This window comes from Methylobacterium segetis (assembly GCF_004348265.1).
GTDB classification, from domain to species: Bacteria; Pseudomonadota; Alphaproteobacteria; order Rhizobiales; family Beijerinckiaceae; genus Methylobacterium; species Methylobacterium segetis.
The window spans coordinates 1-42,399 of record NZ_SMNT01000048.1 but is presented as its reverse complement, the minus strand read 5'-3'; the positions used below and the strand labels follow the sequence as shown (position 1 = coordinate 42,399).

At 67.6% G+C, this 42,399-nt stretch carries 44 protein-coding genes and 2 pseudogenes; 24 read left to right on the top strand and 22 right to left on the bottom strand.

The window, feature by feature from the left end:
• From E1J50_RS13945 to E1J50_RS13935, 3 genes are all read right to left on the bottom strand, one after another.
• Nucleotides 1-1,896: glycosyltransferase (locus tag E1J50_RS13945; RefSeq protein WP_132254441.1), on the bottom strand; the 1,896-nt coding region annotated here is incomplete at its 3' end.
• Entirely contained in the window at nt 1,884-3,209 is a 1,326-nt protein-coding gene (locus E1J50_RS13940) for a glycosyltransferase (protein WP_132254440.1), read from the bottom strand. The genes E1J50_RS13940 and E1J50_RS13945, both read right to left, overlap by 13 nt.
• Entirely contained in the window at nt 3,206-4,477 is a 1,272-nt protein-coding gene (locus E1J50_RS13935; RefSeq protein WP_245516576.1) for a glycosyltransferase family protein, read from the bottom strand. The genes E1J50_RS13940 and E1J50_RS13935 overlap by 4 nt, the downstream gene beginning before the upstream one ends.
• 154 nt (nt 4,478-4,631) lie before the next feature.
• Here E1J50_RS13935 and E1J50_RS13930 point away from each other — a divergent pair, with 154 nt between their 5' ends.
• A complete protein-coding gene (locus tag E1J50_RS13930; protein WP_132254439.1) occupies nt 4,632-7,391 on the top strand; it encodes an ABC transporter ATP-binding protein/permease in 2,760 nt (919 codons plus the stop codon).
• Here the strand turns inward: E1J50_RS13930 and E1J50_RS13925 are convergent.
• The 3 genes from E1J50_RS13925 to E1J50_RS13915 form a co-directional block, all read right to left on the bottom strand.
• Nucleotides 7,354-8,721 carry an adenylate/guanylate cyclase domain-containing protein gene (locus E1J50_RS13925; RefSeq protein ID WP_165937867.1) on the bottom strand — a complete coding sequence of 456 codons (1,368 nt, stop codon included), beginning with the start codon at nt 8,719-8,721 and terminating at the stop codon, nt 7,354-7,356. The genes E1J50_RS13930 and E1J50_RS13925 overlap by 38 nt on opposite strands.
• A 304-nt stretch (nt 8,722-9,025) precedes the next feature.
• Nucleotides 9,026-9,175, bottom strand: coding sequence for a DUF1127 domain-containing protein (locus tag E1J50_RS13920; protein WP_132254437.1), 150 nt, complete (start codon nt 9,173-9,175; stop codon nt 9,026-9,028).
• 266 nt (nt 9,176-9,441) lie between these two features.
• Complete coding sequence (locus E1J50_RS13915) at nt 9,442-9,750, bottom strand: hypothetical protein (protein ID WP_132254436.1); 309 nt, start codon at nt 9,748-9,750, stop codon at nt 9,442-9,444.
• A 327-nt stretch (nt 9,751-10,077) separates the two neighbouring features.
• On the opposite strand from E1J50_RS13915, the gene E1J50_RS13910 reads away from it, so the two are divergent.
• The 5 genes from E1J50_RS13910 to E1J50_RS13890 all read left to right on the top strand — a co-directional run bounded on the left by E1J50_RS13910 (nt 10,078) and on the right by E1J50_RS13890 (nt 14,901).
• Nucleotides 10,078-11,028, top strand: coding sequence for a metallophosphoesterase family protein (locus E1J50_RS13910; protein ID WP_132254435.1), 951 nt, complete (start codon nt 10,078-10,080; stop codon nt 11,026-11,028).
• A 32-nt stretch (nt 11,029-11,060) separates the two neighbouring features.
• Nucleotides 11,061-11,447 (top strand): cupredoxin domain-containing protein, encoded by a 387-nt coding sequence (locus E1J50_RS13905; RefSeq protein WP_132254434.1) that lies wholly within the window; start codon nt 11,061-11,063, stop codon nt 11,445-11,447.
• Between the two features lie 47 nt (nt 11,448-11,494).
• Nucleotides 11,495-12,259, top strand: coding sequence for a sigma-70 family RNA polymerase sigma factor (locus tag E1J50_RS13900; protein WP_132254433.1), 765 nt, complete (start codon nt 11,495-11,497; stop codon nt 12,257-12,259).
• The gene (locus E1J50_RS13895; RefSeq protein WP_132254432.1) at nt 12,256-13,077 is read left to right on the top strand and encodes an anti-sigma factor family protein; all 822 of its coding nucleotides are present in this window, start codon (nt 12,256-12,258) and stop codon (nt 13,075-13,077) included. Before E1J50_RS13900 ends, E1J50_RS13895 begins: the two co-directional genes overlap by 4 nt.
• 117 nt (nt 13,078-13,194) lie before the next feature.
• Nucleotides 13,195-14,901: an adenylate/guanylate cyclase domain-containing protein gene (locus E1J50_RS13890; RefSeq protein WP_132254431.1), complete on the top strand. Its 1,707-nt coding sequence runs from the start codon at nt 13,195-13,197 to the stop codon at nt 14,899-14,901.
• Nucleotides 14,902-15,007: 106 nt separating this feature from the next.
• On the opposite strand, the gene E1J50_RS13885 is transcribed toward E1J50_RS13890, so the two are convergent.
• Nucleotides 15,008-15,898 carry a LysR family transcriptional regulator gene (locus tag E1J50_RS13885; RefSeq protein ID WP_132254430.1) on the bottom strand — a complete coding sequence of 297 codons (891 nt, stop codon included), beginning with the start codon at nt 15,896-15,898 and terminating at the stop codon, nt 15,008-15,010.
• 147 nt (nt 15,899-16,045) lie between these two features.
• On the opposite strand from E1J50_RS13885, the gene E1J50_RS13880 reads away from it, so the two are divergent.
• A complete protein-coding gene (locus E1J50_RS13880) occupies nt 16,046-16,684 on the top strand; it encodes an FMN-dependent NADH-azoreductase (protein ID WP_132254429.1) in 639 nt (212 codons plus the stop codon).
• Nucleotides 16,681-17,007: a DMT family transporter gene (locus tag E1J50_RS13875; RefSeq protein ID WP_132254428.1), complete on the top strand. Its 327-nt coding sequence runs from the start codon at nt 16,681-16,683 to the stop codon at nt 17,005-17,007. Before E1J50_RS13880 ends, E1J50_RS13875 begins: the two co-directional genes overlap by 4 nt.
• A gap of 159 nt (nt 17,008-17,166) precedes the next feature.
• Here E1J50_RS13875 and E1J50_RS13870 read toward each other — a convergent pair whose 3' ends face one another.
• Complete coding sequence (locus E1J50_RS13870) at nt 17,167-18,162, bottom strand: NAD(P)H-dependent flavin oxidoreductase (protein ID WP_132254427.1); 996 nt, start codon at nt 18,160-18,162, stop codon at nt 17,167-17,169.
• Nucleotides 18,163-18,409: 247 nt separating this feature from the next.
• Between E1J50_RS13870 and E1J50_RS27330 the strand changes: the two genes are divergently transcribed.
• The 3 genes from E1J50_RS27330 to E1J50_RS13860 all read left to right on the top strand — a co-directional run bounded on the left by E1J50_RS27330 (nt 18,410) and on the right by E1J50_RS13860 (nt 20,773).
• Nucleotides 18,410-18,574, top strand: a complete 165-nt coding sequence (locus tag E1J50_RS27330; RefSeq protein ID WP_165937866.1) for a hypothetical protein — start codon at nt 18,410-18,412, stop codon at nt 18,572-18,574.
• A 41-nt stretch (nt 18,575-18,615) separates the two neighbouring features.
• On the top strand, nt 18,616-19,362 hold the full coding sequence (locus E1J50_RS13865; RefSeq protein ID WP_245516575.1) for a heme-binding protein: 747 nt from the start codon (nt 18,616-18,618) through the stop codon (nt 19,360-19,362).
• A 256-nt stretch (nt 19,363-19,618) separates the two neighbouring features.
• The gene (locus E1J50_RS13860; RefSeq protein ID WP_132254426.1) at nt 19,619-20,773 is read left to right on the top strand and encodes a helix-turn-helix transcriptional regulator; all 1,155 of its coding nucleotides are present in this window, start codon (nt 19,619-19,621) and stop codon (nt 20,771-20,773) included.
• Nucleotides 20,774-20,815: 42 nt separating this feature from the next.
• On the opposite strand, the gene E1J50_RS27325 is transcribed toward E1J50_RS13860, so the two are convergent.
• Nucleotides 20,816-20,989 carry a hypothetical protein gene (locus E1J50_RS27325; protein ID WP_165937865.1) on the bottom strand — a complete coding sequence of 58 codons (174 nt, stop codon included), beginning with the start codon at nt 20,987-20,989 and terminating at the stop codon, nt 20,816-20,818.
• Nucleotides 20,990-21,078: 89 nt separating this feature from the next.
• On the opposite strand from E1J50_RS27325, the gene E1J50_RS27825 reads away from it, so the two are divergent.
• From E1J50_RS27825 to E1J50_RS27320, 4 genes are all read left to right on the top strand, one after another.
• A complete protein-coding gene (locus tag E1J50_RS27825) occupies nt 21,079-21,240 on the top strand; it encodes a hypothetical protein (RefSeq protein WP_207919211.1) in 162 nt (53 codons plus the stop codon).
• Between the two features lie 152 nt (nt 21,241-21,392).
• Nucleotides 21,393-22,514 carry an ABC transporter substrate-binding protein gene (locus E1J50_RS13855; protein ID WP_132254425.1) on the top strand — a complete coding sequence of 374 codons (1,122 nt, stop codon included), beginning with the start codon at nt 21,393-21,395 and terminating at the stop codon, nt 22,512-22,514.
• A 221-nt stretch (nt 22,515-22,735) separates the two neighbouring features.
• Nucleotides 22,736-23,416, top strand: coding sequence for a Ros/MucR family transcriptional regulator (locus E1J50_RS13850; RefSeq protein WP_342635910.1), 681 nt, complete (start codon nt 22,736-22,738; stop codon nt 23,414-23,416).
• A gap of 930 nt (nt 23,417-24,346) precedes the next feature.
• A complete protein-coding gene (locus E1J50_RS27320; RefSeq protein WP_165937864.1) occupies nt 24,347-24,517 on the top strand; it encodes a hypothetical protein in 171 nt (56 codons plus the stop codon).
• A gap of 1,270 nt (nt 24,518-25,787) precedes the next feature.
• Here E1J50_RS27320 and E1J50_RS13840 read toward each other — a convergent pair.
• Nucleotides 25,788-26,066 (bottom strand): adenylosuccinate synthase, encoded by a 279-nt coding sequence (locus E1J50_RS13840; protein ID WP_132254442.1) that lies wholly within the window; start codon nt 26,064-26,066, stop codon nt 25,788-25,790.
• Nucleotides 26,067-26,105: 39 nt separating this feature from the next.
• A pseudogene (locus E1J50_RS13835) lies at nt 26,106-26,341 on the bottom strand (hypothetical protein); the annotation flags it as partial.
• Nucleotides 26,342-26,512: 171 nt separating this feature from the next.
• On the opposite strand from E1J50_RS13835, the pseudogene E1J50_RS28100 reads away from it, so the two are divergent.
• Nucleotides 26,513-26,964, top strand: a pseudogene (locus E1J50_RS28100) (LexA family protein).
• A gap of 840 nt (nt 26,965-27,804) precedes the next feature.
• Here the strand turns inward: E1J50_RS28100 and E1J50_RS13825 are convergent.
• The 4 genes from E1J50_RS13825 to E1J50_RS13810 form a co-directional block, all read right to left on the bottom strand.
• Nucleotides 27,805-28,044: a DUF6894 family protein gene (locus E1J50_RS13825; protein ID WP_132254423.1), complete on the bottom strand. Its 240-nt coding sequence runs from the start codon at nt 28,042-28,044 to the stop codon at nt 27,805-27,807.
• Nucleotides 28,045-28,169: 125 nt separating this feature from the next.
• Entirely contained in the window at nt 28,170-28,880 is a 711-nt protein-coding gene (locus tag E1J50_RS13820; RefSeq protein WP_245516574.1) for a Crp/Fnr family transcriptional regulator, read from the bottom strand.
• Nucleotides 28,881-29,214: 334 nt separating this feature from the next.
• Nucleotides 29,215-31,269 (bottom strand): GAF domain-containing hybrid sensor histidine kinase/response regulator, encoded by a 2,055-nt coding sequence (locus tag E1J50_RS13815; RefSeq protein ID WP_132254421.1) that lies wholly within the window; start codon nt 31,267-31,269, stop codon nt 29,215-29,217.
• A gap of 47 nt (nt 31,270-31,316) precedes the next feature.
• Nucleotides 31,317-31,457 (bottom strand): type II toxin-antitoxin system ParD family antitoxin, encoded by a 141-nt coding sequence (locus E1J50_RS13810; RefSeq protein ID WP_132254420.1) that lies wholly within the window; start codon nt 31,455-31,457, stop codon nt 31,317-31,319.
• Nucleotides 31,458-31,801: 344 nt separating this feature from the next.
• Here E1J50_RS13810 and E1J50_RS13805 point away from each other — a divergent pair, with 344 nt between their 5' ends.
• The 8 genes from E1J50_RS13805 to E1J50_RS13770 all read left to right on the top strand — a co-directional run bounded on the left by E1J50_RS13805 (nt 31,802) and on the right by E1J50_RS13770 (nt 36,752).
• Complete coding sequence (locus tag E1J50_RS13805) at nt 31,802-31,975, top strand: hypothetical protein (protein WP_207919210.1); 174 nt, start codon at nt 31,802-31,804, stop codon at nt 31,973-31,975.
• Complete coding sequence (locus E1J50_RS13800) at nt 31,968-32,231, top strand: hypothetical protein (protein ID WP_132254418.1); 264 nt, start codon at nt 31,968-31,970, stop codon at nt 32,229-32,231. The genes E1J50_RS13805 and E1J50_RS13800 overlap by 8 nt, the downstream gene beginning before the upstream one ends.
• A gap of 93 nt (nt 32,232-32,324) precedes the next feature.
• Nucleotides 32,325-32,594 (top strand): hypothetical protein, encoded by a 270-nt coding sequence (locus E1J50_RS13795; protein ID WP_109893785.1) that lies wholly within the window; start codon nt 32,325-32,327, stop codon nt 32,592-32,594.
• 154 nt (nt 32,595-32,748) lie between these two features.
• The gene (locus tag E1J50_RS13790) at nt 32,749-32,964 is read left to right on the top strand and encodes a hypothetical protein (RefSeq protein WP_132254417.1); all 216 of its coding nucleotides are present in this window, start codon (nt 32,749-32,751) and stop codon (nt 32,962-32,964) included.
• Nucleotides 32,965-33,268: 304 nt separating this feature from the next.
• Nucleotides 33,269-33,475: a hypothetical protein gene (locus E1J50_RS13785; RefSeq protein WP_132254416.1), complete on the top strand. Its 207-nt coding sequence runs from the start codon at nt 33,269-33,271 to the stop codon at nt 33,473-33,475.
• 348 nt (nt 33,476-33,823) lie between these two features.
• Entirely contained in the window at nt 33,824-34,828 is a 1,005-nt protein-coding gene (locus tag E1J50_RS13780; RefSeq protein WP_132254415.1) for a DUF4214 domain-containing protein, read from the top strand.
• A gap of 308 nt (nt 34,829-35,136) precedes the next feature.
• Complete coding sequence (locus E1J50_RS13775; protein ID WP_132254414.1) at nt 35,137-35,364, top strand: hypothetical protein; 228 nt, start codon at nt 35,137-35,139, stop codon at nt 35,362-35,364.
• Between the two features lie 323 nt (nt 35,365-35,687).
• On the top strand, nt 35,688-36,752 hold the full coding sequence (locus E1J50_RS13770) for a ketopantoate reductase family protein (RefSeq protein ID WP_132254413.1): 1,065 nt from the start codon (nt 35,688-35,690) through the stop codon (nt 36,750-36,752).
• A 784-nt stretch (nt 36,753-37,536) separates the two neighbouring features.
• Here the strand turns inward: E1J50_RS13770 and E1J50_RS13760 are convergent.
• From E1J50_RS13760 to E1J50_RS13740, 7 genes are all read right to left on the bottom strand, one after another.
• Nucleotides 37,537-37,731: a hypothetical protein gene (locus E1J50_RS13760; RefSeq protein WP_132254411.1), complete on the bottom strand. Its 195-nt coding sequence runs from the start codon at nt 37,729-37,731 to the stop codon at nt 37,537-37,539.
• A 29-nt stretch (nt 37,732-37,760) separates the two neighbouring features.
• Nucleotides 37,761-37,937, bottom strand: a complete 177-nt coding sequence (locus E1J50_RS27315; protein ID WP_165937863.1) for a hypothetical protein — start codon at nt 37,935-37,937, stop codon at nt 37,761-37,763.
• Between the two features lie 971 nt (nt 37,938-38,908).
• Entirely contained in the window at nt 38,909-39,079 is a 171-nt protein-coding gene (locus tag E1J50_RS27310; protein WP_165937862.1) for a hypothetical protein, read from the bottom strand.
• Nucleotides 39,080-39,814: 735 nt separating this feature from the next.
• Entirely contained in the window at nt 39,815-40,060 is a 246-nt protein-coding gene (locus E1J50_RS13755) for a DUF6894 family protein (RefSeq protein ID WP_132254410.1), read from the bottom strand.
• 123 nt (nt 40,061-40,183) lie between these two features.
• Complete coding sequence (locus tag E1J50_RS13750; RefSeq protein WP_132254409.1) at nt 40,184-40,444, bottom strand: DUF6894 family protein; 261 nt, start codon at nt 40,442-40,444, stop codon at nt 40,184-40,186.
• A gap of 364 nt (nt 40,445-40,808) precedes the next feature.
• Nucleotides 40,809-41,171: a hypothetical protein gene (locus tag E1J50_RS13745; protein WP_132254408.1), complete on the bottom strand. Its 363-nt coding sequence runs from the start codon at nt 41,169-41,171 to the stop codon at nt 40,809-40,811.
• Nucleotides 41,172-41,875: 704 nt separating this feature from the next.
• On the bottom strand, nt 41,876-42,399 hold a 524-nt coding region (locus E1J50_RS13740; RefSeq protein WP_245516573.1), incomplete at its 5' end, for a transposase.

Below are 42,399 nucleotides of genomic sequence, written 5' to 3'. Positions count from 1 at the left end.
GGCGAAGCGCACGGCCGAATGCCGGGCGAGGAAGTCGAGGAGGCGTTCGAGGAAATCCCAGAGCGCGGCGTCGTGGGCGCCGTGGTGCGTGAGGAGCCCGATCGGCGTCTCCGGCGCCTCCGTCAGGATGGCGAGCAGGCGATCGACGAGGCGGTGCGGGTCGACGAGGCTGCGGGTGCCACGCCAGTCGATCGGATCGATCTGCGGGTCGTGGCGCAGGAGGCCGGGGACCTCCCCGGCCGCACCGGGCGCGGCCGAGAGCGCCTCGTATCCGAGATCCGGCAGGGCCGCGGCGAGATGTCCGTCCAGCCGGTTCCAGGGCGGCACGAAGACCGGCAGCAGCTGGTCGGCCGGAAGCCGCGATCGCGCAAGCCGCAGCGCCTCCTCCGCCTCCGCGATCAGGACGGGCAGGGACCGGTGCGGGCCGAACTCCGCGGGGCGGCTCCTCGGCGGCGCGTGATCGGCGTGGACGAGGCCGTGGACGGCGAGGCAGGCCCCCGGCGCGCGATCGACGCGTCTCGCGAGCGAGGGCTCGACCCGGCCCGGAATGGCCGCGATCAGCACCGGCAGGCCCGCCTGCTCGGAGAGGGCGAGCAGCCGGTCGAAGGCGGGCGTCGCCGCGACCGCGTCGTCGTCCCGCCACCAGACCGGAACCCGCGCGCCCTCGCGGGCCGCGGCATCGAGCCCCGCGCGGAGGCGGGCGAGCGCGGCCGAGACCGGGTCGCCCACGCGCCGCGTGCCGGGCACGTTCGCCGCAGGCGGACCCGCCGTTCGCGCCGCGAACAGGTCCTCCATGATCGCCACCGAGCGCGGACCGCCGTCGAGATCGATGCCGTGCGGGGAGAGGGCCGGGGCCGAGAGGGCCTCGCGCACGCTGCGGAGCAGCGCGTCGGCATCGAGGTCCGCTTCCGGGAGGACGCGTGCGAGGCCCCGCGGGGCGAGGCGCTCGGCGCGCAGGCGCTGCTCGGTCTCGCCCCCCGCCTCGAAGGGGACGAGCACGGCGGGCGTGCGCGTGGCGAGAAGATCGACCGCTGTGTTGTAGCCGCACTGGCTGACCGACAGGGAGGCGCCCGCCAGCAACGCACGGTAGTCCGGGCGTGCCCGGTCGACGACCCCGTCCGGCAGGTCGCGGCCGATCTGGGAGAGTGCCGCATCCGGCACGCCGTGCCCGACGAGGATCCGCCAGCCGAGATCCGGCGCGCGGTGCGCAGCCTCGGCCGCGGCCCGGAACAGGCCGAGCCCCGCGGCGCTCGACCCGGCCGCGACCAGGATGCCCGTGCGTCGGGCCGGGGCCGGCACCGGTGTCCCCTCGTCGATGTAGCCCGTCGCGTGCAGGCGCTCGGCGAGGTGGGGATCGACCGGCCAGGATGCTCCGAGCGGGACGAGGCTCGGGTCGCCGTGGACGAGCACGGCGTCGTAGAGATCCCGAAGGCGGGCCTGCGTCTGCGCGATCCGGCCCGGCTTCCCGGGCGCGACCAGGATGTCGCGAATCGAGGCGAGGACGAGGGGGCGCGGGCGCCGCGCGCGCGCAGCCTCGACGAGACTCAGGAATTCCCCGGCCATCGCGCGCCGGCCGAACGGGAACAGCTCCGTCACGACGACGTCCGGCCGCGCCCTGTCGAGGGTCTCGAGGAGCATCGCCCGCCGCCGCGCCATCAGGCCGGGGCTGGCCTCCCCGCCGTCGGGTCCGAGCAGGCGGCGGAAATCGGTGCCCTCGACATGGACCGGCGGCAGCGCCACGAGCCGGACGCCGCCGAGGCGCACGAGGGGCGCCGGGCGCCCGCCGCTGACGAGCACGGCCTCATGGCCGGCCGCAGCGCAGGCGCGCGCCAGCGCCGCCGCGCGGGTCAGATGGCCCGCCCCGAGGAGGTGCGTGACGGCGATCAGGACGCGCATGGGCAGCCCGCCGCGTGGGGACCGGGGATGCGGCGGGCCGGCGCCGGGACCAGGCCGGCCGAGGCCGCGAGGCGCGCGCCGATCAGGTCGATGCCGGCCTCGTGCGTGAACTCCGCCCTCAGCCGCGCGCCCGCCGCCGCGGCGAGGCGTCGGCGCCGTCCCGGATCGCGGGCAAGCGCCAGGATCGCATCGGCCAGGGCCGCCGGATCGCCCGGCGGCACCAGGACCCCGTGCGTCCCGTCGGTCACGAATTCCGGCGTCCCCGCGAAGGCGGTGGCGAGGATGGGCAGGTCCTGGCTCGCCGCCTCCATCAGGACGTTCGGCAGGCCGTCGCGGTCGCCGGAGGCGGCGGCCTTGGTCGGCAGCACGAACAGGTCCGCCTCGCGCATCGCCGCGATCACGCGCGGCTGCGCCTGCGCGCCGTGGAACGTGACGCGCCCGCGAAGGCCCTGCGACCTGGCTAGGGTCTCGAGTGGCCCGCGCCGCTCCCCGTCCCCGATCAGGTCGAGATGCCAGTTCAGCGCGGCGGGCAGGCGGGCGAGAGCCGCGATCAGGTCGTCCTGTCCCTTCTTGGCGACGAGCCGTCCGACGCAGAGCAGCCGAACGCAATGTCCGGGGCCGGACCCGTCGCGGGGCGGGCGCCGCGGGCAGGGTTCGGGAAAGCGCGCGAGATCGAGGCCGTGATAGGCGAGCGCCACCCGGCCGGGTGGCGCGAGAGCGTTCAGGCGGGCGAGGCCGTCGCGCGTGCAGGCGACGGCCCATGCGCAATCGGCGAGCTTCTCGGACAGGTCCCAGGCCCGCGTCGTCCAGATGTCCTTCGCGTGGGCCGAGACGCTCCAGGCACGCCCTGTCAGCAGAGCCGCGTAGCGGGCGACGCTCGCCGGGGCGTGCAGGAAGTGGGCATGCAGGTGGGTCGCCGCATCCGGCACTTCGCGGGCGAGGACGAGCGCCTGCCCGAGCCGGCGCAGGCGCGAGGGCGTAGGGTCCCGCACGAGATCCCGCGCGACGGTGCGCAGCAGCCTGCCGAAGGCCGGACGCCGCGCGGCCGCGATCAGGCCGCGCAGCACCCGCACGGGCGCCCGGTGCAGGTATTCGGGCAGATAGGTGACGGGCGCCCGTATCGCCGCGTGCATCGGGTGCCGCTCACCCTCCGTGGGGCGCCGGAGAGACCAGATCTCCAGGCCGAGGCCGCGCCTTTCCAGGGCCAGGATCTCCTGCGCGATGAAGGTCTCGGACAGCCGCGGATAGCCCTTCAGCACGATCGCGATCCGCGCGCCGGTTCCCGGCGGGGCGTCGGCGTCGCGGGCGCTCATGGATGGGCGCATCCGAGGCAGGGTTCGGCGCGGCTTTCCACGAAGGGCGGCCCCGGCGACGGGCCGGCGGCCGGATCGGCGAGGAGCGCGCGCAGGCGCTCGACCACGCCGCCGAGCCCGTCGAGGAGGCCCGGCTCGACGAAGCGCGACGGCACCGGCTGGTCCGGGAGTCCCCGGAGCGCGGCGGCCATGCGCGCGGCGCCGCGGCCCCGCCCCGCATCCGGCCCCCCATGGAGCACGCGCGCGAGGCCGAGCGCCTCGGCGGCGACGGCGCGGATCTCCTGCTCGCGCCGCGGCTCCGTGCGCGGGACCAGCAGGGCCCGCCTGTCGAAGGAGAGGATCTCGCAGAACGTGTTGTAGCCGCCCATCGCCACGATGCCGGCGGCCCGGCTCATCAGGTGCTCGATCTCGCTGTCGAAGGTGATCGCCGAGAGGCGGCCGGGCTGCCGGTCGATCCGCGCCAGGAAGGCCGTGCGGGTGTCCGCATCGAGAAAGGGCCCGAAGGCCACGATGGCCGGGAGCGGCAGGCCCGGATCGGTCTCGTAGGCCGAGATCACCCAGTCGATCAGTCCGGCACCGTCGCCGCCGCCGCCGGGGGTGACGAGGAGGAAGGGGGCGCCCGCGAGCGCCGGCTCGGAGCGGCCGGGCGGCCAGTCCGGGACCTCGCGGCGCAGATAGCCGAGGTAGACCAACCTGGTCGCGGGGCCGAGGGGGAGCGCGCGCAGCGGCTCGTGGATGCGCGGCACGCCGTAGACCCAGATCTCGTCGTAGTAGCGCTCGATGGCCTCGACCGCCCCCTTGCGCGCCCATTCGGGTGCGAGGCGCTCGCCGTCGTCGAGGATGTCGCGCAGGCCGAGCACGCACTTGCCGCCTTGGACGGACAGGCGCTCGAGCGTCGGCAGGAACTCGCCGTGCAGGCCCGTCGGCTCCTTGTCGACGATCGTCAGGTCGGGCCGGAACGCCTCCGCCGTCGCCGCGACGATCGCCGCGCGCTCCGCGATCCGGTCGTCGAGGGCGCTGCCCGGCTCGAAGGGAGCGTAGATGCCGTCGACGCGCTTGGTGACGACCGGGAGCCGCACCGCGGAGACGCGGTCGGCGAAGCCGAACCGGTCGACGAAGGGCGACCCCGAGACGATCACCACGCGCGCCCCGCGCTCCGCCGCGACGATGGCGTGGGCGATGGCGCGCGACCGGCGCAGATGCCCGAGCCCGAACGTGTCGTGGCTGTAGATCAGCACGCGCGGGGCCGAGGCGGGGGCGTCCCTCACCGGAAGCGTTCCATCTCGAACACTCTTCCTCTGGCGGCGGATCGGTCTGGACGGCCGATGCCTGGCCCCTCGCATGAAGCGGCCAAGCATGACAACTTCTAGATGTTCCATGTTTGTCAAGTCCAGCCGAGCGGAGGGGCGAGCCCCGAACCCGATGCGTGACCTGCAGCCGACCCTGTTCCAGTACATCTGGGCGCATTCGAAGCGCGATCAGCTCGCCATCTGCGCCGTTGTGTTCGTTTCCTTACCGTTCTACTTCGCGTCCCTCGACCTGCCGCGGCGAATCGTCAACGACGCGATCACCGGCAAGGCCTTCGGCGGGGGTCGCCGGACGGCCCCCTTCCTCGACCTGACGATCCACTGGCCGCTCTGGGCCGGCGGCGGCGCCACCACGCTGTTCGAGGGCTTCCAGCTCGAGCGGATGGAACTGCTGATCGGCCTCTCCGCCCTGTTCCTTGCGCTCGTCCTGATCAACGGCGCCTTCAAGTTCTGGATCAACCTCTCGAAGGGCGTGCTCGGCGAGCGCATGCTCCGCCGCCTGCGGTTCCAGCTGTTCGCGCTGATGCTGCGCTTCACGCCGGAGGCGCAGCGCGAGGTGAAGGCCTCGGAGACGGCGACGATCATCCGCGACGAGGTCGAGCCGATCGGCGCCTTCATCGGCGACGCCATCATCAGCCCGGTCTTCCTCGGCACGCAGGCGGCCACCGCCCTGACCTTCATCCTCCTGCAGAACGTGTGGCTCGGCCTCGTCGCGGCCGCCATCGTCGCCGTCCAGTTCATCGTCATCCCGCGCCTGCGGCGGACGATCCTGCGGCTGAGCCGCGAGCGGCAACTCCGGTCGCGGGAGCTGGCGGGCCATGTCGGCGAGGTCCTCGAGGGGCTCGACGCCGTGACGGTGAACGATGCGGGGCGCTGGGAGCGGGCGGAATTCGGCGGCCGCCTGCACCGGCTCTACAGCCTTCGATTGCGGATCTACCGGCGCAAATTCGCGATCAAGTATCTCAACAACCTGCTGGCGCAGGTGACGCCGTTCCTGTTCTACGCCGTCGGCGGCATGTTCGCCCTCCACGGACAGCTCGATATCGGCCAGCTCGTCGCCGTCCTGGCGGCCTATCGCGACCTGCCGCCGCCGCTGAAGGAACTCATCGACTGGGATCAGCAGCGCCTCGACGTCGAGGTGAAGTACGAGACCGTGGCCGCGCATTTCGCGGCCCACCGGCTCCGCCGGGCGGAGGCGGAGGATGCCGAGGGCGCGGCCGTCCCGGCGGCCCGCACGCTGGAATGGGAGGGCGTCGCCCTGAGGAGCCCCCATGACGGCGAGCTCGTCGCGATCGCCGACGCGACCGTCCCCCTGCCGGCGCGGGTCGGCTTCGTGGTGGAGGACGGCGAACTCGCCCATGTGCTGGCCCGCGCGCTCGTCGGCCTCGACCCGCCCCAGAGCGGGGCGATCCGGCTCGGCGGGCACGACCTCGTCGGGCTGCCCCAGTCGGTCCGCAGCCGACTGATCGGCTATGCGGGCCGGAGCCCGAACCTGTTTCCCGGCTCGATCCGGGACAACGTCGTCTACGGGCTGCACCGGATCCCGACCGGACCCGTCCCGACGGACGCGGACAGGCACGCCGAGGCCCTGCGGACCGGAAACCCCGTGGAGACGATCGAGCAGAACTGGATCGACTACGCCCGGCTCGGCGTCTCGGGCGCGGAGGGGCTCGACCGGCGGATCCTGGCGCTGCTGGCCGGCCTCGGGATGGAGCGCGACCTGTACCGGTTCGGTCTCTCGACGATCTGCCGGGACATGCCCGACCCCACGATCGGCACGCGCCTGATCGCCGCGCGCCGGCACCTGCAGGCGCTCCTCGACGGCGCCAAGCGCGGCGGCCTCGTCGTGCCCTTCGCCGCGGACCGCTACAACGACGAGGCCACGGTCGCCGAGAACCTGCTCTTCGGGGTGCCGCGCGAGCCCGGGCTGATGGAGCGTCTCGCGGCCGAGCCGGCCTTCGTCGAGGCGCTCGGCAGGGCGGGGCTCGGGGACGGGCTGGTCGGGATGGGCGTGGCGATCGCCCGCAACCTCGTCGAGATCTTCCGCGACCTGCCGCAGGGGCACACCCTCTTCCGGCGGTTCTCGCTGATCACGCCCGACGCGCTGCCCGACTACGTCCGCCAGCTCGCCCGGATCGACGCGGATGGCGGGCTCGAACCGGAGGACAGGGCGGCCTTCCTCGCGCTGACGCTCCGCTACGTCGAGACCCGCCAGCGCTTCGGCCTTCTCGATTCGGCGCTCCAGGTCCGGATCGTGCGGGCGCGGGGCCTCGTCCAGGCCGCGCTCGGCGGAATCGACGGCAACGGGATCGAACCCTACGATCCGGATCGGATCAACCCGCGCATCTCGATCCTCGAGAACCTCCTGTTCGGACGCATCAGCACGCGGCGCATGCATGCGGAGGCCGACATGCGCGAGCACGTGCTGGCGGCGGTCCGCCGCTTCGATCTGGAGGAGTGGATCGAGCGGCGCGGCCTCGACGTCGATGTCGGCAACCGCGGTCAGCTTCTGACGGACGATCAGCGTGCGCGGATCGAGATCGCGCGGGCCGCGCTCACGCTGCCGCCGATCCTCGTCGTGGAGGATTCGGGCGTGCTCGACCGGGCGCTGATCAGGTTCCTCGCCGCATCGGACTGGTCCGGGCGGGAGACCTCCCTGGTCCTGTTCACCGCCTCCGCCGCGCTCGCGGCCGGATTCGACCCCTGCATCACGGTCGGGAGGACCGGAGCCCGACGGGCGATCGCGGGATCCGGAGAGCCGGGCGATCCCGCCGCGCGGACGGCGCCGGACGGGCGCGGTCCACGCCTGCGGGCGGACCTCGGCAAGGAGCGTGGGCTCAGCCGGGGCCTCCCTCCGCGGGGGCGAAGATCGTGACCAGCTCCCTGCGCCCGGCGAAGGGCTCCCGCCCGATCTCCCGCCATGCGGCCCGCTCCGGCGTGCCCTCGACGGCCGCCCCCGAGGCCAGGATCATGGCGCCGTAGCGCTTGGTCGCCTGTTCCAGGCGCGAGGCGACGTTGACCGCATCGCCCAGGACCGTGAATTCCATCCGCTCCTCGTCGCCGACGATGCCGCAGAAGACCTCGCCGACATGGATGCCGATGCCGATCCGCACCGGATGCGGCATCTCGTGCGTCGCGTTCCAGGCCTCGACGATCCGGACGAGGTCGTGCGCGAAGGTGAGGGCGCGGCCCGCATCGTCGCTGCCCTCGTCCGGGACGCCGAACAGGATCAGCGCCCCGTCGCCGATGAACTTATCGACGATGCCGTGGTGCTTTCGCACGCAGCCGAGGATGCGGGTCCGGAAGGCCGTGAAGAACTGCGACAGGCGCTCCGGGTCCATGCCCTCGGCCATCCCGGTCGAGTCCCGGATGTCGACGAAGACGATGACGGCCCTCTGTCGGCGCCCGCGGCGCAAGCCGAGGTCACCGGCCGCGACCCGGGGCGCGATCTCGGCGGGCAGGAAGCGCGCGAGGCTGGCGCGGCCGACCGCATCCTTGACGGCCGAGGACAGGAGGCGGCGCGAGCGGACGATGCCGAAGGCGGTCGCCGCCCCGGCGAGCAGCAGCAGCGCGAACCGCATCACGTTGACCGGCATCGAGAACAGGCCGGGCCAAGCCGGCACGTTCTGCGAGGCCGGGTCGAGCATCAGGCTGTGGTCGAGCGCGCCCGCGATCCCGACCAGTCCGAGCGCCAGGAGCGCGATGGCGCCGAGCTGCACCTTGACGTCGTAGCGCAGGGCGCCGACCGCGAGAACCACGGGCACCGACCAAGTGATCGGCGCCGAGGGCAGCGCGTTGCCGGGCAGGCCGCGCTCCGCGAGGGCGAGGTAGGCGATGACGAGGACGAGCCCGACATCGAGCACCATGAACAGGTAGGAGTACCCGTGGCGCCAGCGCTGCGGCACGGCGAGACCGATGCTGACCGCACCGACCGAGAGGAAGCCGAGGGCGGCGATCCAGGCGTTGCGCATGAACAGGTCGAGGGACACGCCCGTCCACCGCAGCATCACGTGATCGGCGACGATCACCGTCACGAACACGCAGAGCCCGATCGCCACCCGGAGCCACCCGATCAGGCGCTCCGCCGCGACCTCGTGCCGGCGCATCAGCGCGGCGACGAGATCGCTTTCCAGGGGGCGCGCGGGAGTGCCGGTTGGCAGCTCGATCTCCCCGGCCACCGCATCGGCACGCAGACCTGGCCGCATCCCGGCCTCCCGGATCCTCGTCGAAGGGGCGACGGCGGGATAAGAGCATGGCCGCGGGCGCCCGGCCATCGAGCGTACGGGGGCCATCCTTCGAGGGGAGCCTCAGCCCGGATCGCCCGCCGGCCTCGCCTGCGCCCGCCCGGTCACGGAGCGTCGAGCACCGCATCCTCCCGGTGGCGAGGAGCGGCCAGGCCCGGCAGCCGTCCGGTACCCCGACCCCGACGATCGGCGAGGCGGGCCGCGGCGCCCCTTCGGAGCGAGGGATGCCCGGTTCCGGCGGAACGGACCGCCACAGGGCGACGCCTCACGACCAGAAGCGATCGCGATCTCGAGGCACGTCATGCCGGCTGAGGCCGATGTCTTCGAGCAGGCGATCATCGAGGGCGGCAAGCTCCTGATCCGCTCTTCGCCGCTCGCGCCAGAGGTGAAACGTGCGCAGGATTGCCGTGAGCATCGTGTGATCTCCCTACCAGGGGCGGCGAAGTGCCAGGGGCGGCGAGATGCCCGAGGAGGGCGCAGGGGTCTGTGAGGCCGATCACAGATCCGGGTGCGTCCGGGACCCGACCCCCGGGCTGCCGCGACGTCCGCAGGCTCGATGCCGAGAGCGCGGCGCCTATCGGTTCGGACCGCGAGCCACGAGACTGCGCGGTCCGTGGCCGCGCGGTCCGGGGCCGAACGGCTATCGAGGCCGCGCGGGTTTCGGGTCAGGTATCGGTCCCCTCAGTTGGACCCGCCACCCGCCGTGCTGCCCAGGTTCTGTGCGATGGGGTCACGCTCCGGGAATTCGGCATTGCCGAGCGTGCTGCTCCTCAGGGGGCGCGCCGAGCGGGCGGGCTCGCCCGCCGCCTGGAGGCTGCCCGTCCACCTCGGGCCGGACAGGCCGGGTGCGGCGTCTCTCGTGACGGCGCCGGCGCGTTGCAGGGACCGCGGCGCAGCCGTGACGGGGGCTGAGGCCGCGGGCAGGAGCAGCATCGCGGCCGTCATCACGGACAGCGTGCTCCGGGCAGGCTTGGATCGGTTCGCGTGCATGGCGTTCTCCTGACGCGCAGCCAGCCGACCGCCATCCGGCTGGCGAGCCCCGGCCTGCGGACCCGTCGGCCGCCTGAAGCGCGTCTCGACGCTTCGGCGCTGCTGGCATGGATCGGGAGGCTCAGGGCCTCTCCAACCAGCCAGACCGCCCCTGCGGCCGGTTTATTCCCGCCGCTGCAGAGCCCGGACGCGGTGCGGATGGGTGTCGGGGGAGGAGATCGATCCGCCGCCCCTGCGGCAAATCTCATGAGCCCGGGAATAATCGGTGCCCGCCCGTGATCAGGATCCGCAGGGACTTCGACGTCCCGTGCCTGCGGAGCCGAAGCGATGCCGGATCACGAGAGCCCGGACGAGCCGGGGAGGACGAGCCGCCGCGGGGCGCTCGAATGCATGATCTGGGCGGGCACCGGCCTGCTCTGGTCGCTCGAGGGCGGTCTGCCGAGCGCGGTCGGACTGACCCGGGCGCTGGCCGCCGACAAGCCCGCGGCGCCCTTCACCTTCCTGCAGATCAGCGACAGCCATGTGGGCTTCAACAAGCCCGCCAATCCGGACGCCCTGGGCACGCTGCGGGAGGCGGTGGCCCGGATCCGGCAGCTGCCGGAGAAGCCTGCCTTCATCATCCACACAGGCGACATCAGCCATCTCTCGAAGGATCGCGAATTCGACGATGCCGACCAGATCCTCCGCGAGACCGGCCTGCCCCTGTTCTTCGTGCCCGGCGAGCACGACCTGCTCGACGACGAGCGTGGACGGTCTTACCTCGACCGCTACGGCAAGGGGTCGCGCGGGGCCGGCTGGTACAGCTTCGACCGGCAGGGCGTCCACTTCATCGGCCTCGTCAACGTCGTCGACCTGAAGGCCGGCGGCCTCGGCAATCTCGGGGCCGACCAGCTCGACTGGCTGGAGCGCGACGTGGCCGGGCTCGCCTCAAGCACGCCCGTCGTCGTCTTCGCCCACATTCCCCTCTGGACCGTCTATCCCGAATGGGGCTGGGGCACGCAGGACGGGGCGCGGGTGCTCGCCACCCTCAAGCGGTTCGGCTCGGTCACGGTCCTCAACGGGCACATCCACCAGATCATCCAGAAGGTGGAGGGCAACGTCGCCTTCCACACGGCCCGCTCGACGGCCTTCCCCCAGCCGGCGCCCGGCACGGCGCCCTCGCCGGGACCGATGAAGGTGCCGGCCGGCGAACTGCGCGGGGTGCTCGGCATCACGAGCGTCAGCCTCGTGCGCGGCAGCGAACCTCTGGCGATCATCGACACCCCGCTCGCCGGATGAGCCGGCCTCCCCTCACCGATCAGGAGTGTGCCATGCCGACGCCTCGCGCATTGCCTTGCCACCCGGCCGGGCGGATCATTGCCGCCATCGCCCTGCAGATCCTCGCCCTTACCCTCGCGGCGCAGCCGAGCACGGCCGCGGCCGACCGGGCCAGCACCGATCCGGTCGTCATCCGCATCGACAACTTCACCTTCGGCCCCCAGACGCTGACCGTCGCCCCGGGAACGCGCGTGACCTGGATCAACGGCGACGACATTCCCCACACGGTCGTGGCGCAGAACAAGTTCTTCCGTTCGAAGACGCTCGATACGGACGATCGCTTCACCGTCACCTTCCAAGTGCCGGGTAAGTACGCCTACTTCTGTTCCCTGCACCCGCACATGACCGGGACGGTCGTGGTCAAGGGCCCGACGGACTGATCCGGCCGAGGAGGGCGAGAGGCGAGAGCGAGCGCGGGAGAAGCCACATGACGGGCAGGCTCATCATTGCCGGAACGTCGCTGCGGCCGGTGGTGCCCGAATCAACCCTGCGGGCCTGGATCGAGGCGGCAGCCGCCGATCTCGCGGCGACGATCGGCTCGGTGCTCGCGGCCTCGGTCCAGACGGGGCTGCTGCGCCCTGCCGCCCGAACGGAACGGCGAGGGGGGCACCCGACGCTTGTCGCCCAGGCGCCCCCGCCGAAATCCGGGGCCTCGTTCCACGAGATCGTGCTCCCGCATCTCGACGCCGCCTACAATCTCGCCCGCTTCCTGACCCGGGACGCGGATGCCGCCGACGACATCGTGCAGGACGCCTTCCTGCGCGCCTTCCGGGCCTTCGACGGGTTTCGGGGTGGCGACCCGCGGGCTTGGCTGCTCGCGATCGTGCGCAATTGCGCACGAAGCTGGGCGAGCGAGCGGGCCAGAACCCGGGCGCTCTCGGAACCGCTTCCGCCTCCGCAGACGGAGGACGAAGCGGAGGCCGAGGCCCTCGAAGTCCCGGATCCCCTTCAGGCCACTCCGGAGGCCGCGCTCCTGCGCGACAGCGAGGCGAGGCTGGTCCGCCGGCTGATCGAGGCGCTGCCGGAAGCCTTCCGCGAGGTCCTCGTGATGCGCGAGTTCGACGACTTGTCCTATCGGCAGATCGCCGAGATCACCGCGACGCCCATCGGCACGGTGATGTCGCGCCTGGCCAGGGCGCGGCAGATGATCGGTGCTGCCTGGCGGCGCCAGGACGAGGCGGCGGGGCCATGACGGGCGATCACGCGCGGCCCTGCGGCGAGGATGCCGCCTCGCTCAACGCCCTCCTCGACGGGGAGCTCGACGCGGCCAACAGCCTGCGCTGCGAGACCCATGTCGCGCATTGTCCCGCCTGCGCGGCCGAACTCGACCGCCTGCGTGCGGTGCGCGACCTCCTCGCCCGTGACGGTGTCGTCTGGCGCGCCCCCGCCACGCTGCGCGCGCGGATCCTCGCCAGCCTCGCCGAGGAGGCCGGCCGCACGTCGAGCGACGGCGAGGTCGCGGCGGGGTGGACGCGCGCGCCGATCGGGTGGGTGTCGCGCCTGCGCGACGGCGCGACCCGATGGCGGGCCCTGCCGGCGGGCCTCGCTCTCGCCGCGAGCCTCGCGCTCGCCGTCCTGGTGATACGCCCCGGCGAAGCGCCGGATCTGGCGAGCCAGTTGGTCTCCGGCCACGTCCGCTCCCTCCTGGCGGACCACCTGACGGACGTCCGGACCTCCGACCAGCACACGGTGAAGCCGTGGTTCTCCGGCAAGACCGACTTCTCGCCGCCCGTCGTCGATCTCGACGACCGGGGCTTCACCCTCGTCGGCGGCCGCCTCGACTACATCGAGAACCGGGTCGTGGTCGCGCTGATCTACAGGCGGCGCAAGCACGTCATCAATCTGTTCCTGTGGCCGTCCGAGGGATCGCGGCCGACGGCCTCGGCCAGGGAGGGCTTCAACATCCTGGGCTGGCAGCAGGCCGGGCTCGCGTTCTGGGCGATATCGGATCTCAACGCCGTCGAACTCAAGGAATTTCAGGACGATTTCGTCGAACGCTCGCCCCACTGAGAACCGTCACCGGCTCGGCTGCGGGGAGGCGTCGCCGCAGCTCCGGCAGGGCGGAAATTCGGGCCGGCGGGGCGTGCTATAGCGTGGCCGTCGAAACTCAAGGCCATCAGGCTGCTTATGCGACACTCCCTCGCCGGGTCGGCGATCAGCGTCGGCCGGCTCACCCCGGCATCGGCCGTGCGACGCCTGACGTTGCGCCACGTGCGTCTCGGCACCGGGCTCATCCTGTTCGGCTACGTGCTCACGCATCTGCTCAACCATGCGCTGGGCAACGTCTCGCTCGCCGCGATGGACGCCGGCTTGAACGTCGCCGCGGCGGTCTGGCTGAACCCGTTCGGACTTTTCCTGCTCTACGCCGCGCTGACCGCACACCTCCTGCTCGGCCTCTACGCGCTCTACGAACGCCGCTTCTTCCAGTGGCGAGGCACCGAGATCGTTCAGCTCGTCCTGGGATTGGCGGTTCCCTTCCTTCTCATCAACCACATCGTCGCGACGCGGCTCGCCTTCGAGATCGAAGGGCTCGAGAAGGGCTACGCGCAGGAACTCTACGCCTTCTGGGTCGCCTCGCCCCGGAGCGCGGCGACGCAGGCCGCGCTCCTCGTCTTCGCCTGGGTCCATGGATGCCTCGGGCTGTTCTTCTGGCTCCGCTTGAAGCCCGGCTTCTCGGCGGCCAGCCCCTGGCTGCTCGCCGGGGCCGTGCTCGTGCCGGTCCTGGCCCTGCTCGGCTTCGTCCAGGGCGGCCGCACCGTCGCGGCGTTGGCACAGGACCCGGCTTGGCGGGCGGAGGCACTCAAGCCGGTCCATCTGGGTGAGCCGGAGCAGGTGGCGCGGCTCAGGACGATCCGCGACGCCTTGCTGGCGGGCTACGCTCTCGCGACCGCGCTCGTCGTCGCGGCACGCGGCCTGCGGACGCTCACGGAGGTGCGGCATGGACGGATCCGCATCAGTTACCCCGATGCGCGCGTCGTCAGGGTGCCGCGGGGCACGAGCGTTCTGGAAGCGAGCCGGCGTCACAACATCCCGCATGCCAGCGTCTGCGGCGGGCGCGGGCGCTGCTCGACCTGCCGGGTCAGGGTGTTCGACGGCGATGACGGGCGCAGCCTGCCCCGCCCCTCCAAGGCCGAACAGGCCGTCCTCGACCGCATCGGGGCGACGCCCGGCATTCGGCTGGCCTGCCAGCTGAGCCCGACCCGCGATCTTGCGGTGACGCCCTTGTTCCCGCCGCGGCAGCTGCCGGCGCGAAGCGCGGAACCGGCGCAATCGGGCGAGGAGCGCTTCATCGTCGCCATGTTCGTCGACCTGCGGGGCTCGACGCGCCTGGCGGAAGAGCGCCTGCCCTACGACACCGTGTTCATCATCAACCGCTTCCTCGGCGCCGTCGGCGACGCGGTGCGGGAGGCGGGCGGATCGGTCAACCAGATGCTGGGCGACGGGATGCTTGCGTTGTTCGGCTTGCAGACCGTCCCCGAGACGGGGGCGCGGCAGGCCCTGCGGGGCGTCGATCTGATCGGGGAGCATGTTGCCGGGCTGAACCGGCTCCTAGCCGCCGACCTCGGCCAGACGCTGCGCTACGGCATCGGCCTGCATGCGGGCATGGCGATCGTGGGCGAAATGGGAGACCACGCGGATGCGCGCTTCACCGCACTGGGCGACACCGTGAACGTCGCGGCACGCCTGGAGAGCATGACCAAAGCACTCGGTTGCATCGCGCTCGTGTCGGAGGCGGTCTATGCGGCCGCGAAGGTGGAGGCCCCGTCCCTGCAGGAGGTGGTGCTCCAGGGGCGATCCGAGTCGCTGATGGCGAGACGGATCGGGCTTCCTTGAGCAGCCTCCGCTGGGGCGAGCGCGGATAAGGCTCCCGCAGCCTGCCCGGCCGCGAGCGGGCCCGTCGGCCCGATCCCGGCGTCGGGGCCGGACCCCCGCCCTGCCCTCATCCTTCGAACACAGCCCGCGCTTCCGTCAACGTCGCCGTCAGCGCCGTCACCACGGCATCGATGCGCGCGACCCGCCGCAGATCCTCGTGCGTCAGCACCCACAGCGCCGAGCCGAGATCCAGCGCCGCCGTTCGCGGCAGGCGGACGAGGCCGGGCGACGGATCGCCGAGGTAGCAGGGCAGGAGCGCGACGCCGAGGCCCGCGACCGCCAGATCCCGGAGGGCGACGAAGGACTCGGCCTGCGTCACGGGCGCGACCCCGCGCAGGTTCGTCCGCAGCCATCGGGCCGCGACCGTCTCGCGGAGGGATGCGTCCGGTCCGAGCCAGGTGTGCTCGCTCAGCGTGCCATCGGCCGCACGGGCGGCAAGGTACGAGGGGGCGGCGTAGACGGCGTGCCCGAGACCGGCGATGCGGCGGCCAACCAGGGTCTCCGGCGGCGACGCCGTCGGCCTGACGGCGACGTCCGCCTCGCGCCGCGTCAGGACCGCGAACGCGTTGGCCGTCGAGACCTCCAACAGGATGCCCGGATGCATCGCCCGCACCCGCGCGAGGGCATCCGGCAGGACGGACGCCATCAGCGTGTCGGTGGTCGAGAGCCGGACCGTCCCGGTAATTCGCCGATCCTGACCGGCTGCGCGACGCTCCGCGTCGTGGATGGCCGCGTCGATGCCGGCAAGCTCGCCCACCATCGCCTCGCCCGCGGCGGTCGGGACGTAGCCCGAGGGCAGGCGCTCGAACAGGCGTGCACCGATGCGGGCCTCGTAGGCCCCGAGGCGGCGCAGCACGGTGGTGTGGTTGACGCCCAGCGTCCGGGCGGCGCCGGCAAGCGATCCCGCCCGCGCCACGGCGAGGACGAAGCGCAGGTCGTCCCAATCTCCCCTGTGCATTCGTGCAGTCCCGGCGGGCAGGAACACGGCCTCCCGTGCCTCTCCTGCACAGGATAGGTCGTGGCTCGGGGCCCGCGAAGCCCCGCGCGATCGGCCGACAGGGCGGCGATGCGCGGGCCGCAAACCGTATCAGGAGGTGTCGCGCCCATGACCTCGCTCCTTCACGTCGAGGCCTCGCCCCGCGGCGACGCCTCGCGCTCGACGCACGTGGCGCGCGGTTTCATCGCCGCGCTGCGGGCAGGCGTGCCGTCGCTGACCGTCGATCACCTCGACCTCTGGCAGGCTGACCTGCCATCCTTCGACGGCGCGGCGCTTGCGGCCAAATACGCCCGGCTCTCCGGCCGCCCGCACGAGGGCCGCGAGGCGGCAGCCTGGGCGGAGATCGAGAGGCTGGTCACGCGAGTCGACCGAGCCGAGCACATCCTCCTCTCGACCCCGATGTGGAACCTCTCGATCCCCTACCGGCTCAAGCACTGGATCGACCTGATCACCCAACCCGGCCTGTCCTTCGCGTTCGACCCGGCGACCGGCTACCGACCGCTGCTGCGGCCGCGTCCGGCGCTCGTCATCCTGACCAGCGCGGGAGATTACGCGACGGGCGAGAGCTGCGGCCGACCGGACCTCGCCACGCCCTATCTCCGGGCGGCGCTCGGCTTCGTCGGGCTGAGCGACCTCGCGATCGTGCCGGTCGGGCCGACCATCGGCCCGGGCGCGGACGCGGCGGTGGAGAGGGCGGCCACGCGGTTGCGTGCGCTGGCCCCCGGCTTCCTGCGGGCCGCGTCGTGAGCACCTCTTGGGGATGGACGCTGCTCGTCGCCTCGGGCGTGATCGACGTGGCCTGGGCGCTCGCGACGAAGAAGGCGGACGGCTTCCGGGAGCCGGTCTGGGCGATGGTATCGCTGCTGTTGCTGGCCGCCTTCGTCTCGCTGCTGACGAAGGCTCTGCAGGTGCTGCCCGTCGGCACGGCCTACGCCGTCTGGACGGGGATCGGCGCGGTGGGCAGCGTCGGCGCCGGGATCCTCTGGTTCGGGGAACCTGCGGACGCGCCGCGCTTGCTGTTCGTCGCGGTGACGGTTCTGGGGATCATCGGGCTCAGGCTGGCCGCGTGACCGCTCGCAAGCCCGAACCCGTCTCCGCTGAGGCAGGTCGGTCGCTTCCCGAACGCGAGGACGCGGAGCCTCCCGGGACGGCCGCGACGGAAGGCGGTCCCGCCCGTCGGGATCGCCCTGGCAAACGCCACCTCGGGACGAAGCCGAAGGCGCCGCGGCTCACTTTGCCGCTTCGCTGGCCGGCGCCTCGTCGTCCGGTGCGGAAGGCGCGCGCTCGCCGAGGAGAGCGCGCGCCTGCGCGATGATCCGCTCCACGATCTCTCCGGCGGGCGGCAGGTCGTGAATGAGACCGCACGCCTGCCCCGCGATCACGGCCGCAATATCGAAATCGCCTCGTCCGCGGGCCTCGGCATAGGCTCGGGCGACCTCCTCGACATTCTGCATCAACTCCGCCTCTCGCCCGAGCCAGCGCTCGGAGTGCCGGTTGCGCAGGACCCGACCCGTATACGGGGCCGGCCAGACGTTCCGGCGCGAGAGGTCGAACACGATGGAGCGCACCGTGTCCTCGCCCGTCGCATCCACGATGCGCCGCTTGGCCTCCGGGTGCCCGTCGGCTTCCTGTGAGGCGTAGAACCGGGTCCCCATCAGCACGCCCTCGGCTCCGAGCATGAGGGCTGCCGCCAAGCCTCGCCCGTCCGCGATCCCGCCGGCCGCCAGGATCGGCGTGCCGGGCCACGCGTCGACCGTTTCGAGGAGCAAGGGCATGAGCGGGCGCGATTGGCCGTGTCCGCCTGCTTCGGTTCCCTGCACGACAAGGATGTCGGCGCCGGCCTCGACCGCCTCCTGTGCCTGCCCCAAGGACTGGACCTGACAGATCAGCTTGGCTCCAGCCTCTCGGATCGCGGGTGCGAACGGACGGGGATCGCCGAAGGACAGCATGATGGCGGCGGGCCGATGATCGAGGGCCGTTGGGAGCACGTGCGGAATCCGGGCCAAGCTCCAGGTGATGAAGCCGCAGCCGATCCTGGCATTGCCCGCCAGGGGCCACTCGCTCCGCAGCCAGGTCTCGTCGCCGTAACCGCCGCCCAGGAGCCCAAGGCCCCCCGCGCGGCTGACCGCTGCCGCAAGCCTGCCCCCGGACACACCGTCCATCGGCGCGAGCAGGATCGGGTGTTCGATGCCGAGCAACTCGGTGACGCGATTGCGGAGGGGCATGGCCGATACCTTGGCGCTGCAGCGGGAGAGCCGTCGCCGATCACATCACCCTCGCGCGGACGTGGACAGTCATTCGGTCTCCGCGTCCCGAAACCGACTTTGCGTCCGCCCACCGGAAGCCCGGCTTCGGTCGCCGCCTGGGCCCGCGAGCCGGGAAGCCTGCATACAAGCGCGTCACCTGTTCGGGTGACGTCGGCCGCCCCGCGGTCTGCCTAACCTGCCCAGGCAACTCTACGGAGTGACTCTCATGCAGAACGACGGCCCCCCAATCCTGTTCGTCCTCATCGGCGGACTTTTCGCAGCAACCCTGATGCTCGGCCAGTATCGGGCCGCTCAACATGGGCTGAATCTTACCGCCCTCTATGACAACCAAGACGTGGAGGCCGATTTCCAATTCGCTTCACTGGAGTGAGAGGGAACCGCAGGACGCATACCGGTGCACATGGAGGTGTCATGATGAACAGCATCCGTAAAACTTTCATGCTCGGCTCATCGCTGCTGGCGCTGATCTGGGCAGAGACGCCCGCTCAGGCTGAGGATCGCGATGTGAAGTCCGGATGCCTTGTCACTTACGCGCAGCTCAAAAGCGCTGTGACGAAGGCTGCACAGGACGACATCTCGGGCCTCGACAATCACTACTGGGCCGTGGTCGTGAACCGCTCGGGGAAGATCTGCGCCGTGGCGTATTCCGGCCCCTCGATCGAGTCTCAGTGGCTCGCCAGCCGGCAGATCGCCGCCGCCAAAGCATTCACGGCCAACAGCCTCAGCCTGAACATGCCGAAGGGACCGCTGTCGACGGCACAGCTCTACGGCTTCGCGCAGCCGAGCCCGAGCGGAGGCAACCCGCTCTTCGGCCTGCACTTCGGTAACGCGCTCGACAGCCAGCGCGCGTATCAGGGCGACTACGCCGCCTTCGGTACGGAACGGGATCCGCTCGTCGGTGCCCGCGTCGGCGGTACGATCACATTCGGCGGAGGTCTGGCCCTCTACAGCGGCTCGACGGCCATCGGCGGGCTGGGCTTGTCCGGCGACACGGCGTGCGCGGATCACTCAACCGCTTGGCGGACGCGGGCGATCCTGGGGCTCGTGGGTCCAGGCACGGATACCATCGCGTTCGCCAGCGACGCGACCCCGAAAACCGGCGGTCATCCGCATTGCCCCAACGACGGCGGCACACAGGGCCAGGCTGCCAATATCTGACGGCCCCCTTTCACCCCGCTCACGGCCGGACGATGCCGTTCGACAAGCGCGCGGGGCGAGCCTGAGCGCTTGCCATCGTCCTGCGCGTCCCCTCGGGAGCCCGCTGACGAACTGCATCCGCACTCTCCAGAGGAGCACGTCCCGCTCTCGGGGATCATCGAAGTGCAGTTTCGAACCCACCATCTCAGGTTGTGTTCAGGTCGATCAGGATGTGTCTCAACTGTCCAGGCTGACGAATCGTCCGGAGCCTGGCCCCATGACGGTCGATCACGAGGAGATCCATCGCGTCATCGGAGGATTCTACGATGCGGCGCTCGAGCCGGAGCTGTGGCGATCGGCGCTGGAGCGCATGGGCCGCCTCTTCAACGATCCGGTCATCATGATGGCGGCCCTCGACGGGCGCGGGTGCTTCCGGCACGTCACCAGCGGACGCGACGATCCTCATTATCTCGACGTGTATCTCAGCCGGTACAATATGCCGGGAAAGAACAGACGCGTCGCCGCGCTCCTGCAGTCGCCGCTCGCGGTTCCCGGTCTGGGTTGCGAGCAGTGGGAGACCGCATCGTTCATTCGGTCGGACCTGTACAACGATGTCTACCGGCCGCAGGGCTTGCTGCACGACGTCGGCGTCGTGCTGCTGCGGGGTGCCGAGCACAACGCGGCTTTCAGTATGCTGCGACGGGATCGCGACGAGCCGTTTGCGGGTGACGAGCTGCGCCTGCTGGTTTGTTTGACCGCCCACCTTCAGCGTGCCGCGAAGATCTATCTGCGCTTCGCGGAAGTTCGGCGCGATGGCGCCATCTCGAGCGAAGCTCTGGATCAACTCACGGCCGGAGTGGTCCTGTTCGACGGGCGTGGCGCTGTGCTGCGCATGAACCGCGTCGCTGACGAGATCATCCGGGAAGCGGATGGTCTCGTCTTGAGAGCGGACGGCTTGGGGTGCGCCAGTCCGATCGACACGGCCCGCCTGCGGCGCTTGGTTGCCGAAGCGGCCAGCCTCGGCCCCGGGACCGGCTTCGATGGCGGAGGCGCGCTGCCTCTCTCGCGTCCTTCGGGCAAGCGTCCGCTGACGGCCTTCGTTGCGCCTTTGAGACCGACCAGCTTCGAGTCCGGCGAGGCGCGCTTCTCGTCTGTCATGTTCGTGACGGATCCCGAGCGGCGAGCCGAGCTACCCGTCGAGGCGGTTCAACGCTCGCTGCAGCTGACCCGACAGGAGGCAGCCCTCACCGTTGCGCTCGCACAGGGGGCGGATCTCAAGGCGGCATCCCGGAGCCTCGGCATCTCCACGAATACCGCGCACACTCACCTCACCCGTGCGTTGGCGAAGACGGGCACGCATCGGCAGGCTGAGCTGGTCGGGCTTGTCTACCGGACAGCTCTCGCGATGTGCTGGAACCGACGGGCAGGATGACCTGCCTGAAGTCCGACCTCGACTCGCTCGCGCCGCCGATCCTCAGGCGCGTACGGACCGGGTTCGATCCTGCGGGGTGTGATAACGCGCGGAGGCCTTCAGGAAGGTCGCGAAGTTCTCGGCATCATCGAGAGCCAGGCCGCTCATGACCGGGCTGGTGCCGAGAAACACGGTATGCGTCCCGGAGGCTTGAGCCTTCACGCGGATTTTCGGCATCGGCCGCTCCCTGAGGTTTGCTGGCGAAGGTGCACGGAGCCGTATCGAGGCCAACTGGGGCTGCCCGGCATTGGTTCACATAAATGTGAGTGGCGCCCGCGTGGAGCCCTGAGCGGCGCGGCGCGGGACGAGGCGCAAGGGCGCCGGCCTACCTGTGCGGGAACGCGGTTGCCGTGATCCAGGGCGAGTTCGCCGGCCTCGACCGCGACGAGGGCCTGCGCGCCCGGATCGAGCGGTTGCGTCAGCTCTGACGCCGGGATGCCCTGCTTCATCCAGCGCGCGCTCGACATGCTGGATCTACCGGAGCGGATCGACTTCCACCGGACCGGCAGCATCACGGGGGGCGCCACCGAGTCCTGAGCGGCCGAGCGTGCGAGGCCTGCCGCAGCTTCCTGTGCCCGGCATGCGCCGCAGCACAAACTCCGGTTGCCGGCTTGAATTTCGACGCCAGCGGCCATCCAATCGAAGCTCTGCCTTGAGAGCCGCGTTACTGGCCGTGAGTCATCGGAGCGCATTTTTCGCAGTCTGGGTCATTCTCTGCCTGACGTTCGCCAGCTCGGCGCACGCGGCAGACCGGCCGAGACTGACGATCTACACCGCGAGCCAGAAGGAGCAGGTGGCCGCCACTGCAGAAGCCGTCGCACAGCTTTTGCCGGGCGCGGAGATCGAGTGGGTGCGTGCCTCGACCGGCGTCATCACCGAGCGTGTCCTGTCCGAGCGCGACCATCCGATGGCCGACATGATCGTCGGGTTGTCGGCCTCCAGCATGCTCGTGCTCAAGCAGGCCGGCCTTCTCGATCCCTACAGGCCCGAGGGCGTGGAGCACCTCAGATCCTCCTTCCTCGACCCGACCGAGCCCTACAGCTTCACGGGCATGGACGTGTACTTCCCCGTCATCTGCATGAACGTCGAGCAAGCAAAGCGCGAGCGCATCTCGGGTCCGATGCTGTGGCGTGATCTCACCGATGCCAGCTTCAAGGGCCGGCTCGTGATGGCGCATCCAGGTTCATCCGGCACGGGCTACGGCCTCGTGGCGGGTTGGCTGCAGAGCATGGGCGAAGCGGCGGGCTGGGCGTTCATGGACGCCCTGCATGAGAACGTCGCCGTCTACCTGCACACGGGATCGGCACCCTGTCTCGATGTCGCCCGCGGCCAACATCTGGTCGGCCTCGGGCTCGACATGCGGGCGGCCGCCGAGAAGGCGCGCGGCGCACCCATCGAGGCGATCGTGCCCCTCGACCGCGTCGGGTGGGACTTGGAGACCTTCGGGATCATCAAGGGCACGTCGCAACCGGCGCTTGCCAGGCGCATCGCCGACTGGGCGGTCACCCGCGAGGCCAACAGGATCTACGCGCAGAGCTACTCCATCGTGGCCCACCCCCGCGTGCAGATCCCCGCAGCCATCGCGTTGTCTCATGCCGAGGCGCGCATGGCGAAGGTCAGCCTCCTCTGGATGGCCGAGAACCGCGAGCGCATCATCGCCGAGTGGACGAACCGGTATGACGGAAAGGCTGCACCTCGCTGAGGCACAGGATGCAGAGCACGGTACGTCGAGCTTAGCGCTGCCAGGGTGTCAGCGGCCGCCCGCAGCGGTTTCAACAGCCCGTGCCGGGCAAGCGGGACGCCGGGCCTCCGCGTTCGGAAGGCCACGGACGGCAGGTGAACTCTGACCGCTCCCCGGGATGCGAAGCTCCTCGCTGGTGGACAGGTGATGGCAGAAAGATTGACGCGAGACTTTTATGTAAAATGACACTGATCGATCAGGTTCGTGCGGGAAAACAATCGTTCTTCCGCGAGATCGGATTGTCAGCGAGGCGAAAAGTTGCAGATGTGGAGGTTAGAAATCATGAGGAGCTCGCCATGGCGGACATCGAGGAAGACGCCACCACCAACCACATCGAACTCACCGTCGACATCGTCTCGGCCTATGTGTCGAACAACCGCGCTTCCGTTGCGGATCTACCCAGCCTGATCGTGAATGTGCATGCTGCCGTGTCCGGCCTGAGCCAGACCGCCGCACCGAGCGAGCCGGAAGTGAAGGCAACGACGGCCCAGATCCGCAAGTCGATCACGCCCGACGCTCTGATCAGCTTTGAGGATGGCAAGCCCTACAAGACGCTGCGTCGCCACTTGGCGACTCGGGGACTGACACCGGAGAGCTACCGGGAGAAGTGGGGGTTGCCGCGAGACTACCCGATGGTGACAACATCCTACTCAGAGGCACGGTCCTCTCTCGCCAAGAGCCTCGGGCTCGGGTTGCAGCGCAGCAAGCCCGTGAGCACGGCCGCTGCTACGGCAGCGAAGCTGTCCGAGCCAGCTCCCTCTGCCGCGGTTTCGAAGGGCCGTGATGTCCGGAAGGAGGCGAAAAAAACGCCTGCCAAGCCAGGCAGACGACGCAAGGCAGCCGAACCGGCGGCCGCGGAATAAATTGTGCGACAGAGGCCCGCCCGGTTCATCCGGGCGGGCATTTTTTATCGGCTACGAGGTGCGGTACGGTTGAGCACACGAACCGCCGGCGAAGTGCGTTGTTGTTCTCCGAACAGGAGATTCACATGCGCTTACTGGTACTCGTAAGCTTAGTGCCCCTGTGCGCGTCGCCTACTGTCAGCGCACAGCCTGCGATGACTGAAACCTCTCCAAACAGACAGGAGATGCTCCGCGAATTGCCTGCGAGCACGCCGATCAAGCAGCAGAGCGATCTTGATACTGTTCAGCTCGCTTCGGCGCACCGTGCACGATCCGAATCGGTGCAAGAGCGAACCAACGGCCTTTGGCAATCGTGGCTGGTTTCGATTTGCGAGGGGTGCGGTCCGAAGATGAAGCCGTACCCAGAGACGATCAGGAACGATATGGAGCGAAACGTCCCAACCTCCACCTTCGGAGAGACCAGCTTCGATGTGGCCCGCGTCGCCTCCTACAGACGCCTTCCGCCACCCGAATACAGCCGGCGCATCTACACAGATCTTTCGACTGAGAATGTGGACCAGATCAGGCGCTCGCCAAATCGCTGACACTGCCCGGAAGCAGGTGCTGAGGGAACATTGCGATGCCGCAAACGCACGATGATCCCTCGGATCCGATCCATGAGGGCGCGCCGGCTCAGGTCCAAGGTCGGCCGACGGCGTCCTGCTCCTACCCGTGCGACCGCGAGGAGCGCGCGGAACGGATGGACGGCCATGATGCCTCGCCACGCGACCGGGCGTCTGATCCACCCTCAACCTCTGCCTGAAGCTCTTCGAGGCCGTCGGGTCTGCCGCGTCGGGCTTCTTTGCATCGACGGGCCGGATACGCTGAGCAACTCTTTAGGCAACCCTCCGTTGTCGTTCACAAGCCCAGCAGGCTGGGCACGGAGGGAACATGAGGAAGCTCGCAATCCTGACCACGCTGGCGCTGGTCTGCGCCGGTCCCGTCCTCGCTCAGGGCCGGCCGCCCGAGAGCTCGTCGGCCGCCTCCGGAAACGCCGAGGAGAACAACAAGCCGCGCTCCAACTCAGCCGGCGGCGGCGGTGGTTCGGGCGGAGGCCAGTAAGCTCGCGTCACGAACCGGCCCACGACAGCGCCCCGCTCGGCTAAGCCGGGCGGGATCTTCTTTGCGGCGGCCCTGAGTGAGCGGAGGTCAGGTCGGCTGCCGTTCCGCCTCTGCTTCAGGCCCTGGCTCGGTCCGCGATTGGGGTGTGCGCGTCGGATCGCTGCCGGGCTGAGCAGGCTCCTCGCCGGACGGCTTGGTGGATGGACCGGGCGGATTGCCCTTTCCAGGATGGCCCTGCACATCATCAATGTTGCCGAGGCCCCCGCCCCCAGATGGTTTCGGCGTGCCGGATGGATCGGGCGTGTCTGACGGGCTCATGCTTCCTCCGGATCTTGTTCTGCAGAAAATCAAGAAGCCATCAGTTGCCGCGTTCCCCTCGCCCTGTTGCTTGCGGTGTCGCACCGGCTCCCTTCGTGCGCCTCGCACGTCAGTTTTGCGAAGGCGGCGAATTGCGACCCACCAGAGGGTGCCGGGCTTCGACGCCCGACATGGCCCCGTCGGCTCAGGTCACCCCCGCTTCCCACCGGCGGGGCCAATTGTGCGGTGGGACGAACTTTCGCCTCGCAGCCCATGGCTCGCGGGGCTTTCTCTTGCCACGTTTCAACTGTGCGAATTTTCAGGTCGCCTCGCAGTGCCAGAGTAGCTGGGCTGAGAGACTCTCTCAGCGCGGCTTCGCCGGCGCAAACCTCCCTCGGTTTGTTGGCAGAGCCGCTGCTAGCCCAAGGACACGACTCGCCCCGCAGGCCCCCCTGGCTCGCGGGGCTTTTCGTTTCGGGACGTCGTGGCATCCGCAGGTGTGAGCGATCCGCAGGGCGCCCCATCCGAGCCTGCCCGTCATCCTTCGCTCTCTGCGTGGGCGGGCCGAGTTGTGTCTGGGCGACGCGCCCAGAGGCGGTCGCCCGGATCTCTCGGTCCATGACATCGCCCGGCGTGATAGCACCGAAGCTGAGGGGTCGGCCGGCGATCGCTGCCAGCTCAGCCTTCCATCGTGCGCCCAGCGAGAGATAGGCGTCCAACGCCCAATCGGTGCTGCCCTCAGGGGGCGCCAGCACGACGGCGAGATCCGCGTCGGCAGCCCAGCACGCATAGCGATCGCGCCTGGAGCCAGGAACTCGTCGGTCAATGTCTCCAGCACTAGGCGGGCTGGCACTGGCAGAGGACGTTTCGGAACGGTCACTCAGGCGCTCGTTCGGCCAAGCGCTGCGCCTTCCACCACCAGCCGCCGCTCCAGGCGGGATAGCTTTCGATGCGCCGGCCGCCGCAGGCCGTCTCAAGCTGCCTCGGCAATGACGAACTCCATACCGCGCCCTGGCCCCTGATCGGCGTACTCGACCAGCGTCAGACCGCGCTCCGCCAGCACCGCCTCGACGATGTCGAGGTGCTTGCGGACCATCTGCCCGACCGCGAGCGGCGTCAGCCGCGGGCTGGCGCGTCGGAGTTGGTCAACGCCGATGTTGGCAGGAATGCCCTCACTCTCTGCGATCCGAGCGAGCGCCAAGCCTAGATCCTGAGCCTTGGTCTCTGCGGCGGATTTCTGCTTGATGGCCATGCTTAGCGTCCTTCCTTCTTCCCGCGCTCGGCCGACCGGCAGGCTCTCTGCACAATCCACCGGCACCTCGCCGAATTGCGCGAGGATGATCGCGCTCTCCGGTTCCCCGTCTCGTCATCGGCCACGATCCTGAGCGCCGCCGTGCCGGGGAACCGGCCGGCCATGGCCTTGGCCTTTTTCAAAGCCCCGCTGTCGATCCCCGACACCTCGCAGTCGCTTGGCGTCAGACGCTTCCGCACGAAGGTCCGCACCACGCCGGTCGTCTCCATCGCCATGCTCGGCCGGCCTCTTTCAACATCCTGCAGAGGTCATAACACCCTGCGTCGTCTGATCTTTCTCGCCGCCGTCCACAGGCGTGCACAGGCCCGATCGGCCGCGCGAACTCCGCATTGAACCAGAAGCTTCCATCCTGTTTGTTCCTCGTATGTTCTTATACGGGGAGCGGGATGGGCGTCCATCCCGCGAGCGGTCGCAGCGATGGCGAGCGGGATAACGTCCGGGTCCCCATCCTCGGCCAGAGCCTGCGCGGGTTTCCCCTCCCCGGCCGATGACTTTCTGGAGGGTGCTCTCGATCTACCGCGCTGGCTCGCGCCGAATCCCCCCGCCACCTTCGCCTGAAACATCTCGGGCACTTCGATGCGAGGCGCCGGCACCTTGACCGCGATCTCGCCGTCGTCGCCCGCAGCCTCGAGTCCGGCCACAACAGCGTCGTCGTGGCCGCAATCGACGGCGAGATGTCGATCAAGCGCCTCGTCATCGACGGGAACGTGGCCCGGCTCTCCTTCGACAATCCGGCCCTGCCGGCTTCGCCGTCGAGGACCTCGGGGAGGCCGAGATCTGGGGCGTGGTGCGCGTCGCGATCCGCTGGAACATCGCGCGTGCGGGCCTCGTGCGATGAGCCGCGCCATCGCGTTGATCGACGGCAACGGCTTCTCCTGCTCCTGCGAGTGGGTGTTCCCCTCGAACGACACGCTCTACGGCGACAGGCCGGCGGGCAGAAATTTCACGTGTTCCCGGTGGCCTGTCACGCCGGCATGGCGCGCCTCCGCGGTTTCCAAAGCCCGGCCATCCCTCTGATTTCACCGAACGGTCCACGCCCCTCGTTTGCAGAATATGCGAACGGTTCTCGTCGCCTCCGCCAGATTGAGGTGTTGGCGCGGCGGCCTCGGACGCTTGTTGCGAGGATGTTCGAACGAAGGGCGCAGAACCCTGCCGAGCGGCCAGTATCGACGCTGATCCTCAACACGTGGACAGAGCCCCAATTTCAGCATCTAGGCGGATTTCTGCGAAATACTGATAAAACCAATTAAATTGGTGAGCGCGCTGGGACTCGAACCCAGGACCTACAGATTAAAAGTTATTTGCCTCGGGGAAAAAGATGAGCAAAAACAATGATAGGTGTGTGCACTTCTGCGGACCGAAATGGGGGTGATCGTGAGCGTGGAAATGGGCGAATGCACACACTTTTGGGGCTCCGATCCGTTGCTGTGACCACCCTGCCCTAGCGACTCGCCACCCCGCTCCGTATGCCCGGCGCCTCCTCAGCCGCCGAGAGCCATGTCCGCCACCCCTGCCCTTCAACTCGTCCCGCTCAAGTGGTCAATCCGGATCCTTGAGCCCCGCTTCGGGGCTGGCCTCGGGATGGGAAATAGAAGCTGACCAAGTCTGTTCTTTCAGACTGCGTCTTCATCGGAAGTGAGTCTTCGCCCATTGGGCGTTATGGCACCAGCTTGCTCGCTCACCGCACCAGCCAGATCCCCGCGAAGGAGAGGGCGGCCGAGTAGACCGGCTGCCCGTCCTCGGAGGTCACCAATACCGTGTAGATGTGGCGGTCGCCATCGAGGGGAATGCCGTCACGCGCGATGTCTGGCAGGAGGCGCTTAGCCACGCGCCGCACCTCGTCGATGTTGGCGCACTCGGTGCCTTCATCGTCGCGCTGAAATGCGCCGTCATGAACGTCGAAGAAGTAGCGTGGCACAGGGCTCTCCGCAGGAACAAGGCGGGAGCACACGGATCTCTCAGGCGCTGACGGCCGGGACCGAAGCCAACGCTGTGTCAGCTATCGCACATAAAGCGGCATTCCGCACTGTTGTGGATCAACGCTCAGGCGGCCCGCTTCGTCAAGTGCAGGTAGGTGGGATCGAACTCGGAAGCTTGGATCAGGCCATCCCACTTCTCGATCACGAGCGTGTTACTGCGCAGCGTCACCAGCCCCTGACCGCGCATCTCCTTCAGCACGCGGTTGACGTGCACGTTCGTCAAACCCAGTGCATCGGCGAGGTCGACTTGGGTGATCGGCAGCGGACAGCGATGCTCGCCAGCCAGCCCCACCGCCTCAAGCCTGAGGTAGAGTTCGCAGAAGAGGTGCGCGATCCGCTCGTAGGCTGAGCGCCGGCCCATGCCGACCATCCACTCACGGAACACCGCCGCATCGACCAGCGTGTCGCGCCAGAAGGCGGCGGCGATGCCAGGGAAGCGAAGGACCAACTCGTGCAGGCTCTCGTGCGGGATGAAGGCGAGCGTGGCCTCGGTCAGCGTGGCGAGGCTGTGATCCATGGTGTGGATGTGCAGGCTCTGCAGGTCGGGAATGTCGCCCGCGATGTGGATGGAGAGGATCTGGCGCTTGCCCTCACCGATCAGCTTGTAGCGACAGGCCCAGCCGTCGAGGATGAGGCAGCATTGCGAAGGCTTGTCACCGTCGCGCACGATGTCCTGGTTGGCCTTGAGCACGCGGGCCTTCACCGGCAGGCTCAGGATGGCCTGCCGCTCCTCATCCGAGAGGTGGGTGATGCTCTCTAGCCTGCGGACCAGCATACTGAGGGAGTGGTCATCGGGAGCCCAAGGCATGGCAGCTTCGCCTCACATCGCAGATGGAAGCGCACGTCGCTTCCGGCTGTCAGCGCCCGATCTAAACGTGCTGATGGTGCGCAACCAGATAGCCCATAAGTTAATGGCAGCAACCCATCTAGGTTATGATCCAAGCTTGTGCGTGCGGTGTTGAACGCTCCACCTCCGAAGCACTTGGGTGAGACGTGCCGCCGTGTTTCAACAAGGCTGTCCCAGCGGAAGTTAGCGGGCGGCCGTTAGCCGCGGCGTAGTTCGCCGACTGAGCGTGACAGACACCCAGCGGCGCTTGGTGGAGCTATGCCTAACCTGCCCCACCGGTTGAGCGTCGCGCGATGATCTGGCTGAGGATGCGGCCGAGCTGATCGGCCGAGTACGGCTTGTGCAGCAACTCGAAGCCGTGCGCGCCGTCCTGGGCCAGGACGTGGCTGTAGCCCGAGGTCAGCAGAACCGGCAGGGCCGGCATATTGCTCTGGAGCACCCTGGCCAGCTCGATCCCGTCCATGCCTGCCATCACTACGTCGGAGAAGACAAGGTCAAACCCAGAGCCGTCCGAACCGAGCTTCTCCAGCGCCTCCTCGGCATTTGCCGCCCAGGTCGTCCGGTAGCCGAAATCCTCCAGGATCTGAGTGGCGAAGCGCCCGACCTCGACGTTGTCTTCCACGACTAGCACGCACTGGCCGCTGGCCGTTGGGAAGACCTCGCCTTCGTGCTCGGTTGCTGGTTCCCGGCTCGGTTTGGTCTCGATCTCCGGCAGGTAGAGGGTGAAGGTGGTGCCCTGACCGACAGTGCTCTCGACCGCAACGTCGCCGCCCGACTGTTTGGCGAAGCCGAAGACTTGGCTCAGGCCGAGCCCCGTCCCCTTGCCGACCTCCTTCGTGGTGAAGAAGGGCTCGAAGATCCGCCCCAGCTCGTCCGGTGCGATGCCGCTGCCGGTGTCGGTGAGCGCGACGGCGGCGAATGGTCCGGACGCGGAGGCATGGCCGCGGATGGCCGGGAGACCGCTGATGCAGGCGAGATGCAGCGTCAGCGTGCCTTCGCCGTCCATCGCATCGCGGGCGTTGACCGCCATGTTGACGAGCGCCGTCTCGAACTGGCTGAGATCGGCCTTCACGAAGCAGGGCGTGTCTGGCACCTCGGTGACGACGCGGATGCGGGCACCCGTGACCGTGTCGATCATGTCGGCCACCGCACGCAGGTGCGCGCCGACCTCGAACACCTCGGGCTTGAGCGTCTGGCGCCGGGCGAAGGCCAGGAGTTGGCTCGTGAGCTTGGCGGCTCGATCAACGGTGTCGGAGACCGCATCCATGTAACGGGCGCGCCGCTCCTCCGGCAGGCCCGGCCGGCGCAGGAAGTCGACCGACGAGCGGATGATGGTCAGCAGGTTGTTGAAGTCGTGCGCCACGCCCCCCGTGAGCTGGCCGACCGCCTCCAGCTTTTGCGACTGGCGCAGCGCCTCCTGAGCGTCCTGAAGCTCGGCCTCAGCGATAAGCCGCGCACTGATATCGTGCGTCTGGTGAAAGGCTCCGATGATGGCGCCCGTCCCGTCGCGCAGGGGCGTGTAGGTGATCTCCCAACAAGGCTGCCCGAACTCGGGCCGTCCGAACACAGCCTCGACCTTATACGTTTCGCCCGCCAGCGCTCGGGCCATATTGGCGCGCATGACGGCGGCCTGTTCCGAAATGGACAGGTCTGGAAACACGTCCCCGATCTTCGTGTAAAAGCCGTTGACTCGAAAGAACTCGTCGTTGTGAGCCTTGTTGAAGGCAATCAGGCGGCATTCGTGATCAAAGACACATATCGGCGCCGCGTCCGACTGCACGATGTTTTCGTAGAGCCGCAGCGCGGCGCTGCTCGATGCCACGCGCTGGTTGGCATCGAGGTGAAAGGCGATGAGGTCGGCGAACATCTTGAACATGCCGACCACGTCTGGCCGGTCGAGCTGCGCCGGCTTCGGGGCGATCGCGCAGAGCGTGCCGAAGAAGGTGCCGTCCGGCAGCACGATCGGCATCGAGATGTAGCTCTGGAAGCCGTAGAGCGACGGAGTGGGATGGTTGCAGTAGCGGACGTCCTCGGCGACGTTGTTGATGACCACGGCCGTTCCGCTCTGCCGGATCTCACGGCAGATGGTAGTCGCGACCTTCAGCTCGCCGCCGGGCTGGAGGCCGAAGGCGATGTCGTCCTTGACCTGACAGGCGACCCAGCGGTCCTCGGTGACGCGAGCGACCGCGGCAAAGCCCATCCCGGTGGTGCGGCAGACGACGTCCAGGATCGTCGGCACGGCCGCGATGCTCTCAATCGCGAGGATGTCGGCCTGGAAGTCGTGCGCAGCAGGCGTGTCGCGCCCAAGCGTGCTCATCGCGGGGACGACGGCTTCGCTGCGGTGATGCGGGCACGCGGCACAGCCTAGTCGCGCTCCATCAGCAGGCGCAGCCCGGCGCGAACAACCTCGCTGGCATTCGAGTAGTGGCCGGTGGCGACCTGCGTGCGGATGTAGCCTTCCAGCTCGGCAGTGAGGGAGATGTTTCTGGTCGGCGTGCTGGACATGTCCGGACCTTGTCACGCTGCGGTCGGACCGTCAAAGATTGCTAACTCTGGAGCATCGCAATGAGCGACCGCGTTCCAATAGGGCTTGCCCTAATGGACCGGCGCATACAACGACCAACCCCGTCCCAAACGGTTAGCGCAACATTCTGGACCACGTTGGCAGCAGAGGCCTTAGAGCCCATTGGAACAGCAAAGTTCGCCCTGATGCTGAGCGGCGCGCAGACAACCGGGCTCTCGGTCGACGAGATGAAGCACGGCCTCGTCACTTACTACGGGAACACGCCAGGCCGTCCGGCTGGCATCCCGGTTTGGGAATTTAGATGGTGAGCCCTATCCTCGGGGCCATGAGCGAGAAGACCGAAACCCGATCCATCGACAGCTACACCGCGGCCGAATTGCGGGGTATCGCCGATCGCGCAGAGTGGCGCGGCGAGAAAGGCTTCATCGTGCCGCCGTGCTCCGTCGCCATCTACGTCGAGGCACTGAGAGCCCTGGCGAGGGAGCGAGCGCGTGGCTGAGCAACCCACCACCGGCGGCCTCTTCAAGGCCAAGGCCATCACCGAGGACGACGTTCTCGCGGCGGTCGACGCCTACCTGGCGGACCCGACCACCAGCTTGTTCCTGATGGGCGACGGTTATGGCCTCGACCTTGATGCCGCCGTCCGCTCGCACGCCTGGGCCGCACAGACCGTGTTCAATGCGGAGGCCACGGACCACCTGAAGCGCGCCGCGGTGCGCACGGCGATCCTGCTGGCACGGCCGGAGAAGCGATGAGCCTCGCGACCCGGATCGCGCTCTTCCTGTTTCTGGTGTTGCTGCCGGTGGCGACCTACGGGGTCTCGATGTGGCCGACGACGTGAGCAAGGCATGACCGAACCCCGCCGCTTCCAGCCGCCCTGGCGCCTCGTTGAACTCGAAGAAGCCATCCGCATTGAGGACGCCTCGGGCTTCCCGGTCGCCTACGTCTACCTCGCCGACGACGAGCAGCGTCGCTCCGCTGCCCAACGCATGTCGCGCGAGGAAGCGAGGCGGATTGCAATCCGGATCGCCGCCATCCCGGAGATGCAGATCGCGATGATGGAACTGGAGAACGAGCGCGACGAGGCGCTCGCCTTATCGGCGAAGAAGAAGCACTGATCCTTGCGGGGTCCGCTCCCGGTCCAGGCCCGCAAGGTTCTCGACGCCCTGGTAGCGTCTCAGTTTGAGATCTGAGCCCGGCCACACCCACCCCGCACGCTCCCTCGCGCCGCCCGTCTCGCGGGCGTATGCTTGGCGCCAAGCAGGAGCGGTCATGCATTACACATTCGAGTTTTATCGCATCAGGCCGGGCGATAAGGCGCACGCTACGCTGGAGCGGGTCCAGCAGGAGGCATCGGACTTAGATGCCGCCATGATGAAGGCCCGGTCCTTGTTTGCTTCGCTGGACCTGCCGCAAAAGCCTGACGGCGTTCGCATTCTTGATGAGGGTGGTGCCGAACTTTTTGTGTGGAACCCGGGCGGCCACTGATGTCCAAGTGACCTGAAGGCCAGAAGCGCCCTGCCGACCCGCTCTCGCGCCGAGACGGCCGCGCGGATCTGCGAGGCGCTGGAGCGGCGTGGGCTGGCTGAGCGGGGTGGGACGAAGGCGTTGCCGAAGTGGCGGCGGGCATCGAGGTGATGGGCTGCTCGAGTTATTGGCTCAGGAACGCGTGTACGTCATTTGCGCGACGTTGATAGATACCGCCAAGGCTTAGTCGACTGCACGTTGCAGGACAGGAACCCTCGCGCAACCGGCTGATTAGCTTCGATCAATTCTTTCCAAGAGGCCCGCCATGACCAACATCTCCTCGCCCGACGGGGATCAATCGAAAGCGGCACCGCTTACTCCTGGGCCTACTGTGTCGAACGAGAAACCGCCTGCTTCATCACCCGACTTGCCCGAGCCGCCTCTCGACATCAACGCGGGCATTCCGGATCCACTGAAGAGCGACATCGTTCCCGGTGATCGCCCCGCCGACATGCCGCCGCCGGACAAGTAGGGCTGATCTCCTCCGAGGAGGCCAGAGAAGTCACAGCCGCTTCCTGGACGATCGAGCCGGCCGCGCAGGCGAAGGCGGTGACGTGAACCGCGGCCGGCCCTAAGGACGGGCTGGATGCCGACTTGGCCTGACCATGCCGCCGTCAAGCTATACCGTCAGCAACCCGAAGCGCAGGCCAAAGTTTATTAATGCCAAATGTGAGACTGTGCTTATTTTAACGACGTCAGTAGGGGGCATAAGTAGTAAGTGACCTAAAAGATGAGCGACACACTGCAACGTTATTTTGCGTTACGTCTTCATTCATAGGCCTAGAGCCAGGGGGCCTCTACCCTTTCGGGATGAAGCGCCATGACATTTCGATTCTCAGATCCAACGACGGACGATGACGAAACGTCGAACATGGCCACGGGACTCAGTGGTTCCGGAGGCGTCAACACTGGTAGTAACGGGGAGGTGATTGGTCCTGGCAACCCTGGCGCCCCAGGTGTGGCCAGCGATGGCGAAGGCACTGGTGCGGGCAGTGCTGGGGGCGCAGATGAACCCGGTTCGCTTAATGATGGAGGAACGTCGAATGCTGGCTTAGAAAATTATACGTGGTTTGGATATTACACACATTATCCCACCAGCGCGGGCGGAGAGGTCTACGCGCTGTACAATGGCCTACTTGAGAGAAATCCCGATCCTTCGAGCGACTACTGGTTAAAAAGCTTGAACGAGGGCACGTCTCTCGAAAGCGTGACGCAGAGTATCCTCGGCTCGGCGGAAGGGCAGCCGCGTTTCAACGACCCAAGCAACGCCGGCTACGTCGAAGAGCTCTACCAGACGGTGCTCGGCCGCGCCGGCGATGCGGCAGGCGCCGCGTATTGGACCGCAGCGCTCAACGGCGGTCTGTCGCGCGCCGCGGCGGCCGACGGCTTCGTGTTCTCGGCCGAGCACCTCGACCAATTGCAGCCCGCGTTCGATGCCGGCATCTTCGTGCCCGATACGACGGCCGCGGACGTCTCACGGCTCTATTACGGCGTGCTCGACCGGTCTCCCGACACCGGCGGCCTGCAGGCGTGGCATACGCAGGCCGATTTCGGGACCTCGTTGTCGGCCATAGCACAGAGCTTCCTGCTGTCCCCGGAATACGCGGCACAGAACCCGACGATCCCGACGGACGCGGCGTATGTTGCAGCACTCTACGAAGGGGCGCTGGGCCGGGCGCCGGAGGCTGCGGGTGCGCAATACTGGGAAAGCGCCCTCGCATCCCAAGCCCTGACGCGGGCAGACGTCGCCGTCGGCATCTCCGAGAGCGCCGAGGCTCACACCTATCTCAGCGCCTTCATCGAGGAGGGCTGGCTTCTCGCGTAAGCACTGGTGCCGAGCGTGTCGCCTCGACTTCATGGTGGATAGCCCCGCGAGCCGTGAGGCTGCGGGGCTTTGTCGATCGGCTACGCGAGATTGATCGGGCTGCCCCCTCGTAGCCATGCCGGAGGAGTGTCGCTCTCCGAAAACGAAGGTTTGCATCTTCGCAGCTGATTCGCTGTTGCGAAGCAGGAACACTCGATTGGCGGAGAAATGCCTGGCGCGGCATGAGCTCGCGTGAGCAAGTGAATGCGAGGTCGATGAGACTGCAGGAGCGACCGGGTGTACGCTTCGGGCCAGTGGAGACGGGCACGATGTCTGAAAAGCGGTGGACGCCGCAGATCTTAAAGAGGCTCAACGAGCAGTGGCTCGTCGTCGAAGCGCCCTGGGATATGCCGGCGGGCTCTCATGAACTCAACGAGGTCACGTTGGTCATTGAAGGGGAGGCATACAAGGTCGTCGGCGGCGAAGTTGACTCCCTACCACTAGCGAAAGGCGAGCGCATCCAGATCCGTGTCGAGCGAGTAGATATCGCCGGATGAGCGGCTCACGAAAAAGCCCTCGCCGGAGGATGCCGGGCGGGCTGTAACGTCGTCAGGTCCGTACCGGCATTACTGCCGGGACTAGGAACGGTAAGCGAGCCGAACCAGTTTCCTTCCGAACTCGTACGAAAAACCCGCCGCGACGATCGTCGAGCGGCCTGACGGTGAAGATCCGGCCCCTCGTTACCGCTGAAGGGCTAGTGGGCAGACAGCCTGGCTGCGTGCTGTGATCCGGACGTGAAAGGCCCAGCGTGCCTTGGGGCTGCGGAGTTGAGCATCGCCACGTTCGGGGAATTAATATTACAAATTTTGGGAAGAAGCGCATGCCACGCAATATTCTAATCCTTGGAGCCTCATATGGCTCCTTGCTCGCAACGAAGCTTCTGATGGCTGGTCACAACGTGACCCTGGTCTGCCGAAGGAAGACCGCAGATCTGATCAATCGTGAGGGGACCGAGGTGCGCATCAAGCTGCGCGACGAGCCGGAGCACCGCGCAATCCGCTCGCGCGATCTGCCTGGCACCTTGGACGCGACACCGCCCGAAGACGTCGATGTCTCTCGCTATGACTTGGTCGGGCTCGCCATGCAGGAGCCGCAATACAATGACTACTCGATCCGCCTCCTGATGATCAAGATTTCCGAGGCGAGGCGGCCTTGTCTCTCACTCATGAACATGCCGCCCTTACCGTATCTCAGGCGCATCCCGGCTCTCGCCAGCATGGACTTGGAGTTTGCCTACACCAATGCTGGCGTCTGGGACCGGTTCGAGCCAGGGCTGGTCACGCTCTGCTCGCCCGATCCGCAGGCCTACCGCCCGCCGGGCGAGGGCGCGAACGTGCTCCATGTCGGCCTGCCGACGAACTTCAAGGCGGCGACCTTCGCGGACGAGGCGCACAACCGGCTGCTCCGCGAGTTGGAGGCGGACATCGACGCGGTGCGCCTCGACGGGCAGGACGTGCCGGTGAAGCTCAAGGTGTTCGACTCGCTGTTCGTGCCCCTGGCGAAGTGGTCGATGCTGCTGACGGGCAACTACCGCTGCGTCACACCGGATGAGCCGCAATCGATCCGCGATGCGGTGCATATCGATCTGGCGCGGTCCCGCGCGATCTACGAGCACATCGACGCCATCGCGCAACGGCTCGGCGCCGACCCGAAGGATCAGGTGCCGTTCGAGAAGTATGCCAAGGCGGCGGAGAGCCTGCTCAAGCCGTCCTCGGCGGCGCGGGCGGTGGCGAGCGGGGCGCCCTTCATCGAGCGGGTTGACGTGCTGGTGAAGCTTATCTCGCACCAGCTCGGCGCGCCCGACGCCGAGATTGACCGGACGGTCCGGATGGTGGACCGAAAACTCGGAGAGCGCGTCATCTCGGGTGGATTCGGTGCGGATTGAGCTGCGAAGATCGTACCTCATCCGCCGCCGATTACGTAGAAAAGCCCGCCGCGGCCAATGGCGCGTGTCATTGCCCAGACACGACTGAGCCCGCCGCGGCGGAGGGGGAATGCCGGGCGGGCTCAGGTGAGAGCGAGCGAGGGGCAAGCTCTCGATGGCATGATGGCATACCAACCGCCAGCCGCAAAAGCCCCGCGAGCCTTGGGGCTGCGGGGCTATCAGTGGGATCAGGTTCGCCTACTGACTTCCGCCATGGCCGCCGCTTCCGGCACCGCCCTGCGGCACTCTGCGTGAGGGCTGGCCAGCGTTGCCTCCAGCCGCTGAGTCCGTCGTGATGGTCTCGGCGCCGGTAGCGCCCGGTGCGATAATCAGACCACGGCTGTTGCCAGTGGTGTTCGGCACACCCGTGATTACGGTTCCAGTTGTCTCAGGTGACCGCGGAGAGGGCCCAGTTTGCGCGAAGGCCGGGCAAGCGGCGACGAGCGCCAGGACGCTGAACGTGACAAGCTTTTTCATGAGGTCTCCTGGCTGGAAGGAACCAGCCCAGCAGTGAACAACGACGCCTCAATTAGAAAGTTGCTCCAGCCTAGCTTTAGTTCTCATTAAGCCGTTCCTCGAATTGACCTAGATCAAAAAAACCCACTAGGACGAACCGGGCGGGCTGAAGGCAAGCCATACTTCCGGCAATAGTCCTGCGCTGCGCAAGCCTGGCGGTTGCCCGGCCGCTAACGCCGCCCCCAATCGCGGTCCACTGGCTTACGTCCCCATCAGCGGGCCAACAGGCTCACCGCAGCCCTTTGCGCCTTGCTGTTTCATCAGCAGCGTCGCGCGCCAATCGCGCTGCCTTCAAGCGCGCAGTGTTCTCATCCGCTGCGCTGACGATCTGCTCCTTCAAAGCTTCTGGCTTGGCGCGATCCTGTGTCTTGGCAAACTCCGCTTCCGCCTGCTTCCGCTCCTTGCTGTGATCGTTGGCCATCATGCCTCCTCTCGGCCTCGTGAGCGCCCTCGTCAGCCGCCTGCCTGCTCGTCATCGGTCAGTTTTGTGAACTGCCGGGCGAGAGCTTCGACTTGGCGAGCAGTCGCAACCACCCTTAGCACGTGGCCGTCGTCGGCCTCGACCGTGAGTTCATAGCCGCCAGGAACGTCTGTGATCAGCACACGGACCAGCTTCTTAGGATCGGACATAGTGTTGTCGCCGTAGAGTTGTCGCCGTAGCAGGCTCGCCCACCTCGCCTTGAATGCCGCCCCACCCGGCTTACACGGCAATCGAAGTGGCGCGATTCGTGGATCTCGCCGGCCTGGATTGCCGCCCGTTCGGGATGAGGGATGCCCTACCGGGACCAGGAGTTCAGCACACCGAGCGGTTGCGCCGGAAGCCTGAACATCTGCGAACGTTGGCGTGTGAGCGTCCGACCTTTGGCGAAGCTAGCGGCCACTGCGACGGTTCCAACATGAGCACGGGTGATACGACCGGCAGCACCTCGTCCGGTGTCCGCTGATCATTCCCCTACAGCATGCAATGAGGAGGGCCGGTCATGCCGGCCCTTTTCTTTGCCTGAAGGGGTCTCAGCCACGGAGGCGGTGACGTGAGGTGCTCGCCGGCAGGAACACCAATGGATCGATTGTGTTGAAAAACTCCGTTTGTCCCTCTTCTGAGGGCATGAACCCACAACACCTGGGACAGCGGCGAGCGGCAGCCACCAGCGGTAGAGACCTCGGTCCGTGCTGAGGAGTTTTTCAACACAATCGATCTGCAGCGGACGCTCAGCATCACAGGTGAGATGGTCGACTTGGATTGCGACGGGCGGCTGGCGCAGCAGCTCGCGGGGAAGCGACTCGCAACGCGTTAGCTGCCCACTTCCAACGGCAGAGTGACGTCTTAACCCTTCTTCTTCGCGGGCTGATCTTTCGGCGGTTCATTCGTCTTCGGCGCCGCCCACGCCTTGGCCATGGCTTTCGCGGCTTCTCTGCTTACCCTCATGACTCCGCCTCCATGGTAGCCATGTGGACCAACGGGGCGGGGCAGACATCGTTGCAGAGGCGCGTCGAGGCTGATCGACAGGGTGAACATGAAGCGCGGCCGGCGCTGGGGCGGACCGGATGGGGCGTGACCTCGGCAACTCGGCCGCGCAGGCGGTGACGTGATCCGCGGCGGTTCAATCGTCCTGATCTTCAGGTGGTGGAACGTAGAAGGTGTTGATCGCCTTCCAGAAAGCAGCGCGCTCTTCCGGAGTTCGGGAGGCTAGGGCAGCTTGGAGTTCGGCGAGCCCGGCCTGCGCCGCTTCCTCGCGCTGGTCAGCGTCCAGCAGATCAAAAACATCGGTCACCACGTTCTCCCGGGGCGTCGCACCGCCTCCGGTTAAACGCCCTCCGCTCGCGGCCCGATCCGCGCTGAATTCACCAACGCAGTGCCCGCGAGCCGTGAGGCTGCGGAGCGAGTGTTCATCTTGGGCACGAAACAGAAGCGGCCCCGCCGATGTCATGAACGGGGAGGAAGGCCGGCGAGGCCGCGCTGGAGAGCGCCGTCCAGCGCGCCGATGATGGCTGGTCGGACGGCCGCCGCCTTCACGCAGGTGAAGCGCGGCAAGAGAAAGCCCCGTCAGCCGAAGCTGCGGGGCGAAGGGTATGTGTGAGGATCAGCCCCGCCGATGGCAATCGAGGGCGTGACTGCCGCCAACGAGGCCCTGTCGGGTGTCGAAGCCGACCGCCGAACTTTCTGCCTTCTCTTCACTCGCGGCCTTCGCAAAAGTGAAGTGCGAGGCGCACGAAAAAGCCCGCCACGGCGAGGGGTATGGACGCCGGGCGGGCTCAGGTGAGAGCGAGCGAGGGGCGCACTCTCGAAGCTGTAGTGGCATACCATGAGCCAGAAGCAAAACGGCCCAAGGGCTGTGAGACTGTGGGCCGATGTAAGAATTTTGGCGGAAGGGCGACCCCGCCGGATTGAGGATTAAGGTAGTCGACGGCGGAGCCGCGCTGGCAACGATTGCAGCCACATCAGCGTGTCCTTTCTTCTTACCCCGACGTTTACGCAGGCGAAGCTCGACAGCGGATAAGTCAGGGCCTCACTGCTGATTGACCGGCCACTCACCAGCCAGCGAGAGTGTTGCTCGATACACCACGCGGCCGATATCGTCTCGCACGCTGACCATGTAGTCGAGCAGCTCGTCGTCGAGAGCCTCGTCCTTGGCCATTGCTGTCAATGTCCGCACAGCCTTCATGCGAGCCTCGCGCACGGTCTCGCATTCCGTCCCCTCGTCATCAAGCGTGCAATGCCGGCTGTCGGCGAAGTCGAAGAAAAAGAGGGGCAAGCTGCACCTTCCGTGCGAGACGGATACATTACGCTACCGCGGGTGGCAGAGCCTCCACATGGGTCAAGAGCCATAAGGCTGACGCTGGTCGACGACGAGGCTGCGCATTTGTCGCCGTTCCCTCTACGACGCCTGACGCATCTCCGCCGGCACCTTCCACTCACCTCGCAGAATGAGATCGGCCGTGTAGATCATTTCGCCCTGTTCATCGCGCACGCGCACGTTGAAGGTTCTCAGATCGCTATCAGAAAGCTTTTGGCGCGCCATTTCGGGCAGCAGGGCTATAGCCACGACGCGAGCAGCTACAGCGTCTTTCAGATCCAGACCCTCGTTGTCGTCGACGTGCAGCTCACCGTCGTCCGAGTCGATGAAGAAGCGCGGCATGTATAGTCGCTCCGGTTGGGCACACAGAACCGGGGGTACCGCAACGGTTCCGCGAAGGTCAACACAAGATTTTTCCAACAACCAAATAGATGAATTGGCTCGCGCCAGCGTAAACCGGAACAAGACGTGAACCCGTCAACCAACGCTGACAGGGCGGCGAACTATCCCTGAACACAGTTAGGACAAAAGTCAGTGTCCCCAGACCGGTTTTGGACATCTGGCACAGGACGAATGCTTCAAAGTCGGGTGGATTTAGCTCTTCCTTGGCTGCGCATCCAGCCTCGCGCCATTCTCCTCAACGAAGATGCCGCCAGCTGCGATCTGCATTCGCGAACCTGTGCGAATGGCCATCTCTTGAGTCCGCCTAAATCGGTTCGCCGAGTTTGCCGATGCCTACCCGCTCAGCAGCCTCAGACGCGCGCCCATAAGCGTAGATGGCCGCTTCCAGGTCATCGAGGGCAGCTAATGCATGGTTTCGTGCTGTGACGGCCGACTGCCGGTCGACATCACCGGTGAGGTCGCAGCTTTCAGCAACTTTCTGCAGCCGCTCGATCAGGGCGCGATGGGCCTCACGAATATCGGGGTGAGATGCAATGAAGCGAGTGGGACTGTCGATCCAGCGTCGAACCATGCCGGCCAGATCCTCGTCATCTGACGTGTAGGTGCGAATACGATCGGCGGCTGCTCCGAATGCCCTCGCGATATCAGTTCGAATTTGGGAGGCCATTTGAGCGAAGCCGTAGTGTCCAGGAAAGCCACTCGGCAGTGAAGCGCAATTTCGGTCGGCTGACCATCCGCGAAGCTGCCACTCAGGTGCGCCGGACACTTCGCATGAAAAGCCCCGCGAGCCAGGGGCTGCGGGGCAGTGGAACGTCTCTGGGGGTCGGCCCCGCCAGCGTTCATCGAGGGTTGGGGCGAATTCAACCAGCGGGGCCATGTCGGGTGTGCAAGCCGACCGTGGGATCTTCGACCTTGCCTCCGCGATCGGCCTTCTCAAAAGTCTAGCGCTAGGCGCACCAAAGCCCGTTTTATCTGGGGTGGAATAGCGCCTGAGCGGTGCCACGCATTGAAATGAAGCTCATTATGCAAAATGCGTGGAAATCTTTTGATCCTGCGGTTCATATGCGCTTAGACTGATCCGGTCTGGCCTCATACATCTTTCTGTGGCCGGCGCTCTGACCGCCCAAGGCGGCGCATTGAGGCCTGATCATGTGCAAAGACTTGGCCAAATTCCTGGCGGTACTTGCTAGCCACGATCGCCCGATCTCGCCTTGGAAGATCGGCATAGGCTGCACAGTGTCACAGGGAAAAGCGCGACAAAGCGCGCGGGTTCTTGGCTACGCCACCTTGGATGTCACAGCTGGCGGCTGGGCGATTACGTCGCTCGGAAGGGATGCGCTGACAAGGTCATCGGCGGTCTGAGACCCCGTTTCATAATGCACGCGCCAATCGTCTGACGAGGATCATAGCGGCGGCCAAGACGAAGAAGGCGAGCGCGGAGGAAGGCGTCGCCTCATGATCGCGGGCCAGCCTGCGGCACCGGCTGATCCAACCGAAGGTGCGTTCGATCACCCAGCGCCGCGGTTGAACGGCAAAGCCCTTCTGTCCTTCCTTGGGCACGATGATCTCGACGGTGATGGCCGTGGCGGTGCCCAAACGATCGCCTCTGTAGGCGCGATCGGCGAAACAGTGGGCCAAGAAGGGCCAAAGGCGGCGCGAGGCGCGCAGGAGCGCGAGGCCGCCGTGGCTGTCGTGCAGATCAGCAGGCGAGACAGCAGCTACGAGCAGGCGCCCATCCGTGTCAGTGAGCGCGTGACGCTTGCGCCCAACGACACGCCTGGCTGGATCGTAGCCGCGTGGACCTTCGACACCGACGCCGCCCGAGCGCGTCGCCTGGGCATCCAGGATGGCACCGCTGGGGCTTGCTTCGCATCCAGTTCGCTCGCGATCTGCCA

What these genes read in the sequence shown, in the direction of transcription:
- E1J50_RS13880 (WP_132254429.1), top strand. Translation starts at nt 16,046, where the DNA reads ATGACCTCGCTCCTTCACGTCGAGGCCTCGCCCCGCGGCGACGCCTCG.
- E1J50_RS13785 (WP_132254416.1), top strand. Translation starts at nt 33,269, where the DNA reads ATGACCAACATCTCCTCGCCCGACGGGGATCAATCGAAAGCGGCACCG.
- E1J50_RS13760 (WP_132254411.1), bottom strand. Translation starts at nt 37,731, where the DNA reads ATGATGGCCAACGATCACAGCAAGGAGCGGAAGCAGGCGGAAGCGGAG.
- E1J50_RS13855 (WP_132254425.1), top strand. Translation starts at nt 21,393, where the DNA reads ATGCGCCGCAGCACAAACTCCGGTTGCCGGCTTGAATTTCGACGCCAG.
- E1J50_RS13815 (WP_132254421.1), bottom strand. Translation starts at nt 31,269, where the DNA reads ATGAGCACGCTTGGGCGCGACACGCCTGCTGCGCACGACTTCCAGGCC.
- E1J50_RS13775 (WP_132254414.1), top strand. Translation starts at nt 35,137, where the DNA reads ATGTCTGAAAAGCGGTGGACGCCGCAGATCTTAAAGAGGCTCAACGAG.
- E1J50_RS13865 (WP_245516575.1), top strand. Translation starts at nt 18,616, where the DNA reads ATGATGAACAGCATCCGTAAAACTTTCATGCTCGGCTCATCGCTGCTG.
- E1J50_RS13895 (WP_132254432.1), top strand. Translation starts at nt 12,256, where the DNA reads ATGACGGGCGATCACGCGCGGCCCTGCGGCGAGGATGCCGCCTCGCTC.
- E1J50_RS13860 (WP_132254426.1), top strand. Translation starts at nt 19,619, where the DNA reads ATGACGGTCGATCACGAGGAGATCCATCGCGTCATCGGAGGATTCTAC.
- E1J50_RS13870 (WP_132254427.1), bottom strand. Translation starts at nt 18,162, where the DNA reads ATGCCCCTCCGCAATCGCGTCACCGAGTTGCTCGGCATCGAACACCCG.
- E1J50_RS27320 (WP_165937864.1), top strand. Translation starts at nt 24,347, where the DNA reads ATGAGGAAGCTCGCAATCCTGACCACGCTGGCGCTGGTCTGCGCCGGT.
- E1J50_RS13805 (WP_207919210.1), top strand. Translation starts at nt 31,802, where the DNA reads ATGAGCGAGAAGACCGAAACCCGATCCATCGACAGCTACACCGCGGCC.
- E1J50_RS13745 (WP_132254408.1), bottom strand. Translation starts at nt 41,171, where the DNA reads ATGGCCTCCCAAATTCGAACTGATATCGCGAGGGCATTCGGAGCAGCC.
- E1J50_RS13920 (WP_132254437.1), bottom strand. Translation starts at nt 9,175, where the DNA reads ATGCTCACGGCAATCCTGCGCACGTTTCACCTCTGGCGCGAGCGGCGA.
- E1J50_RS27325 (WP_165937865.1), bottom strand. Translation starts at nt 20,989, where the DNA reads ATGCCGAAAATCCGCGTGAAGGCTCAAGCCTCCGGGACGCATACCGTG.
- E1J50_RS27330 (WP_165937866.1), top strand. Translation starts at nt 18,410, where the DNA reads ATGCAGAACGACGGCCCCCCAATCCTGTTCGTCCTCATCGGCGGACTT.
- E1J50_RS13925 (WP_165937867.1), bottom strand. Translation starts at nt 8,721, where the DNA reads ATGCGGCCAGGTCTGCGTGCCGATGCGGTGGCCGGGGAGATCGAGCTG.
- E1J50_RS13940 (WP_132254440.1), bottom strand. Translation starts at nt 3,209, where the DNA reads ATGAGCGCCCGCGACGCCGACGCCCCGCCGGGAACCGGCGCGCGGATC.
- E1J50_RS13770 (WP_132254413.1), top strand. Translation starts at nt 35,688, where the DNA reads ATGCCACGCAATATTCTAATCCTTGGAGCCTCATATGGCTCCTTGCTC.
- E1J50_RS13850 (WP_342635910.1), top strand. Translation starts at nt 22,736, where the DNA reads ATGACACTGATCGATCAGGTTCGTGCGGGAAAACAATCGTTCTTCCGC.
- E1J50_RS13905 (WP_132254434.1), top strand. Translation starts at nt 11,061, where the DNA reads ATGCCGACGCCTCGCGCATTGCCTTGCCACCCGGCCGGGCGGATCATT.
- E1J50_RS13900 (WP_132254433.1), top strand. Translation starts at nt 11,495, where the DNA reads ATGACGGGCAGGCTCATCATTGCCGGAACGTCGCTGCGGCCGGTGGTG.
- E1J50_RS13820 (WP_245516574.1), bottom strand. Translation starts at nt 28,880, where the DNA reads ATGCTGGTCCGCAGGCTAGAGAGCATCACCCACCTCTCGGATGAGGAG.
- E1J50_RS13790 (WP_132254417.1), top strand. Translation starts at nt 32,749, where the DNA reads ATGCATTACACATTCGAGTTTTATCGCATCAGGCCGGGCGATAAGGCG.
- E1J50_RS13810 (WP_132254420.1), bottom strand. Translation starts at nt 31,457, where the DNA reads ATGTCCAGCACGCCGACCAGAAACATCTCCCTCACTGCCGAGCTGGAA.
- E1J50_RS13780 (WP_132254415.1), top strand. Translation starts at nt 33,824, where the DNA reads ATGACATTTCGATTCTCAGATCCAACGACGGACGATGACGAAACGTCG.
- E1J50_RS13930 (WP_132254439.1), top strand. Translation starts at nt 4,632, where the DNA reads ATGCGTGACCTGCAGCCGACCCTGTTCCAGTACATCTGGGCGCATTCG.
- E1J50_RS13795 (WP_109893785.1), top strand. Translation starts at nt 32,325, where the DNA reads ATGACCGAACCCCGCCGCTTCCAGCCGCCCTGGCGCCTCGTTGAACTC.
- E1J50_RS13910 (WP_132254435.1), top strand. Translation starts at nt 10,078, where the DNA reads ATGCCGGATCACGAGAGCCCGGACGAGCCGGGGAGGACGAGCCGCCGC.
- E1J50_RS13885 (WP_132254430.1), bottom strand. Translation starts at nt 15,898, where the DNA reads ATGCACAGGGGAGATTGGGACGACCTGCGCTTCGTCCTCGCCGTGGCG.
- E1J50_RS27315 (WP_165937863.1), bottom strand. Translation starts at nt 37,937, where the DNA reads ATGTCCGATCCTAAGAAGCTGGTCCGTGTGCTGATCACAGACGTTCCT.
- E1J50_RS13915 (WP_132254436.1), bottom strand. Translation starts at nt 9,750, where the DNA reads ATGCACGCGAACCGATCCAAGCCTGCCCGGAGCACGCTGTCCGTGATG.
- E1J50_RS13750 (WP_132254409.1), bottom strand. Translation starts at nt 40,444, where the DNA reads ATGCCGCGCTTCTTCATCGACTCGGACGACGGTGAGCTGCACGTCGAC.
- E1J50_RS13840 (WP_132254442.1), bottom strand. Translation starts at nt 26,066, where the DNA reads ATGGCCATCAAGCAGAAATCCGCCGCAGAGACCAAGGCTCAGGATCTA.
- E1J50_RS13890 (WP_132254431.1), top strand. Translation starts at nt 13,195, where the DNA reads ATGCGACACTCCCTCGCCGGGTCGGCGATCAGCGTCGGCCGGCTCACC.